Origin of the sequence: Streptomyces sp. NPDC002701, from assembly GCF_042889045.1 — a bacterium.
GTDB lineage: Bacteria > Actinomycetota > Actinomycetes > Streptomycetales > Streptomycetaceae > Streptomyces.
In genome coordinates, this window is record NZ_JBIAQL010000003.1 from 57,672 (window position 1) to 114,420 (window position 56,749).

The 56,749-nt window shown below is 71.0% G+C and carries 53 protein-coding genes, 1 tRNA gene and 1 pseudogene (2 of these 55 only partly in view); 16 read left to right on the forward strand and 39 right to left on the reverse strand.

All coding sequences use genetic code 11. From position 1 onward, the window contains the following. Positions 1–28, forward strand: the 3' portion of a protein-coding gene (locus tag ACFYXC_RS08650) for an ABC transporter ATP-binding protein (protein ID WP_389548585.1). 1,175 nt of this gene lie to the left of the window's left edge; the window shows 28 of its 1,203 coding nt (coding positions 1,176–1,203); its start codon lies off the left edge, out of view; its stop codon occupies positions 26–28. Then, entirely contained in the window at positions 25–870 is an 846-nt protein-coding gene (locus ACFYXC_RS08655; RefSeq protein WP_388912716.1) for an ABC transporter permease, read from the forward strand. The genes ACFYXC_RS08650 and ACFYXC_RS08655 overlap by 4 nt, the downstream gene beginning before the upstream one ends. A 26-nt stretch (positions 871–896) precedes the next feature. On the opposite strand, the gene ACFYXC_RS08660 is transcribed toward ACFYXC_RS08655, so the two are convergent. Then, the gene (locus tag ACFYXC_RS08660) at positions 897–1,226 is read right to left on the reverse strand and encodes an ATP/GTP-binding protein (protein WP_389548588.1); all 330 of its coding nucleotides are present in this window, start codon (positions 1,224–1,226) and stop codon (positions 897–899) included. 218 nt (positions 1,227–1,444) lie between these two features. Here ACFYXC_RS08660 and ACFYXC_RS08665 point away from each other — a divergent pair, with 218 nt between their 5' ends. After that, on the forward strand, positions 1,445–2,473 hold the full coding sequence (locus ACFYXC_RS08665; protein ID WP_389548591.1) for an LLM class flavin-dependent oxidoreductase: 1,029 nt from the start codon (positions 1,445–1,447) through the stop codon (positions 2,471–2,473). Positions 2,474–2,597: 124 nt separating this feature from the next. Here ACFYXC_RS08665 and ACFYXC_RS08670 read toward each other — a convergent pair whose 3' ends face one another. Then, positions 2,598–2,990: an SCO5389 family protein gene (locus ACFYXC_RS08670; RefSeq protein ID WP_388912707.1), complete on the reverse strand. Its 393-nt coding sequence runs from the start codon at positions 2,988–2,990 to the stop codon at positions 2,598–2,600. 287 nt (positions 2,991–3,277) lie between these two features. Between ACFYXC_RS08670 and nucS the strand changes: the two genes are divergently transcribed. Next, positions 3,278–3,949 (forward strand): endonuclease NucS, encoded by a 672-nt coding sequence (gene nucS, locus ACFYXC_RS08675; protein WP_388912704.1) that lies wholly within the window; start codon positions 3,278–3,280, stop codon positions 3,947–3,949. A gap of 104 nt (positions 3,950–4,053) precedes the next feature. Here the strand turns inward: nucS and ACFYXC_RS08680 are convergent, their stop codons facing one another. The 4 genes from ACFYXC_RS08680 to ACFYXC_RS08695 form a co-directional block, all read right to left on the reverse strand. Next, positions 4,054–6,633, reverse strand: a complete 2,580-nt coding sequence (locus tag ACFYXC_RS08680; protein ID WP_389548595.1) for an ATP-binding protein — start codon at positions 6,631–6,633, stop codon at positions 4,054–4,056. A 273-nt stretch (positions 6,634–6,906) separates the two neighbouring features. After that, positions 6,907–7,230 (reverse strand): STAS domain-containing protein, encoded by a 324-nt coding sequence (locus tag ACFYXC_RS08685; protein ID WP_388912697.1) that lies wholly within the window; start codon positions 7,228–7,230, stop codon positions 6,907–6,909. Between the two features lie 171 nt (positions 7,231–7,401). Beyond that, positions 7,402–8,250 carry a 3-hydroxyacyl-CoA dehydrogenase family protein gene (locus ACFYXC_RS08690; protein ID WP_388912694.1) on the reverse strand — a complete coding sequence of 283 codons (849 nt, stop codon included), beginning with the start codon at positions 8,248–8,250 and terminating at the stop codon, positions 7,402–7,404. A gap of 250 nt (positions 8,251–8,500) precedes the next feature. Next, positions 8,501–9,142: a TetR/AcrR family transcriptional regulator gene (locus tag ACFYXC_RS08695; RefSeq protein ID WP_388912691.1), complete on the reverse strand. Its 642-nt coding sequence runs from the start codon at positions 9,140–9,142 to the stop codon at positions 8,501–8,503. Positions 9,143–9,232: 90 nt separating this feature from the next. Here ACFYXC_RS08695 and ACFYXC_RS08700 point away from each other — a divergent pair, with 90 nt between their 5' ends. The 3 genes from ACFYXC_RS08700 to ACFYXC_RS08710 are packed head-to-tail and all read left to right on the forward strand — an operon-like array spanning position 9,233 to position 11,362. Then, positions 9,233–10,024 carry an ABC transporter ATP-binding protein gene (locus ACFYXC_RS08700; RefSeq protein WP_389548599.1) on the forward strand — a complete coding sequence of 264 codons (792 nt, stop codon included), beginning with the start codon at positions 9,233–9,235 and terminating at the stop codon, positions 10,022–10,024. Positions 10,025–10,029: 5 nt separating this feature from the next. Next, entirely contained in the window at positions 10,030–10,776 is a 747-nt protein-coding gene (locus ACFYXC_RS08705) for an ABC transporter permease (RefSeq protein WP_389548602.1), read from the forward strand. A gap of 13 nt (positions 10,777–10,789) precedes the next feature. Continuing rightward, positions 10,790–11,362: a cob(I)yrinic acid a,c-diamide adenosyltransferase gene (locus tag ACFYXC_RS08710; RefSeq protein ID WP_389548604.1), complete on the forward strand. Its 573-nt coding sequence runs from the start codon at positions 10,790–10,792 to the stop codon at positions 11,360–11,362. A 109-nt stretch (positions 11,363–11,471) separates the two neighbouring features. On the opposite strand, the gene ACFYXC_RS08715 is transcribed toward ACFYXC_RS08710, so the two are convergent. Beyond that, a complete protein-coding gene (locus tag ACFYXC_RS08715; protein WP_389548607.1) occupies positions 11,472–12,026 on the reverse strand; it encodes a hypothetical protein in 555 nt (184 codons plus the stop codon). Positions 12,027–12,178: 152 nt separating this feature from the next. Here ACFYXC_RS08715 and ACFYXC_RS08720 point away from each other — a divergent pair, with 152 nt between their 5' ends. From ACFYXC_RS08720 to ACFYXC_RS08730, 3 genes are all read left to right on the forward strand, one after another. Then, positions 12,179–13,393, forward strand: a complete 1,215-nt coding sequence (locus tag ACFYXC_RS08720) for a sensor histidine kinase (protein WP_389548610.1) — start codon at positions 12,179–12,181, stop codon at positions 13,391–13,393. Next, entirely contained in the window at positions 13,390–14,031 is a 642-nt protein-coding gene (locus tag ACFYXC_RS08725) for a response regulator (RefSeq protein WP_389548613.1), read from the forward strand. The genes ACFYXC_RS08720 and ACFYXC_RS08725 overlap by 4 nt, the downstream gene beginning before the upstream one ends. A gap of 105 nt (positions 14,032–14,136) precedes the next feature. After that, positions 14,137–15,975, forward strand: coding sequence for a glycosyl hydrolase family 18 protein (locus tag ACFYXC_RS08730; RefSeq protein WP_389548616.1), 1,839 nt, complete (start codon positions 14,137–14,139; stop codon positions 15,973–15,975). A gap of 87 nt (positions 15,976–16,062) precedes the next feature. Here the strand turns inward: ACFYXC_RS08730 and ACFYXC_RS08735 are convergent, their stop codons facing one another. The 25 genes from ACFYXC_RS08735 to ACFYXC_RS08855 form a co-directional block, all read right to left on the reverse strand. After that, positions 16,063–16,509, reverse strand: a complete 447-nt coding sequence (locus ACFYXC_RS08735) for a DUF2550 domain-containing protein (RefSeq protein WP_388912664.1) — start codon at positions 16,507–16,509, stop codon at positions 16,063–16,065. Between the two features lie 128 nt (positions 16,510–16,637). Next, on the reverse strand, positions 16,638–17,012 hold the full coding sequence (locus ACFYXC_RS08740) for a F0F1 ATP synthase subunit epsilon (protein WP_217456820.1): 375 nt from the start codon (positions 17,010–17,012) through the stop codon (positions 16,638–16,640). Between the two features lie 123 nt (positions 17,013–17,135). Then, a complete protein-coding gene (gene atpD / locus ACFYXC_RS08745) occupies positions 17,136–18,572 on the reverse strand; it encodes a F0F1 ATP synthase subunit beta (protein WP_388912661.1) in 1,437 nt (478 codons plus the stop codon). Further along, complete coding sequence (locus ACFYXC_RS08750) at positions 18,572–19,489, reverse strand: F0F1 ATP synthase subunit gamma (RefSeq protein WP_388912658.1); 918 nt, start codon at positions 19,487–19,489, stop codon at positions 18,572–18,574. The genes atpD and ACFYXC_RS08750 overlap by 1 nt, the downstream gene beginning before the upstream one ends. A 20-nt stretch (positions 19,490–19,509) precedes the next feature. Beyond that, positions 19,510–21,102, reverse strand: coding sequence for a F0F1 ATP synthase subunit alpha (gene atpA / locus ACFYXC_RS08755; protein ID WP_388912656.1), 1,593 nt, complete (start codon positions 21,100–21,102; stop codon positions 19,510–19,512). A 147-nt stretch (positions 21,103–21,249) separates the two neighbouring features. Next, the gene (locus tag ACFYXC_RS08760) at positions 21,250–22,065 is read right to left on the reverse strand and encodes a F0F1 ATP synthase subunit delta (protein ID WP_388912653.1); all 816 of its coding nucleotides are present in this window, start codon (positions 22,063–22,065) and stop codon (positions 21,250–21,252) included. Beyond that, positions 22,062–22,622: a F0F1 ATP synthase subunit B gene (locus ACFYXC_RS08765; RefSeq protein WP_388912650.1), complete on the reverse strand. Its 561-nt coding sequence runs from the start codon at positions 22,620–22,622 to the stop codon at positions 22,062–22,064. Before ACFYXC_RS08765 ends, ACFYXC_RS08760 begins: the two co-directional genes overlap by 4 nt. A gap of 44 nt (positions 22,623–22,666) precedes the next feature. Then, positions 22,667–22,906 (reverse strand): ATP synthase subunit C, encoded by a 240-nt coding sequence (locus ACFYXC_RS08770; RefSeq protein ID WP_055538220.1) that lies wholly within the window; start codon positions 22,904–22,906, stop codon positions 22,667–22,669. Between the two features lie 75 nt (positions 22,907–22,981). After that, the gene (gene atpB / locus ACFYXC_RS08775; protein ID WP_351769579.1) at positions 22,982–23,803 is read right to left on the reverse strand and encodes a F0F1 ATP synthase subunit A; all 822 of its coding nucleotides are present in this window, start codon (positions 23,801–23,803) and stop codon (positions 22,982–22,984) included. Positions 23,804–24,028: 225 nt separating this feature from the next. Then, entirely contained in the window at positions 24,029–24,466 is a 438-nt protein-coding gene (locus tag ACFYXC_RS08780; protein ID WP_388912646.1) for a hypothetical protein, read from the reverse strand. 297 nt (positions 24,467–24,763) lie between these two features. After that, entirely contained in the window at positions 24,764–26,137 is a 1,374-nt protein-coding gene (locus tag ACFYXC_RS08785; RefSeq protein WP_388912643.1) for an MraY family glycosyltransferase, read from the reverse strand. 126 nt (positions 26,138–26,263) lie between these two features. Beyond that, positions 26,264–27,517, reverse strand: a complete 1,254-nt coding sequence (gene glyA, locus ACFYXC_RS08790; RefSeq protein WP_388912640.1) for a serine hydroxymethyltransferase — start codon at positions 27,515–27,517, stop codon at positions 26,264–26,266. 101 nt (positions 27,518–27,618) lie between these two features. Continuing rightward, positions 27,619–28,299: a protein-tyrosine-phosphatase gene (locus ACFYXC_RS08795; protein WP_388912637.1), complete on the reverse strand. Its 681-nt coding sequence runs from the start codon at positions 28,297–28,299 to the stop codon at positions 27,619–27,621. Further along, entirely contained in the window at positions 28,296–28,943 is a 648-nt protein-coding gene (locus ACFYXC_RS08800) for an L-threonylcarbamoyladenylate synthase (RefSeq protein ID WP_388912634.1), read from the reverse strand. Before ACFYXC_RS08800 ends, ACFYXC_RS08795 begins: the two co-directional genes overlap by 4 nt. Positions 28,944–29,045: 102 nt before the next feature. Next, a complete protein-coding gene (gene prmC, locus ACFYXC_RS08805) occupies positions 29,046–29,885 on the reverse strand; it encodes a peptide chain release factor N(5)-glutamine methyltransferase (RefSeq protein ID WP_388912628.1) in 840 nt (279 codons plus the stop codon). 85 nt (positions 29,886–29,970) lie between these two features. Beyond that, on the reverse strand, positions 29,971–31,047 hold the full coding sequence (gene prfA, locus ACFYXC_RS08810; protein ID WP_388912625.1) for a peptide chain release factor 1: 1,077 nt from the start codon (positions 31,045–31,047) through the stop codon (positions 29,971–29,973). Between the two features lie 204 nt (positions 31,048–31,251). Further along, complete coding sequence (gene rpmE / locus ACFYXC_RS08815; RefSeq protein ID WP_010984345.1) at positions 31,252–31,473, reverse strand: 50S ribosomal protein L31; 222 nt, start codon at positions 31,471–31,473, stop codon at positions 31,252–31,254. 255 nt (positions 31,474–31,728) lie between these two features. Then, a complete protein-coding gene (locus ACFYXC_RS08820) occupies positions 31,729–32,838 on the reverse strand; it encodes an LCP family protein (RefSeq protein WP_389548629.1) in 1,110 nt (369 codons plus the stop codon). Between the two features lie 216 nt (positions 32,839–33,054). Next, positions 33,055–35,175 (reverse strand): transcription termination factor Rho, encoded by a 2,121-nt coding sequence (gene rho, locus ACFYXC_RS08825; RefSeq protein ID WP_389548632.1) that lies wholly within the window; start codon positions 35,173–35,175, stop codon positions 33,055–33,057. A 397-nt stretch (positions 35,176–35,572) separates the two neighbouring features. Further along, a complete protein-coding gene (gene thrB / locus ACFYXC_RS08830) occupies positions 35,573–36,490 on the reverse strand; it encodes a homoserine kinase (protein ID WP_388912616.1) in 918 nt (305 codons plus the stop codon). A gap of 402 nt (positions 36,491–36,892) precedes the next feature. Beyond that, a complete protein-coding gene (thrC, locus tag ACFYXC_RS08835; protein ID WP_388912613.1) occupies positions 36,893–37,951 on the reverse strand; it encodes a threonine synthase in 1,059 nt (352 codons plus the stop codon). 6 nt (positions 37,952–37,957) lie between these two features. Further along, positions 37,958–39,256 carry a homoserine dehydrogenase gene (locus tag ACFYXC_RS08840; protein ID WP_389549962.1) on the reverse strand — a complete coding sequence of 433 codons (1,299 nt, stop codon included), beginning with the start codon at positions 39,254–39,256 and terminating at the stop codon, positions 37,958–37,960. A 238-nt stretch (positions 39,257–39,494) separates the two neighbouring features. Continuing rightward, positions 39,495–40,886, reverse strand: a complete 1,392-nt coding sequence (gene lysA / locus ACFYXC_RS08845; RefSeq protein WP_388912610.1) for a diaminopimelate decarboxylase — start codon at positions 40,884–40,886, stop codon at positions 39,495–39,497. A gap of 61 nt (positions 40,887–40,947) precedes the next feature. Beyond that, positions 40,948–42,081, reverse strand: a complete 1,134-nt coding sequence (gene nrtL / locus ACFYXC_RS08850) for an ArgS-related anticodon-binding protein NrtL (protein WP_389548636.1) — start codon at positions 42,079–42,081, stop codon at positions 40,948–40,950. Positions 42,082–42,228: 147 nt separating this feature from the next. Beyond that, positions 42,229–42,750 carry a response regulator gene (locus ACFYXC_RS08855; protein WP_389548639.1) on the reverse strand — a complete coding sequence of 174 codons (522 nt, stop codon included), beginning with the start codon at positions 42,748–42,750 and terminating at the stop codon, positions 42,229–42,231. Between the two features lie 433 nt (positions 42,751–43,183). Between ACFYXC_RS08855 and ACFYXC_RS08860 the strand changes: the two genes are divergently transcribed. Next, a tRNA-Arg gene (locus ACFYXC_RS08860) sits at positions 43,184–43,255 on the forward strand. 458 nt (positions 43,256–43,713) lie between these two features. On the opposite strand, the pseudogene ACFYXC_RS08865 reads toward ACFYXC_RS08860, so the two are convergent. The 6 genes and pseudogenes from ACFYXC_RS08865 to ACFYXC_RS08890 form a co-directional block, all read right to left on the reverse strand. Beyond that, positions 43,714–44,192 (reverse strand): annotated as a pseudogene (locus tag ACFYXC_RS08865) (MarR family winged helix-turn-helix transcriptional regulator). A 1-nt stretch (position 44,193) separates the two neighbouring features. Further along, on the reverse strand, positions 44,194–45,288 hold the full coding sequence (locus ACFYXC_RS08870; protein ID WP_389548642.1) for a LacI family DNA-binding transcriptional regulator: 1,095 nt from the start codon (positions 45,286–45,288) through the stop codon (positions 44,194–44,196). A 129-nt stretch (positions 45,289–45,417) separates the two neighbouring features. Then, positions 45,418–48,048: a beta-galactosidase gene (locus ACFYXC_RS08875; protein ID WP_389548645.1), complete on the reverse strand. Its 2,631-nt coding sequence runs from the start codon at positions 48,046–48,048 to the stop codon at positions 45,418–45,420. Further along, positions 48,048–49,814: a beta-galactosidase family protein gene (locus ACFYXC_RS08880; protein ID WP_389548648.1), complete on the reverse strand. Its 1,767-nt coding sequence runs from the start codon at positions 49,812–49,814 to the stop codon at positions 48,048–48,050. The genes ACFYXC_RS08875 and ACFYXC_RS08880 overlap by 1 nt, the downstream gene beginning before the upstream one ends. Before the next feature lie 277 nt (positions 49,815–50,091). Further along, positions 50,092–50,469, reverse strand: coding sequence for a hypothetical protein (locus tag ACFYXC_RS08885; RefSeq protein WP_388912592.1), 378 nt, complete (start codon positions 50,467–50,469; stop codon positions 50,092–50,094). A 472-nt stretch (positions 50,470–50,941) separates the two neighbouring features. Then, the gene (locus ACFYXC_RS08890) at positions 50,942–51,997 is read right to left on the reverse strand and encodes a Ku protein (protein ID WP_389548651.1); all 1,056 of its coding nucleotides are present in this window, start codon (positions 51,995–51,997) and stop codon (positions 50,942–50,944) included. Between the two features lie 61 nt (positions 51,998–52,058). On the opposite strand from ACFYXC_RS08890, the gene ligD reads away from it, so the two are divergent. Beyond that, a complete protein-coding gene (ligD, locus tag ACFYXC_RS08895; RefSeq protein WP_389548654.1) occupies positions 52,059–52,940 on the forward strand; it encodes a non-homologous end-joining DNA ligase in 882 nt (293 codons plus the stop codon). A gap of 155 nt (positions 52,941–53,095) precedes the next feature. Here ligD and ACFYXC_RS08900 read toward each other — a convergent pair whose 3' ends face one another. Beyond that, a complete protein-coding gene (locus ACFYXC_RS08900) occupies positions 53,096–53,899 on the reverse strand; it encodes a nuclease-related domain-containing protein (protein ID WP_389548657.1) in 804 nt (267 codons plus the stop codon). Between the two features lie 90 nt (positions 53,900–53,989). Here ACFYXC_RS08900 and ACFYXC_RS08905 point away from each other — a divergent pair, with 90 nt between their 5' ends. The 4 genes from ACFYXC_RS08905 to ACFYXC_RS08920 form a co-directional block, all read left to right on the forward strand. Further along, positions 53,990–54,496: a protein phosphatase gene (locus tag ACFYXC_RS08905; protein ID WP_389548660.1), complete on the forward strand. Its 507-nt coding sequence runs from the start codon at positions 53,990–53,992 to the stop codon at positions 54,494–54,496. A 304-nt stretch (positions 54,497–54,800) separates the two neighbouring features. After that, positions 54,801–55,160, forward strand: a complete 360-nt coding sequence (locus ACFYXC_RS08910; protein ID WP_389548663.1) for an SH3 domain-containing protein — start codon at positions 54,801–54,803, stop codon at positions 55,158–55,160. Between the two features lie 81 nt (positions 55,161–55,241). After that, positions 55,242–56,645, forward strand: coding sequence for an FtsW/RodA/SpoVE family cell cycle protein (locus ACFYXC_RS08915; protein ID WP_389548666.1), 1,404 nt, complete (start codon positions 55,242–55,244; stop codon positions 56,643–56,645). 17 nt (positions 56,646–56,662) lie between these two features. Continuing rightward, a protein-coding gene (locus tag ACFYXC_RS08920; protein ID WP_389549965.1) for a penicillin-binding transpeptidase domain-containing protein crosses the window boundary here: on the forward strand, positions 56,663–56,749 show its start. 1,371 nt of this gene lie beyond the right edge of the window; only the first 87 of its 1,458 coding nucleotides appear in the window; its start codon is at positions 56,663–56,665; its stop codon lies off the right edge, out of view.

A 56,749-nucleotide genomic window follows, 5' to 3' on the forward strand; every position in this document is an offset into this window, starting at 1 on the left:
CCTGACCAAGCCCGAGGACGCCCGATGAGCACGCCCCAGCCGCAGACGCACCCGCAGGCCGCCCCTGCCCCGAACTGGCAGTCGGCGCCCGGGACCTCGTACACCTCGCCGATCCCGATCACGCGCACGCATCTCGGGCACGCGATCACCTCGGAGTGGACGAAGATCAAGTCGGTGCGCTCCACGATGTGGACGCTCGGCGTCTTCCTGCTCCTGGTGGTCGGGATCGGTCTCCTCGTCGCCGCCAACACGAACGACAACGACTACGCGGACGTCCCCTACACGATCCCGGCCTTCTTCGGGCTGATCCTCGGGCAGATCTGCCTGATCACCCTGGGCGTGCTGGTGATCTCGTCCGAGTACGGCACGGGCATGATCCGTACGACGTTCACGGCCTCGCCCCAGCGTCACCGGGTGCTCACGGCGAAGCTGCTGATCTTCTTCGCCGTCGCGTTCGTCGTGTCGGCCCTCGCCATCGGGTTCGTCGGCCTGGTCACGTCGGGCATGCACGGCGGGTCCTCGGACGTCTCGTGGGGCGGGACGGTCCTGAAGGGCGCGCTCTACGTGTCGCTGCTCGGTGTGCTCGCGCTCGCCGTGGGCTCGATGCTGCGGCACTCCGCGGGCGCGATCACCGCGATGCTCGGCCTGGTGCTGGTGCCCGCGATCCTGCCCGCGTTCCTGATGATCTCCGACAGCATGCGCACCATCGGCGAGAAGATGATGGACTACAACGCGCCGAACGCGCTCGCCAAGATCTTCCAGATCGACTCCGAGGCGGGGAACGGCACCTCCCAGCTCGTCCTGCTCGTCTGCGTGACGGCGGCGGCCATCGCCGGCGCCTACACGCTGCTGGAGCGGCGCGACGTCTAGGCAGGACATGAAGACGCCGGCCGGGGTCAGAACCTCGGCGCGTTCCGGGACCGCTGCACCCGTGTGGTGCGGCGGTCCTTCGCGTTCCAGCACGCCTTGTGCCAGTGGCGGCGCTCGTCCACCCCGGAGTGCTCGGGCCAGGCCACCACGTGCGGGACGCCGGAGGGGATCTGCTGGTCACAGCCGGGGCAGCGGTACGTCTTGCCCTGCGCGCTCGCGCCCGCCACGTGCCGCACGCTCCAGGACTCGCCCCGCCAGCTCTCGGCGGACTGCCAGCCGCCGTACCGGTCCGACGGATCCTCGTCCGCGCGCCGGCCGGTTCCGGCGGCGTGCGGGCGGTTGCGACGCGGGGACACGGGACACCTCACGGAGTCATACGGGGAGCACGGGCTGTGTCCAGCCTACGCGGAGCACCCAGGGGTATGCGTCCGTCGCCGGTCCGCACAGATCCCCCGCACGACCGGCTCATTCTGCAGACAATCCGCCAATCTCCCCGCCAAGCCGTGTCCTTGGCACGTGTCGGACGGTTATGCGGGATGGGGGAGCCGCGTCGGCCCAAGGAGGCAGGAGTGCGATGCGCGTAGGAAGTTTTGTTCTGGCGGCCCAGTTTCCCGGTCAGGGGCAGGGCGAGGCACTGCACCGGGCGGTGCGGTCCGCGGAGGTCGCCGAGGAGGCGGGGCTGGACACGGTGTGGCTGGCCGAGCACCACTTCGTGCCGTACGGGACGTGTCCGTCGGCCGTCACTCTCGCGGCCCTGCTGCTCGGCCGCACCCGCCGTATCCGGGTGGGCACGGCGGTCAGCGTGCTGCCCACCGTGCACCCGGTGGCGCTCGGCGAACAGGCCGCGCTGCTGCACGTGACATCGGGCGGGCGCTTCACGCTGGGGGTGGGCCGCGGCGGGCCCTGGGTCGACCTGGAGGTCTTCGGGACGGGCCTGGAGGCGTACGAGAAGGGGTTCCCGGAATCACTCGATCTGCTGGTGCGCTGGCTGCGCGCACCGTCCGTGGCGGGCGGCTCCGAGCGCTACGACTTCCGTGAAGTCGCCGTCGTGCCACGCCCGTCGGAGGCGCTGTCGGGCGGTGAGAGCCCCGAGGTCGTCGTCGCCTGCACCTCGCCGTCGAGCGTCAGGATGGCCGCCGAGCGCGGGCTGCCGATGCTCCTCGGCATGCACGTGGGGGACGAGGAGAAGGCCGAGATGGTCGCGCTGTGGCGGACGCACGCGCGCGCCGCGGGCCGCTCCCCCGACGAGATCGCGGGCGCCTCACACGTCTCGGCGGGTGTCGCGCAGATCGCGGACCGTCGCACGGACGCCGTCGAGACACTCCAGAAGGCCATGCCGGGATGGCTGAAACAGGGGCTTGAAGCACATGTGACGGTGGACGACCGCGCGCGCTCGATGCGCGATCCGCTGGCCTACACCGAACTCCTCTGCGGACTGCACCCGGTGGGCACACCCCAGTTGTGCGCGGACCGCCTCGCGGCGACCTCCGAACGCACGGGCATCACCCGCTTCGCGCTCCTCGTGGAGGGCTCAGGCGACCTGGACGCGACGGAGGAGAACGTACGGCGGCTGGGGGGCGAGGTACTGCCACGGCTCCGGTGACCCGGACCGCACCCCGGCCGAGGGACGCACTCCGCGGCCGTGGTGGCCCGGGTCCCCGGAGACTTGCCGCTCCCGTACAGAACACCTCCCGCGTACGGAGCGGCAAGCCTGCGGCGTCACCGCATCAGCAGTCCCGGAACTCCGGTGACTGGTTCAGCAGTTGGCTGCGTATCGACGTGAAGCGGGTCAGGGTGTCGTCGACCGAGCCGTCCAGCGGGAACACTGCCACCCGGTGGCAGTTCTGGAAGGCCAGCCGCACCCCGAAGTGCCGCTGCAACGCGCCTCGTATCGCGTCACTCGCGAGGGCACGCAGCAGCTGGCCCCGCGCCTGCTCGTCCGGCGGAGGCGTCTGGTTGTCGGCGAAGTTGCCGCCGTCCACCTTCAGCTGGGCCACCAGGGAGCTGATCATCTCCCATGCGTAAGGCAGGGAGGTCCGGACGCAGTCGACGAATTCCGCTTCGTCGACCTCGCCTCGCTCGGCCTTTTCGAGTAGGGCCGGTGAGACGTCCAGCGACATGGGTTCTCCTCTCGCACCCCCTCGGCAGAGGGGGCTGACGGACAGGGAAGGGGACCGCGATGACGAATACGCTGAGTACACGCACCGCGACCTCCTGCTCATACGGTAGGCAACTGTTCGTGGCCGCACCAGGACATCGCGCACACAGCGAAGAACCGACGTGCACACAACCGGCCACTTTCGAACAGGGCTTATCCGGGGAAACAGGGACGGCGACGGGAGGGGCGCCCGCCGAGCCTCCTGGGCGGATCGCGCCGACCCGTATCCGTCGAGTAGCGTTGCCGACCATGCGTCTCGTCATTGCCCGCTGCTCCGTCGACTACGCGGGCCGCCTCACCGCCCATCTCCCGTCCGCCCCCCGCCTCATCCTCGTGAAGGCGGACGGGAGTGTCTCGATCCATGCGGACGACCGGGCCTACAAGCCCCTCAACTGGATGTCGCCGCCGTGCACCCTCAAGGAGGGTTCGGGGGACGACGAGGGGGTCTGGACGGTCATCAACAAGGCCGGCGAGAAGCTCATCATCACGATGGAGGAGGTCCTCCACGACTCCTCGCACGAGTTGGGCGTCGATCCCGGTCTCATCAAGGACGGCGTGGAGGCGCACCTCCAGGAGCTCCTCGCGGACCGCATCGAGACCCTCGGTGAGGGTTACACGCTGATCCGCCGTGAGTACATGACGGCCATCGGTCCGGTCGACATCCTCTGCCGCGACGCGGACGGCGGGACCGTGGCCGTGGAGATCAAGCGGCGCGGCGAGATCGACGGCGTGGAGCAACTGACGCGCTATCTCGACCTGTTGAACCGTGACCCGCACCTGGCGCCGGTCCGCGGCATCTTCGCGGCGCAGGAGATCAAGCCGCAGGCCCGTGTCCTCGCCACGGACCGGGGCATCGGCTGCGCGGTCCTGGACTACAACGCGCTGCGGGGCATCGAGGACGACAAGCTGCGGCTGTTCTGACGGCAGCCGGAGCACGCGGTACGGCATGACGGTGGGCCGGGTCCTGTGTGAGGACCCGGCCCACCGTCATGCCGTGCGGGGCCTGTCCGCACCCCGCGCCCGTCTCAGATCACCGTCGGCGACCCCGGTACGCCGCTGTCCGCCGGGCTGCTCGCGGCACTGCTGCTCTCGGCGGGGCTGGACGCGGGTCCGCTGGCCGAGTCGGAGGTCTCCGGTGTGGACGGCGGCGGCTCGCTGGGCTCCCCCGAGGGGTCGGGCTCGCTCGGCGTCGGGGTCGGGGTGGAACTGGTCGGCGGTGTCGAGCCGGTCGGCGGCTTCGACGGTGAGGTGGACGGCTTCGAGGTGGAGGACGGCGGCTTCGACGTGGACGTGGTCGGGCTCGGGTCCTTGGAGCCGCTCGGGTCGTCGGACGGCTCGCCGGTCGAGGTCGGCGTGGGGTCGTCCGAGGTCCCGAGGACCCCGTCCTTGCCGGGGTCGGTCGGCCGGCTCGTCGAGTCGGCGTCGCTGCTGCCCTTCTTCGGCCGGTCCGCGCCGAGTCCGCCGTCCTCCTCGCCCACGCCGGCCGACGGGCCGACACCGACCTTCTCGGAGGGCGTGTTGTCGTCGGGGTTGGAGGTCGCGCCGAGCGTCACCACCGTGCCGAGCACGGCGGCGAGCAGCGCGCCCGCCCCGGCCGCCGCCAGGTTGCGCCGGGTGCCGCTGACCAGGCCCTTGACCCGGCCGGTGGCGCCGGCGCCACGGGTCTTCGCGGAAGCGGCCGACCCGGACCGGTGCGTGAGCAGTGTGGCCGGTTCGCCCGGCCCCTGCAGCGCGGGGACCGCCGCGAACGCGGCCGGTACACCGCTGGGCGGTGACGCCGACTCCTCGTACCGCGCGTCGGGCACCTCCTCGCCCGTCGTCGAACCGATGCCCGCCGCCACGCCGATGCCCGCCGCCGGACCGATGCCCGTGGGCGGCGGGGTGCCCGAGCGGTCGGTGACCAGGGCGAGGGCGCGCCGGCCCGCGACGGTGCCGCGCTTGTCGGCGAGGGCGCCGCGCAGGCCGATGGACGCCTCCAGTTCGGCGCGGGCCCGGTCGAGCTGCCCGCCGCAGAGCGCGAGGACGCCCAACTCGTGGTGGAAGTACGCCTGGTCCGCGACCTCGCCGGCCAGCCGGGCGGCCTCGGCGCCGGAGCGCAGCGCGCGCTCCCAGGCGCTCCAGTGCAGTCCCGCGGCGAACGCGGGCGCCGCCGCCCGGGCCAGCTCCACCGCGGTGACGCTCTCGTCCTCCTCGGTCGGCGGCACGGTGAGCGGCACCAGGGCGGCCAGTGCGGCGAGCACGGCGTCCGCCTCGGCGGCGACCCGCTCCGGGGTGACGGAGGGGTGCCCTGCCCACCAGGTGTAGTGCCGGGCGGCGGCCCGTGCGGTCTCCTCGGCGTCGGACGCGTACCCGACGGCCTCCAGCTGGGTCTGCACGCCGGCCGCGAGCCGGTAGTGCGACCCGACCGGGGTGACGAGCGCGCAGCCGACGAGCTCCGCGAGCGCCGCGTCCGCGTGGGTGTGGCCCACGAGGGCGGGCAGATGCGCCTGGTGCGGCACCTCGCCGCCCAGCGCGACGGCGAAGCGCAATGTGGCGCGGGCCGACTCGCTGAGCCGGGAGGCGAGCAGCGCGGCGGGCGCGGCGCCCTCGGCGAGCGAGGGCAACGGCACCTCGTGGCCGTCCTCGGCGTCAAAGGGCGCGTCCACCGGCGCGTCCGCCTGGTGGCCGAACCCGTCGAAGGCGTGCGGGTCGGCGGTCAGCTGGTCGCGCTGCCGCAGCAGGGCGCCGGCCTGGACGAACCGCAGCGGGAGTCCCTCGGACTCGAACCAGAGGTCGCCCGCCCAGTTGGCCTCCTCCTCGGTCAGGACCCGGCCGACGGCCCGTTCCAGCAGTTCGAGACCGCCGCCGCGGCCGAGGCCGCCGAGGAAGACCTCTTCGAGGAGCGAGTCGGCGGACGGCGCGGCGGTCCGGGGCGTCGCGGAGACCAGCCAGGCGCACTCGGGGGTGGCGTCGAGCAGGTCGTCGAGCGCGGTGCCGCCGAACTCCACGTCGTCCAGGACGACGACCGCGCCGATGTCGTGGACGAGTGCGAGCAGTTCGTCCTGTTCCGGCCGGTGCAGCGGAGCGTTGTGGACGGCGGCGAAGAGGTCGTGCAGCAGATCGTCCGCCGTGCGGCGGTGGCCGCTGAGGCGGACCACACCGTCAGGCGCGAGGTCCGCGCAGTCGTCGGCGACGGCGTCCAGGAGCGCTGTGCGTCCCGAACCCGAGGGCCCGGTGAGCCGTACGGAGCGGCCGCGCGCGAGCAGCCGTACGAGGCGCTCACGCTCCTCCTGCCGCTCCAGGAGCGGCAGTCTGGGCTGCGGGACCCCGGGCGGTACGGCGGGCCGGCCGGCGCGGGTCAGTTCGGTCCGTTCGGTGGCGCTGAACTTCACGGGCCGCGGCGGCCGCTCGCCCGGTGGGCAGAGCTCGATCTCGCTGCCGTCGACGGGGTTGACGGTGAGCAGATGGTCGCCCGCGACGAGCTGGACGGTGCGGGCCAGAGCGGGTGTGTGCGGGGCGCCCCCGTGCCCCAGCGCGTGCGTCAAAGGATCGCGCGGTGGGCGCTGCCGTGGCGCCGAGCCGTCGTCGTGGCCGTACTCTTCGGGTCCCCGGTTTGTCGGGTCCATAGGTCCTAGCCCCCCAAAAGCGTCGTGTGCCGAGCCCCTCCCGGCCTGCCGCACACTGCGCTGTCGCTTCTGGTCCGGTGCCCGCTCAAGGGTTCATCATGACGCGGGCAGCCGAACCCTAAACCTTCGCACAGTATCTCCGAACACACGGGGTACCGCGCCGTCCGAGACGTCACAGCTTCGTGAGGATTGTTCGCGAGGTACGGATTTCGTACGCCGCTTCCGATCCGGTCTTCGCCGTTTGCGGCAGTGACGCGCAGCCGCGCACGGGCGTCACACCCGGGGCAGCGACTCGACCCCGATACCGCCTTCGACCGCCAGGATGCGGTGGAGCCTGGTGGCCACGAGGAGGCGCTGCATCTGCGGCGGGACGCCGCGCAGCACAAGCCTCCGGCCGCACCGCCCCGACCGTCGGTGGGCCCCCATGATGACACCGAGTCCGGTGGCGTCCCAGGAGTCCAGCTCTGACAGGTCGAGCACCAGGTCGCCGACGCCGTCGTCGATGGCCGAGTGCAGGACCGTACGGGCGTCCGCCGCGCTGCGGACGTCGAGGCGGCCCCCGACGACCAGCTCGGCGTGGTCGCCCCTGATGTGCATATGCGCTCCCCGAGAGTGCGTGTTCGTACGCGGCGTCTTCGTCGTGTCCGGTGCAAGGACTGACTGCGGTACCGGGGCAGAAGTTGCCCTCCGTGAGCGAACCGATACCGAAACCACCCTCACGAGTGACGGCGCGACGGGCTGAGGTTCACCACAGAGTCAGTACGTGGGTCAGTAGGTGTAGAAGCCCTGCCCGCTCTTGCGTCCGATGTCACCGGCGTCAACCATCCGGCGCATCAGTTCCGGCGGGGCGAACTTCTCGTCCTGGGACTCGGTGTAGATGTTGCCGGTCGCGTGCAGCAGGATGTCGACACCGGTGAGGTCGGCGGTGGCGAGGGGGCCCATGGCGTGCCCGAAGCCCAGCTTGCAGGCGAGGTCGATGTCCTCGGCGGTGGCCACGCCCGACTCGTACAGCTTGGCCGCTTCGACGACGAGTGCCGAGATGAGCCGGGTGGTCACGAAGCCGGCCACGTCCCGGTTGACGACGATGCAGGTCTTGCCGACCGACTCGGCGAACTCCCGCGCGCGGGCGAGGGTTTCGTCGCTCGTCTTGTAGCCCCGGACGAGCTCGCAGAGCCGCATCATCGGGACCGGCGAGAAGAAGTGCACGCCGACGACCCGCTCCGGGCGCCCGGTGGCCGCCGCGATCTTGGTGATCGGGATGGCGGAGGTGTTGGAGGCGAGTACGGTCCCGTCCTTCACCAGCCCGTCGAGCGTCCGGAAGATCTCGTGCTTGACCTCGAGCTTCTCGAACACGGCCTCGACGACGATGTCGGCGTCCGCGACCGCGTCCAGATCGGTGGTCGTGGTGATCCGGGCCAGCGCCTGTCCGGCCGCGTCGGCGTCCAGCTTCCCCTTGCTCACGAACTTGTCGTACGAGGACTTGATGCCGTCGGTGCCACGGGTCAGCGCCTCGTCGGTGACATCCCGCAGGACGACGTCCCAGCCGGCCTGTGCGGCGACCTGGGCGATACCGGACCCCATGAGTCCGGCTCCGATGACGGCGAGCTTCCCTGCCACTGTTCCGACTCCCCTGCTGCTTCTTCCCCGGGGCCGCGTCCCTGTGCGGCTGCTGCCGCGCGACCCCGGACCCCGGGCGGCGTACGGGCCGACCCGGAAGACCGGCGTTGACATCGCGAGGCGGTCCCGAACAACGCGTCCCGTGGTCGGCCGGGTTGCCTCTCCGGCGGACCTTAGCGCTCGTGAGGTGCCGTGTGACCGGTAAGTAACGCGCGTCACGTCTCATCGGACGGACATCACACCGGGCGGCTCAGTCCGCCGCCCGTACGGCGTAGTTGAGGACCTTCTCGCTCAAGAGGTCCTCCATGTGGTCGAGAAGGGCCAGCACCTCGCGGGAGACCTCGGCCGGATCGCGCCCGGCCATCATCTCCCGGCCGACCGCGCTCATGACGGTCCCGTGCAGCCAGCCGATCTGGCCCGCCATCAGGCCCGGCGTCGGATCGTCCGGGGCCGCGCCGGTCTCCGCGCGCAGGGCCGCCTCCAGGTTGTCGTGGACCTCCTGCTGGAGGCTCCACAGGCGGGAGCGGAGGGCGGGCGCGTCGTGGATGACGCGCATGAAGCGGTCGTACCCCTCCATCAGGCCGACGTGCGGCGAGACGGCCTCGACCTCCGCGCGGAGTTCGCGCAGCACGGCGGCGGCCGCCGACTCGCCGGGGCTGCGGCCGCCCACCCAGCGCGAGAGTCGGTCGATCACGCCCTTGCTGCGGTCGAAGAAGAGGTCTTCCTTCGCGGGGAAGTAGTTGTAGACGGTGTTCACGGACACGTCGGCGGCGTCCGCCACGTCGACCATCGTCACGGTGACGAAGCCGTGCTCCAGGAACAGCCCCGTGGCGATGTCCGAGATGCGCTGCCTGGTCTCGCGCTTCTTCCGCTCCCTGAGCCCCTCTGCCATGGCCTCATCGTAGGCCGGATCCCGACATTTTGATGCTCCTCAAATTTTGGGGCCATTGCAAAATTCAAGTCCCTCTGTTTTTCTTGGCGCATGCCCATCATCAGCACGGCCGGCCTGGCCCGGACCTTCCAGACCAAGAACGGACCCGTCGAGGCGGTCCGCGGCATCGACCTCACCGTCGGGGCGGGCGAGATCCTCGGCCTCCTCGGCCCGAACGGAGCGGGCAAGACGACCACGCTCCGAATGCTCACCACCCTGCTGCCACCCACCGGCGGCGCCGCCACCGTCGCCGGCCACGACCTGGCCACCGACCCCGCGGGCGTCCGCCGCGTCTGCGGATACGTGGCGCAGTCGGGCGGGGTCGACCCCCAGGTCTCCGTACGCGAGGAGCTGGTCACCCAGGGACGCCTCTACCGCCTGACGAAGGAGCAGGCGGTGGAGCGCGCGGACGAGCTGGCCCGGGACCTCGGCCTGACTGAACTCCTCGACCGGAGGACGGCGGCCCTCTCCGGCGGGCAGCGCCGCCGGCTCGACATCGCGCTCGGCCTCACCCACCGCCCGCGGGTGCTCTTCCTCGACGAGCCGACCACGGGCCTCGACCCCGCGAGCCGCGCGGACCTCTGGGATCTCGTGCGGCGACTGCGCGACACGTACGGCACCACGGTCTTCCTCACCACGCACTACCTCGACGAGGCGGACGCGCTGGCCGACCGGCTCGTGATCGTCGACCGGGGTGTCGTGGTGGCGGAGGGCACGCCGAGCGCGCTCAAGCTCCGTCACGGCGGGTCGATCGACGCGACGCTCCAGGACACCTTCCTCGCGATCACCGGCCGCGCCCCCGCCCCGGCCGACGCCACCCCGGCATCCCTGCAGGGGGTCTGACAGACATGCTGCTCCACGACACCGCGCTGATCTTCGGACGCTATCTGCGCCAGACCCTGCGCTCCCGGTTCGCGATGCTCTTCGGCGTCCTGATGCCGCTGCTCCACCTGCTCTTCTTCGGCCCCCTGCTCACCGACCTGCCGCTGGGCGACGGGAGTTCCTGGCAGGTCCTCGTACCGGGCCTGCTGCTGCAACTCGGCCTGTTCAGTGCCTCGTTCGCCGGATTCATGATCATCGTGGAGAAGAACCACGGGGTCGTGGAGCGGATGCGCGTCACCCCGGTCAGCCGGCTCGCGCTCCTGCTCGGCCGGGTGCTGCGCGACGCGGCCGTCCTCGTCGTCCAGGCGGTCCTGCTGGTCCTGGCCGCCGTGGCGATGGGCCTGCGCGCACCCGTGGCGGGCATCCTGATCGGCTTCGCGTTCGTCGCCCTGCTGAGCGTCTCGCTGGCCTCGCTCTCCTACGCGCTGGCCATGCGGACCGCCGCGCCCCACGCGTTCGGCCCGACCGTCAACGCCGTGACCATGCCCTCCATGCTGCTGTCCGGCCTCCTGCTGCCCATGTCGCTGGCGCCCGGCTGGCTGGACGCCCTCTCGCACGTCATGCCGCTGCGCCATCCGGTGGACGCGATGCGGGAGGCGTACACCGGCTCGTACGCCACCGCCTCCATGGGGTACGGCGTCCTGGTGGCCGCCGGCTTCGCCGTCCTCGCCGTGACGGTGGGCACACGCGTGTTCCGGACGGCCGGAGCCTAACTAGGCTGGCCGCATGGTCAATCTGACGCGCATCTACACCAGGACCGGCGACCAGGGCACCACGGCCCTCGGCGACATGAGCCGCACCGCCAAGACGGATCCGCGGATCTCGGCGTACGCCGACGCCAACGAGGCGAACGCGGCCCTCGGTACGGCCATCGCTCTCGGCGGCCTCGACGAGGAGATCGTGCAGGTCCTCTCCCGCGTCCAGAACGACCTGTTCGACGTGGGGGCGGACCTGTCCACACCGGTCGTCGAGAATCCCGAGTTCCCGCCCCTGCGCGTCGAGCAGTTCTACATCGACAGGCTGGAGGCGGACTGCGACCGCTTCAACGAACGGCTGGAGAAGCTCCGCTCCTTCATCCTCCCCGGCGGCACCCCCGGCGCGGCGCTCCTGCACCAGGCGTGCACGGTGGTCCGGCGCGCGGAACGCTCGACGTGGGCCGCCATGGAGTCCCACGCCGAGGTGATGAATCCCCTGACGGCGACCTACCTCAACCGCCTCTCGGACCTCCTCTTCATCCTGGCCAGGACGGCCAACAAGGAGGTGGGGGACGTCCTCTGGGTCCCGGGCGGCGAGCGCTGAGTCCTGAGGGCGCGGGGAACGGCACAGACGGGCCGCGCCCCCGCTCTTCAGGGGCGCGGGGAACTGCGCGACCGGCCCCCACCCGCCCGCACCCGGCACTCCACCCGAGTCACCGCTTCGTCAGGTCCGCCGCCGGCTCCTTCTTCGGCCACACCAGATACGTCAGCGCCACCACCCCGTGGATTCCGGCCGCCCGCCACGCCACGAACTGCCAGCTCTCCAGGGACCCGACCCGCCCCGGGTCGTCGACGTACCGGATCGCCGCCTGCAACAGGCCGGTGGCGACGGCCGCGGCCACCACCGACCCCACCCACACCCTGCCCTCGTGCCGCGCCCGGGCCAGCCCGTACCGGGGCGGCCCCGCCGGGGGCGCCGCACCACCGAGCCGGTGGGCCGCGTGCCCGTCGAGCCACGTCACCGTCCGGTGCCCGTGCCCGACGGTGTACCCGATGTACAGCGCGGCCAGCCCGTGCGTCCAGTTCGGCTCGGCGCCCCCCTTGAGATCCAGCGCCGTGGCCACCAGCAGCACGACCTCCAGGAGCGGCTCGCACAGCAGCAGGGCCAGACCCGTGCGGGGCATCCGCAGCAGGTAGCGGAAGGCCAGGCCCGCGGCCAGCAGCACCCAGAACCCGACCTCGCAGACGACGATCAGCGTGACGATCACGGCTCGCTCCTCTCGATCACCCTTCCAGGCTCCCGCGGAGCACGCCGCCGATCGTCGTCACCGGTGACGAGGTGGCCCTGCATCCTTCGATGTACTCGCGGACCGTTCCCCGGGATCAGGCGACGAGGGGGACGTGCGTGTTGGATGGAGTCATGCCCGGACGACGCCCCCGCCCGCACCGCGACGACGTACGCATCGCCCTCGCGGGACTGCTCGGCGGACTCCTCCTCTGGGGCGCCGGTCTCGACACCCGGCCGGCCACCGAGGACCTCGTGCTCTGGGCGGGCCGCTGGCCGGTCCTGCTGCCGCTCACGGTCACCGCGGGCTGCGAGCTGCTGCGCCGGACCCACCCGCGCACCGGTCTGTTGATCGGTGGCGCGGCGCTGACCCTGGACACCGTCACGCAGGGCAGTCTCGTGACGGTCGTGATGTTCACCGACCTCGTGTACGCGGCCGTGCTGTACGGTCCGCCCGCCACCGCCCGCCGTGTCCTGTGGATCAGCGGGCTGCTCACGGTACTCGGCACGATCGTGCCGGTCGCCCTCTGGCGGAAGCCGGAGGCGCTGCTGATCGGCGTGGTCATCGGTGTCGTGGCGTTCACCCCCGGCGCCACCGGCTGGGTCGTGCGCAACCACCGTGACGCCGCCGAGGCCGCCCGGCTGCGCGCCGAACAGACCGCCCTGCTCGCCGAGATCGACCGCGTCCAGGCCGTGACCGCCGAACGGGCGCGCATGGCACGGGAGTTGCACGACATGGTGGCCAACCACCTGTCGGCGATCGCCATCCACTCCACGGCCGCGCTCTCCCTCGACGACCCGGACACCTCGCAGCAGGCCCTCGGCGTGATCCGCGAGAACAGCGTCGAAGGGCTGGCCGAGATGCGCCGCCTCATCGGCATACTGCGCGACAGCAGCGGTGACACCGAGCCGGCCGCCGCGCCCACCCTCGACGGACTCGGCACCCTCGTGGACCACGCCCGCGCCAACGGACTCGACGTGCAGCTCGACCGCACGCACACGGCGCTGCCCGCCCCGGTCGAACTGGCCGCCTACCGCATCGTGCAGGAGTCCCTGACCAACGCCCTCAAGCACGCCTCCCCCGGCCGGGTCACCGTCTCCCTCGTCCAGCGCGACCACGCCCTGGACGTGTGCGTACGCAGCCCGTTCGGCGGCGTGCGGGACGACGGCCCGCGCGCTCCCGGTTCGGGTGCGGGCCTGATCGGGATGCGCGAGCGGGTGGCGCTGCTGCACGGCACGTTCGAGGCCGGCCCCGAAGGCGGACCCACGGGCGGCGCCGCGGACTCGGAGACCGGCGGGACCTGGGCCGTCCGCGCCACCTTCCCGATCACCGAAGGAGAAACCGCATGATCCGTGTCCTCGTCGCCGAGGACCAGTCCGCCGTACGCGCCGGTCTGGTCCTCATCCTGCGCAGCGCCCCCGACATCGAGGTGGTCGGCGAGGCCGCGGACGGCGAGCAGGCGGTGGCCCTGGCCAGGGAACTGCGGCCCGACCTCGTCCTGATGGACGTCCAGATGCCCCGCCTCGACGGCGTCTCCGCCACCCGCCAGGTCGTCGCCGAGGGCCTCGCGGACGTCCTCGTACTGACCACCTTCGACCTCGACGCGTACGTGTTCGGCGCGCTGCGCGCGGGCGCCGCCGGCTTTCTGCTGAAGAACACCGAGGCCCGTCACCTGCTGGAGGCGGTCCGCACGGTGGCGGGCGGTGAGGGCCTGATCTCGCCCGCGGTCACCCGCCGGCTGATCGCCGAGTTCGCCGCGCGGCCGGTACGGGAGCCGAGGGTCGACCCGTCCGTCCTCGACGCGCTGACCCGGCGGGAACGCGAGGTCCTGTCCTGCCTGGGCGAGGGCCTGTCGAACGCGGAGATCGGTATACGGCTCGACATGGCCGAGGCCACCGTGAAGACGCACGTCAGCCGCCTGCTGGGCAAGCTGGAGCTGCGCAGCCGGGTGCAAGCGGCTGTTCTGGCTCAGGAGTTGGGCGTGTAACAAGTAGCCGCACCGCACCCTCTCAGTGGTCTGGACCTATTGACCTATGGTCCAGACCTTTCTATTGTCCTGCGCACCTCATCAAACTCCCCCAAGGAGACGCGGATGCGCCTCAGACCCAGACTCGGACACAGAGCCGTCGCGGGGTTCACCACCCTGCTGCTGCCGCTTGCCGCCCTGGTCGGGCTCGCGAGCCCCGCCTCGGCCGCCACCTCGGCGACCGCCACCTACGCCAAGACCCAGGACTGGGGCAGCGGCTTCGAGGGCAAGTGGACCGTCAAGAACACCGGCACCACGGCCCTCAGCTCCTGGACCGTCGAGTGGGACTTCCCCTCCGGCACCTCGGTCACCTCCGCCTGGGACGCCGACGTCACCAGCTCCGGCTCCCACTGGACCGCCAAGAACAAGTCCTGGAACGGCACCCTCGCACCCGGCGCCTCCCTCTCCTTCGGCTTCAACGGTTCCGGCACCGGCTCCCCCCTCAACTGCAAGCTCAACGGCGGCAGCTGTGACGGCGGCCCCTCGGTCCCCGGCGACAGCGCGCCCTCCGCCCCCGGCAAGCCGACCGCCTCCGACATCACCAACACCTCGGTGAAACTCTCCTGGAGCGCGGCCACCGACGACAAGGGCGTCAAGAACTACGACGTCCTGCGCGACGGCGCCAAGGTCTCCACGGTGACCGGCACCACCTACAGCGACACCGGCCTGACCGCCGGCACCGACTACTCGTACACGGTCCAGGCCCGGGACACCGCGGACCAGACCGGACCCGCCAGCGGCGCGACCGCCGTACGCACCACCGGCGGCACCACCGAGCCGCCCACCGGCGACAAGATCAAGCTCGGCTACTTCACCGAGTGGGGCGTCTACGGCCGGAACTACCACGTCAAGAACCTGGTAACCTCCGGCTCCGCGTCGAAGATCACCCACATCAACTACTCGTTCGGCAACGTCAAGAACGGTCAGTGCACCGTCGACGACACCTACGCCGCGTACGACAAGGCGTACACCGCCGACCAGTCGGTCAGCGGCACCGCCGACAGCTGGGACCAGCCGCTGCGCGGCAACTTCAACCAGCTGCGCCAGCTGAAGGCGAAGTACCCGCACATCAAGGTGCTGTACTCGTTCGGCGGCTGGACCTACTCCGGCGGCTTCGGCCAGGCCGCGCAGAACCCGGCCGCGTTCGCCAAGTCCTGCAAGGCCGTCGTGGAGGACCCGCGCTGGGCCGACGTCTTCGACGGCATCGACATCGACTGGGAGTACCCGAACGCCTGCGGCCTGACCTGCGACACCTCGGGCTTCAGCTCCTTCAAGACCCTCAGCCAGGCGCTGCGCACCGAGTTCGGCAGCAACTACCTGGTCACCGCGGCCATCACCGCCGACGGATCCTCCGGCGGCAAGATCGACGCGGCCGACTACGGCGGCGCCTCGCAGTACCTCGACTGGTACAACGTGATGACGTACGACTACTTCGGCGCCTTCGACGCGGACGGCCCGACCGCCCCGCACTCGCCGCTGACGTCGTACAGCGGCATCCCGACGGCCGGCTTCAACTCGGCCGACGCGATCGCCAAGCTCAAGAGCAAGGGTGTCCCCGCGAAGAAGCTGCTCCTCGGCATCGGCTTCTACGGGCGCGGCTGGACCGGCGTCACCCAGGCCGCCCCCGGCGGCTCGGCGACCGGCGCGGCACCCGGCACGTACGAGGCGGGCATCGAGGACTACAAGGTCCTCAAGAACACCTGCCCCGCCACCGGCACGATCGCCGGCACGGCCTACGCCTTCTGCGGCAACAACTGGTGGAGCTACGACACCCCGGCCACCATCAACTCCAAGATGGCCTGGGCCAAGAACCAGGGCCTGGGCGGCGCGTTCTTCTGGGAGTTCAGCGGCGACACCGGCAACGGTGAACTGGTGACGGCCATCAACAACGGCCTGAACCAATAGCGCCCCGTAGGGGCGCGGGGAACTGCGCGCCCAGCCACGACGCACCCGCAGACAAGTAACGACAGAGCCCGGGCAGTGAGTGAATGGTTAAGCCACATTCACCCGCTGCCCGGGCGGCGCCGCTTCCAGCCAGGCGAGGAAACCGGTCAGCGCGTCCTCGGTCATGGCCAGTTCCAGGCGCGTACCGCGATGGACACAGGCGAGGATGACCGAGTCGGAGAGCAGCGCCAGCTCCTCCTCACTGCCGGGAGTCCGCCGGCCCGCCACCTCGATCGCCGAGCGTTCGAGGACGCGGCGCGGCCGCAGCGCGTACGAGAAGACGCGGAACCATTCGATGCGGTCGCCGCTGTAGCGGGCGATGCCGTAACCCCAGCCCTTGCCGCTGGTGTCCCCTCCCTCGGGGACGTTCCAGCGGAGGTTGCAGTCGAAGGTGCCGCCCGAGCGCTGGATCACTCTGCGCCGCAGGCCGAAGAGGAACAGTCCGAGGGCCAGCAGCACTACCAGCGACCCGAACACAGCCAGAGCGAGGACCATCGACACCGACCTCCTCGTCTCCTAGGTAACGGAAAGGGAAAAAGTACCCGCATCGCCTCAGCCGCGACCCGGTCCGGAAAAGCTCCGGTCCTGGCCGCGGCTGAGTCACTTCCTTCTGCGCGCCGGTATCAGTGCGCAGACACCGCCCGCAGTCGGACGTCCGCGCGGCGCTCGGCGGACGCGTCGGCGTCCGACTTCGCGCGCTCGAGCGCCCGCTCCGCACGCTGGACGTCGATCTCGTCCGACAGCTCGGCGATCTCGGCCAGCAGCGACAGCTTGTTGTCCGCGAACGAGATGAAACCGCCGTGCACCGCGGCGACGACCGTTCCACCATCACTCGTACGGATGGTCACCGGGCCCGACTCCAGCACACCGAGCAGCGGCTGGTGGCCGGGCATGACGCCGATGTCGCCGGACGTGGTACGCGCGACGACCAGGGTGGCCTCGCCGGACCAGACACTGCGGTCCGCGGCGACGAGCTCGACGTGCAGCTCAGCAGCCAAGGTGGGCTCCTCGGGTCACCACCCGGCGTTCGCTGCCGGGTGTTGGGTCAAAGTCTAATGGGCGTGGTGAGGAGGGCGGGACCCGCCCCGCGAGGCACGGCCCCGCCCCTCTCACCGCGTGGTTCAGGAGACGCCGAGGTTCTTGGCGTTGGCCTTGAGGTCCTCGATGCCACCGCACATGAAGAACGCCTGCTCCGGGAAGTGGTCGTACTCGCCGTCGATGATCGCGTTGAACGCCGCGATCGACTCCTCCAGCGGGACGTCCGACCCGTCGACGCCGGTGAACTGCTTGGCGGCGTGGGTGTTCTGGGACAGGAAGCGCTCCACCCGACGGGCACGGTGGACGACGAGCTTGTCCTCCTCGCCCAGTTCGTCGATACCGAGGATCGCGATGATGTCCTGGAGGTCCTTGTACTTCTGCAGGACCGTCTTGACGCGCATGGCGGCCTCGTAGTGGTCCTGCGCGATGTAGCGCGGGTCCAGGATGCGGGACGTGGAGTCCAGCGGGTCCACGGCCGGGTAGATGCCCTTCTCGGAGATCGGACGGGAGAGCACCGTCGTCGCGTCGAGGTGGGCGAACGTGGTGGCCGGGGCCGGGTCGGTCAGGTCGTCCGCGGGGACGTAGATCGCCTGCATCGACGTGATCGAGTGACCACGCGTCGAGGTGATGCGCTCCTGCAGCTGACCCATCTCGTCGGCCAGGTTCGGCTGGTAACCCACCGCGGACGGCATACGGCCGAGCAGGGTGGAGACCTCGGAACCGGCCTGGGTGAAGCGGAAGATGTTGTCGATGAAGAACAGCACGTCCTGCTTCTGCACATCGCGGAAGTACTCCGCCATGGTCAGACCGGCCAGGGCCACGCGCAGCCGGGTGCCCGGGGGCTCGTCCATCTGACCGAAGACGAGAGCGGTCTTGTCGAGAACACCGCTCTCCTCCATCTCCGCGATGAGGTCGTTGCCCTCACGGGTGCGCTCACCGACGCCCGCGAAGACGGAGACGCCCTCGTGGAGGTTGGCGACACGCATGATCATTTCCTGGATCAGCACGGTCTTGCCGACACCGGCACCACCGAACAGACCGATCTTGCCGCCCTTGACGTACGGGGTCAGCAGGTCGACGACCTTCAGGCCGGTCTCGAACATCTCGGTCTTCGACTCGAGCTGGTCGAACGCCGGGGCCTTGCGGTGGATGGACCAGCGCTCGCCGTCGTACGCGTCGTCGGAGTTCAGCACCTCGCCGAGGGTGTTGAACACCTTGCCCTTGGTGAAGTCGCCGACCGGGACACTGATGCCCTTGCCGGTGTCGGTCACCGCGGCCTGGCGGACCAGACCGTCGGTGGGCTGCATGGAGATGGTGCGGACCAGACCGTCGCCCAGGTGCTGGGCGACCTCGAGGGTCAGCGTCTTCTTCTCGCCGGCGTTGGCCGGGTCGGCCACCTCGACGTGAAGGGCGTTGTAGATCTCCGGCATGGCGTCGACGGGGAATTCCACGTCGACGACCGGGCCGATGACCCGGGCGACGCGGCCCGTGGCAACGGCCGTCTCAACTGTCGTCGTCATTACCTGTCACTCCCCGCGGTCGCGTCGGCCAGGGCTGCGGAGCCACCGACGATCTCGCTGATTTCCTGGGTGATTTCGGCCTGGCGGGCCGCGTTGGCAAGTCGGGAGAGTGAAGTGATCAGGTCTCCCGCGTTGTCGGTCGCCGACTTCATCGCGCGGCGGGTGGCGGCGTGCTTGGAAGCAGCCGACTGGAGCAGCGCGTTGTAGATACGGCTCTCGACGTACCGCGGCAGAAGAGCGTCGAGGACGTCCTCCGCCGACGGCTCGAAGTCGTACAGCGGGAGGATCTCGTCCTTGGTGGACGTCTCCTCCGCTACCTCTTCGAGGCTGAGCGGCAGCAGGCGGCTGTCGACCGCCGTCTGCGTCATCATCGAGACGAACTCGGTGTAGACGATGTGGAGTTCGTCCACGCCGCCGTCCGCCGTCTCCTTCTCGATGGCCTCGATCAGCGGAACGGCGACCTTCTTCGCGTCCGCGTACGAGGGCTCGTCGGTGAAGCCCGACCACGATTCCGAGACCTTGCGCTCCCGGAAGTTGTAGTGGGCCAGACCGCGGCGGCCGACGATGAACGTGTCGACCTCCTTGCCCTCGGCCTCCAGGCGGGCGGTCAGCTTCTCCGCCGCCTTGATGGCGTTCGAGTTGAAGGCGCCGGCCAGTCCGCGGTCGCTCGTGAGGAGCAGCACCGCGGAACGGGTCGCCGTCTCAGCCTCCGTGGTCAACGGGTGCTGGGTGTTCGAACCGGTCCCGACCGCCGTGACCGCGCGGGTGAGCTCGGTCGCGTACGGCGTGGAGGCCGCCACCTTGCGCTGCGCCTTGACGACGCGCGAGGCGGCGATCATCTCCATCGCCTTGGTGATCTTCTTGGTCGCGGTGACGGATTTGATGCGACGCTTGTAGACCCGGAGCTGGGCTCCCATGAGTCAGGTCCCTTCCGTCGTCACTTGCCCGCAGCGGCAGGGGTGTCCTCGCCGAGCAGCTTGCCGTCCGACGTCTCGAACTGCTTCTTGAAGTCCGCGATCGCGTCGGCGATGGCCTGCAGGGTGTCGTCCGACATCTTGCCGCCCTCCTTGATGGAGGTCATGAGGCCCTGCTCCTTGCGGTGCAGGTACTCCAGGAGCTCCTTCTCGAAGCGGCGGATGTCGTTCACCGGGACGTCGTCCATCTTGCCGGTGGTGCCGGCCCACACGGAGACGACCTGGTCCTCGGTGGCCATCGGCTGGTACTGAGCCTGCTTGAGCAGCTCGACCATCCGCTGACCGCGCTCCAGCTGCGCCTTCGACGCGGCGTCCAGGTCGGAACCGAAGGCGGCGAACGCCTCCAGCTCACGGAACTGGGCGAGGTCGACGCGCAGTCGGCCGGAGACCTGCTTCATCGCCTTGTGCTGTGCGGAACCACCGACTCGGGAGACGGAGATACCGACGTTCAGCGCGGGGCGCTGACCGGCGTTGAACAGGTCCGACTCCAGGAAGCACTGGCCGTCGGTGATGGAGATGACGTTGGTCGGGATGAACGCCGAGACGTCGTTGGCCTTCGTCTCGACGATCGGCAGACCGGTCATCGAGCCCGCGCCCATCTCGTCCGAGAGCTTCGCGCAGCGCTCGAGCAGACGGGAGTGCAGGTAGAAGACGTCACCGGGGTACGCCTCGCGCCCCGGCGGACGGCGGAGCAGCAGGGACACGGCGCGGTAGGCGTCGGCCTGCTTCGAGAGGTCATCGAAGATGATGAGGACGTGCTTGCCCTCGTACATCCACTGCTGGCCGATGGCCGAACCGGTGTACGGCGCCAGGTACTTGAAGCCGGCCGGGTCGGACGCCGGGGCGGCGACGATGGTCGTGTACTCCAGCGCGCCGGCCTCTTCGAGGGCGCCACGCACGGAGGCGATGGTCGAGCCCTTCTGGCCGATGGCGACGTAGACGCAGCGGACCTGCTTCTTCGGGTCGCCCGTGCGCCAGTTGTCGCGCTGGTTGATGATCGTGTCGACGGCCAGAGCGGTCTTGCCGGTCTGCCGGTCACCGATGACCAGCTGACGCTGGCCACGGCCGATCGGGGTCATCGCGTCGACGGCCTTGTAGCCGGTCTCCATCGGCTCGTGCACCGACTTACGGGCCATGACGCCCGGGGCCTGCAGCTCGAGGGCGCGGCGTCCGGACGTCTCGATCTCGCCGAGACCGTCGATCGGCGTGCCGAGCGGGTCGACCACGCGGCCGAGGTAGCCCTCGCCGACGGCCACGGACAGGACCTCGCCGGTACGCGTGACCGGCTGTCCCTCCTCGATGCCGTTGAACTCGCCGAGGACGACCGCGCCGATCTCGCGCTCTTCCAGGTTCAGCGCGAGACCGAGGGTGCCGTTCTCGAACCTCAGCAGTTCGTTGGCCATGGCCGAGGGCAGCCCCTCGACCTTCGCGATGCCGTCGCCGGCAAGGGTGACCGTACCGACCTCCTCGCGCGAGGCCGCGTCCGGCTTGTACGACTGGACGAAGGTGTCCAGCGCATCCCGGATCTCCTCCGGCCGGATCGTGAGCTCCGCCATCTGGGTTCCCTGCTCTCCTTGTTGGGCCCGAAGTTTTCTTGGGGGGTCTGGGGTTGTTCCCCCAGGAATCCTCTGCACGGCCCAACCAGGGCCGTAAGCACTGCGGTGTACTGCTTGGTTCTTGTCCGTACGCGTCGTGAGGTGCTGCTAGCTCGCCATGCGGCGGCTGACGTCCTCGAGCCGGTCCGCGATCGAGCCGTTGATGACCTCGTCGCCGACCTGCACCCGGATCCCGCCGAGGACCTCGGGGTCCACGTCGAGGTTGAGGTGCATCGGGTGGCCGTAGAGCCTCGTGAGGGCGGCGCCGAGGCGCTGCTTCTGCACGTCGCTCAGCGGGACCGCCGAGGTGACGACCGCGACCATGCGGTTGCGGCGCTCGGCGGCGAGCTTGGACAGGGACTCGAGTCCCGACTCCAGGCTACGTCCCCGGGGCGCTGCCACAAGGCGCGTGACCAACCGCTCGGTGACGGCGTCGGCCCGGCCGCCGAGCAGGCTGCGCAGCAGCTCGCTCTTGGCCGCGGTCGTGGCGCCCCGGTCGGTCAGCGCGGCGCGCAGATCGGTGTTCGAGGAGACGATCCGGCCGAACCGGAACAGCTCGTCCTCCACGTCGTCGAGGGCACCCGCCCGCTGCGCCGCCGTGAGGTCGGCGGTGTCGGCCAGCTCCTCGACGGAGTCGACCAGGTCACGCGACCGCGACCAGCGGGAGCGCACCAGACCGGCCACCAGGTCGGCGGTGGTGCCGCTGACCTGGCCGCTGAGGAGGCGTCCGGCCAGTTCGGCCTTCGCCTCGCCCGCCTGCGCCGGGTCGGTGAGGACCCGACGCAACGACACCTCGCGGTCGAGCAGCGCGGTGACGGCGGCCAGCTCGTCGGCGAGCCGCGCCGCGTCCACGGACGTCGAGTCCGTCAACGCGTCGAGACGCTCACGTGCGGCGGCCAAAGCCTCGCGGCTCGCTCCGTTCATCGCGACGCCTCGGCCTTCGAGGCGCTGTCATCGAGACCGTCGAGGAAACGGTCGATGGTGCGGCTCTGCCGGGCGTGGTCCTCGAGGGACTCGCCGACCAGCTTGCCGGCCAGTTCGGTGGCCAGCTGGCCCACGTCCTGGCGCAGCGCGGACGCGGCGGCCTTGCGGTCGGCCGCGATCTGGGCGTGACCGGCGGCGATGATCTCCTCGCGCTGCCGCTGGCCTTCCGCGCGCATCTCGGCGATGAGCGTGGCGCCCTGCTCCTGCGCCTCCTGGCGCAGTCTCGCGGCCTCGTGCCGGGCCTCGGCGAGCTGAGCCTTGTACTGCTCGAGCACGCTCTGGGCCTCGGTCTGCGCGGCCTCGGCCTTCTCGATACCGCCCTCGATGGCCTCGCGGCGCTGCTCCAGAACCTTGTTGATGTTCGGGAGGAGCTTCTTGGCGAGGAAGCCGAAGACGATGACGAAGGCGAGCAGGCCGATGACGAGCTCGGGGATCGGCGGGATGAGGGGGTTCTCTGCCTCCCCCTCAGCGGCCGCCAGAATGAGCAGCTGGCTCATATCGTTGCCTTTCGTCTGGGTTGCTGGTCGTCAGCCTGAAGAATTCAGGAGCCGTAGACGAACGGCATGACCAGACCGATGAGGGCGAGCGCCTCACAGAAGGCGAAGCCGAGGATCTGGTTGGCGCGGATGAGGCCGGCGGCCTCGGGCTGGCGGGCCAGGGCCTGGGTGCCGTTACCGAAGATGATGCCGACGCCGACGCCGGGGCCGATGGCGGCGAGACCGTAGCCGATGGAGCCGAGCGCCTTGAGGTCACCGGTGACAGCGGCAAGAGTCGAGGACATGCCAGTTCTTCCTTCTCTTTCAAGGACCGGTGGGGGTTGGCCACCGGACGTCTGCGGGGTTGGGGAGGCGGGTGCTCAGTGGTGCTCGGCGAGCGCGCCCTGGATGAAGGTGCAGGTCAGGAGTACGAAGACGTACGCCTGAAGGGCCTGGACGAAGAGCTCGAAGGCCGTCATCACGATGACCATGATGAACGAGACACCCGCGTAGGCGATCCCGAGGCCGTTGAGCAGGTACCAGCTGGCGATCGTGAAGAGCAGCAGCAGCGTGTGGCCCGCGAACATGTTCGCGAAGAGTCGCACGGCGTGGGTGAACGGCCGGACGAGCAGGTTCGAGAAGAACTCGATGACCATCGCCAGCGGCAGGACCGCGCCGAGCTCCTTGTTGTATCCCGTGAAGTTCTTGAAGGCACCGACGAATCCGTGCCGCTTGAACGTCAGCGAGACCCACAGGATGTAGACGATCAGGGCGAGAACCAGCGGGTACGAGATGATCGACGTCACCGGGAACTGGGCGACCGGGACGATCGACCAGAGGTTCATCATCCAGATGAAGAAGAACAGCGAGACGACGAGCGGAACGTACTTCTCGCCCTCGCGCTTGCCGATCGTCTCGTACACGATCCCGCGTCGGATGAAGTCGTAGCCCGCCTCGGCCACCATCTGCAGCTTCCCCGGAACCACCTGCGGCTTGCGGAAGGCGGCCCAGAAGAAGCCGATGATGATGACGGAGCCGAGCAGCGCCAGCAACATCGTCTTGTTGAAGTAGACGGCGTCGTCCTGATGGCCCCAGATGGGCTCGAACAGGAACGAGTGCAGGCCGGGAGCCGGGAATCCACAGCCGTCGAAGATGTGGCAGTCGGTCTCGAAGGCGAGCACCTGCGTCGGGTCAGCACTCACCGCGGGCTCCTTCAGCGTGGCGCATGGGTACGGCAACCTCGTTGTGTCGGCGCGGCGGACAGCCGCGGTTCGGCACTGGACTGGTGGTACGGATGTGGGGGCGGCAAGAGGGCATCGAGCCTCGCGCTAGAGCAGGCGTCAGCTCAGATGCCCGCGCCCGCGATGCCGCAGTTGGCACCGGACGATAGCAGGATCCCCGACGTGCCTTTATCCCGGCCCTACCCCTCACGACGAGTGCCCCGTCTTCTCGGGCTTGTCGCCCTTCGAGGAGTCGGGTTCGACGTAAAGGATCTTGGCCTTCATGTGGGCACGCGCCTGGGCGCCGATCCACGCGAGCGTGGTGACGAGAAGCGTGGCGGCGAACGCCCTGGGGTTGAACAGCGTCGTGTTCTTGAAGGTCGCCATGAAGATGAACAGCAGAAGAATCTGTGCCGTGTAGAGCATCAGACCCATCGCCTGGAAAAGGTGCGGAAGCGACTTCGCGACGCGCTGCAGGACGTACAGCCCGATACCCATGAAGAGGATCACGACCAGCGTCGCCACGACCGCCCCGACCGCCCCCTTGCCACCCGCGACCACACCGCTGACGACGGCTGCGATCGCGCCGACGGCAGCTGTGGGCACAGCGGCCTGGAGGAGATTCCGGACGTCATTGGACGGCATGGCGGCAACTCCGCTTTGCTCAAGGGGGCAGGTGTCGTCATGGACGAGCGTAGTCCCGGACAGAGAGAGAACCTCACCGCCGATGAACCGTCGCACTGCGGTCCTTCGGCTCTGTCCTGGGTTCTCGTGAACCGTATCACAAACTATTTGATGAGGTCTTTACCTGGTTGGTGTGCTCGGTGTCACACATGAGGGTGAACATGCACGTCTGTGCAAGCAAGTGACCCTCTTGTCTGGTAATGGGGCGTTATCGACGAGCCCTCCCCGCGAGGGCTCTTGCACGATTCTTACCTCGCGTCAGCGGGACGTTCCGGCCCCGCGTTCGTCCAGGAGCCGCGCACGGCTGCCGAGAGCGGTCGCCCCGTTGGCCCCCGAGACACCCACGGACACCGGAGTGCGGCGTTCCTCACCCGGGGCATCTCCGCCGCCTGCCTCGCCGTGCGGCTCCTCACCCTTCGCGTACGCGACGGCCGGGGTGCCCTCCTCGGACACGTCCACGGCCCTGCGCCGGCGGTAGCGGGGCGGCACGAGGTGCTCGGCCCAGCGCGGGGTGCGCGGCGTGAAGCGCGGCAGCAGGAGCAGGACCAGGCCCACCGCGCTGAGCCCCATGATGCCGAGCACGATCCACATGGCACCCGAGTTCACCGAGTAGGCGAGGGCTCCGAACGCGATCAGCGCCGACCAGAAGTACATGATGAGCACGGCCCTGCTGTGCGAGTGCCCGATCTCCAGCAGCCGGTGGTGCAGGTGGCCGCGGTCGGCGGCGAACGGCGACTGGCCGCGCCAGGTGCGCCGCACGATGGCGAGCACGAGGTCGGCCGCCGGCACCGCGATGATCGTCAGCGGCAGCAGCAGCGGGATGTAGACCGGCACCGTCTGGTGCACGGCCTCCTTCTCCGACCCCGCGAACAGGTTCATCGCGTCGGGGTCGATCTGGCCAGTGATGGAGATGGCACCGGCCGCCAGGACGAGGCCGATGAGCATCGAGCCGGAGTCGCCCATGAAGATGCGGGCGGGGTGCATGTTGTGCGGCAGGAAGCCGAGGCACATGCCCATGAGGATCGCGGAGAACAGCGTGGCGGGGGCCGCCGACTCCAGGCCGTAGCCATACCAGATGCGGTACGCGTACATGAAGAAGGCCGCGGCCGCGATGCACACCATGCCGGCGGCGAGGCCGTCGAGGCCGTCGACGAAGTTCACGGCGTTGATGGTGATCACGACCAGCGCGACGGTCAGCAGGGTGCCCTGCCACTGGGTCAGCGAGACCGAGCCGACGCCGGGGATCGGCAGCCACAGGATCGTCAGACCCTGCATGACCATGACGCCGGCGGCGATCATCTGGCCACCGAGCTTGATCAGGGCGTCGATCTCGAACTTGTCGTCCAGGACACCGATCAGCCAGATCAGGGCTGCGCCGGACAGCAGGGCACGCGGCTCGTTGGAGTCGGTGAACACCTCGTTGAGGTTCGTCAGATGGTCGGCGGTCAGCAGACCGGCGCACAGTCCGAAGAACATCGCGATGCCGCCCAGGCGCGGGGTGGGTTCTCGGTGCACATCACGTGCCCGGATCTCCGGCATCGCTCCGGCCACGATCGCGAACTTACGGACCGGCCCTGTCAGCAGGTACGTCACCGCGGCCGTGATGCAGAGCGTCAGGAGGTATTCACGCACGGGCTTCCCCACAGGTCTCGCCGGCCATCTCAGCCCCACACCCTAGCTTCGTGCGCATACGGTTGGGGACTTCCGGGTAGGGCCGATGGTTTCACGAGTGGCTGTGCGCCGACGCCCGCCCACCCCTCACTGACCGGGATAGGGCGGAAATCTCCCGGTGAGGTCCCGCACTTCTTCACGGACCCGGCGGCCCGCGGCCTCGTCCCGCAGGGCGGTCGCGCACAGCACGGCGATCCGCGCCATCTCCGCCTCCCCCATGCCCTGGGTGGTGACGGCGGCCGTGCCCAGGCGCAGTCCCCGCACGTCGGGGTGGGGCAGCGCGCAGGTGTCGAGGACCACTCCGGCGGCCGCGAGACGGCCGCGGGCGGTCCGGCCGTCCACGCCGAGCGGTGCCGGGTCGACGGTCAGCAGATGGGTGTCGGTGCCGCCGGTGGTGACCTCCAGCCCCTCGGCGGCCAGAGCCCGCGCGAGCGTCCGCGCGTTCGCGACCACCTGATGGGCGTACGCGCGGAACGCCGGTGTTGCCGCCTCCCCGAACGCGACGGCCTTCGCGGCGACGGTGTGCATCTGCGCCCCGCCCTGGGTGAAGGGGAACACCGCCCGGTCCACCCGCTCGGCGAGCCCGCTCCCGCACAGCAGCATGCCGCCGCGCGGGCCCCGCAGCACCTTGTGCGTGGTCGCGCACACCACATCGGCGTACGGGACCGGGTCGGGCGCCGCTCCCCCGGCGACCAGGCCGATGGGGTGGGCGGCGTCGGCGATGAGGTACGCGCCGACCTCGTCCGCCACCTCGCGGAAGGCGGCGTGGTCGATGTGCCGGGGATAGGAGATGGAACCGCACACGATGGCCTTGGGCCGGTGGGTGCGGGCCAGCGCCCGCACCTGCTCGTAGTCGATGAGCCCGCTCTCCGGGTCGACGCCGTAGCCGACGAAGTCGAACCAGCGGCCGGAGAAGTTCGCGGGCGACCCGTGCGTGAGGTGCCCGCCGTGCGGCAGGCCCATCGCGAGCACGGTGTCACCGGGGCGCAGGAGGGCGGCGTACGCGGCCAGGACGGCCGAACTCCCGGAATGGGACTGCACGTTGGCGTGCTCGGCGCCGAAGAGGGCCTTGGCGCGCTGCACGGCGACGCGCTCGGCCACGTCGACGATCTCGCAGCCGCCGTGGTGCCGGGCGCCGGGATACCCCTCGGCGTACTTGTTGGCGAGCGGCGAGCCCAGCGCGGCCAGCACGGCCGGCGAGCAGAAGTTCTCGGCGGCGATCAGTTGCAGCGACGTCGTCTGCCGTGTCAGCTCCGCGAGGAGGATCTCGGCCAGCTCCGGATCCTGTCGGCCGAGCACCTCGGCCGGCAGCGGACCTTCAAGCGTGTGTGCGACCGGCATGGCGGACTCCGGACCTCGGCGGGGGGACGCTGAGTCCAATGTAGGACCGACTCCCCGCACGCGCCCGCCGTCGCGTCCACCCGCTCCACGAGCCCACCCGCTCAGGCGCGGGCCGGCACCCCCGTCAGCGCCGTGACCACCGGGTCCAGCGCCTGGTTGATCTCGTCGCCCACCGAGCGGAAGAACGGGAGGGGGGCGCCGTACGGGTCGTAGACCTCGTCCGCTTCCGCCGTCGGGGCCAGGAGCCACCCGCGTAGCGCCGCCGCGGCGCGGACCAGGGCACGGGCGCGTTCGACCATGCCGTCGTCCAGCGGAGGCAGGGTCGTCGGGTCTATGGCGCGGACCAGGCGGGTGAACTCCTTCAGGGTGAAGGTGCGCAGGCCCGCCGAATGGCCCATGGAGATGACCTGGGCGCGGTGGTCGCGGGTCGCGGTGAGCACCAGGTCGGCCCGGATGACGTGCTCGTCGAGGAGCTCACGGCCCACGAAGCCGGAGGCGTCCGCGCCGAAGTCCGCGAGGACGGTCTCCGCGTTGGCCTCCATGGGCGCGCCCTCGTGCCCCCACGTACCGGCGCTCTCCACGATCAGGCCGCCCCACAGGGGGTCGCCGAGCCGGTCCGCCAGGGCATGCCGGGTCAGCCGCTCGGTGATCGGCGAGCGGCACACGTTGCCGGTGCTGACGTGGAGGATGCGAAAAGAGGAGTCACCGAAGGCCCCGTCGCCGTAAGCCCCCGAGTTCCCCGTCCCCGTACCTATGCCACGCCCCGCGTCAGGGGCTGTCAATTCGCCACCTCGAGGTCGGGTACGACCTTGCGCAGCTCCTCGGCCGACAGTGCCCCGGCCCGCAGCAGCACCGGCACCTTGCCCGTCACGTCGACGATCGACGACGGGACGATGCCGGGGGTGGGGCCGCCGTCCAGGTACACGGAGACGGAGTCCCCGAGCATCTCCTGGGCGGCGTCGCAGTCCTCGGGGGACGGGTGTCCCGTGAGGTTCGCGGAGGAGACGGCCATCGGGCCGACCTCGGTCAGCAGCTCGATGGCCACCGGGTGCAGCGGCATGCGCACGGCGACGGTGCCACGGGTGTCCCCGAGATCCCACTGGAGGGACGGCTGGTGCCTGGCGACGAGGGTCAGCGCGCCCGGCCAGAAGGCGTCGACGAGCTCCCAGGCCATCTCGGAGAAGTCCGTGACCAGGCCGTGCAGCGTGTTCGGGGAGCCGATGAGGACGGGCGTGGGCATGTTCCGGCCGCGGCCCTTGGCCTCCAGCAGGTCGGACACGGCCTCCGAGCTGAACGCGTCGGCGCCGACCCCGTACACGGTGTCGGTCGGCAGCACGACGAGTTCGCCGCGGCGGACGGCGGACGCGGCCTCGCGCAGACCCGTCGTACGGTCGGTCGCGTCGTTGGTGTCGTATCGCCGTGCCATATCAGCAAGCCTCCTCGAGCACGCGGGCCCCGTCGGCCGCGTATCTAACGGTTTCTACGTCGTCCACGCCGGCCGCGCCGTCCGGGCAGGAAGTCGCCGTGGTCATGGCATCGCCCTGCGGGCGGTCGCGAACCGGGGCCGGTTGTTGAGGTCGGGGTGGTCGGCGGCGTCGGCCCAGCCCCGCTCCTCGGTGAAGATCCACGGCACCTGGCCGCCCTGGGTGTCGGCGTGCTCGACGACGACCACACCGCCGGGACGCAGCAGCCGGTGCGCGGTGCGCTCCAGACCACGGATCAGGTCGAGGCCGTCCTCTCCCGAGAACAGGGAGAGCTCGGGGTCGTGGTCCCGGGCCTCGGGAGCGACGTACTCCCACTCGGTGAGCGGGATGTACGGCGGGTTGGAGATGACGAGGTCCACCTGGCCGTCGAGGTCGGGAAAGGCGTCCAGGGCGTTCCCCTGGCGCAGGTCGACCCTGGACCCCTCGACGTTCTTGCGGGTCCACCGCAGGGCGTCCTCGGACAGCTCGACGGCGTGCACGCGCGAGCGCGGCACCTCCTGCGCGAGGGCGAGCGCGATGGCGCCCGAGCCGGTGCACAGGTCGACGATCAGCGGCTCCACGACGTCCATCGCGCGGACGGCGTCTATGGCCCAGCCGACCACGGACTCGGTCTCCGGCCTGGGCACGAACACCCCCGGCCCGACCTGCAGCTCCAGGTACCGGAAGTAGGCGAGCCCGGTGATGTGCTGGAGCGGTTCGCGCGCCTCGCGGCGCGCGATCACCTCCCAGTACCGGGCGTCGAAGTCCGCGTCCTTGACGGTGTGCAGCTCGCCCCGCTTCACACCGTGCACGAACGCGGCGAGCTCCTCGGCGTCGTTGCGCGGCGAGGGCACGCCCGCGTCGGCCAGCCGCTGGGTAGCCTGGGCGACTTCCGCGAGCAGCACGCCGCGGGGGTTCGGGGGTCGCCCCCCAAAATGTTGCTGCACGCTGGTCCTCCGGGGCTGGGCGGTCTGTTGAGCTGGAGCGTGGTTACGCGGCGGCCAGCTTGGCCGCCGAGTCGGCGTCCACGCACGCCTGGATCACCGCGTCGAGTTCACCGTCGAGGACCTGGTCCAAGTTGTACGCCTTGAACCCGACGCGATGGTCCGAGATGCGGTTCTCCGGGAAGTTGTACGTACGGATCTTCTCGGAGCGGTCGACGGTGCGGACCTGGCTGCGGCGGGCGTCCGCGGCCTCCCGCTCCGCTTCCTCCTGCGCCGCGGCGAGGAGCCTGGAGCGCAGGATACGCATCGCCTGCTCCTTGTTCTGCAGCTGGCTCTTCTCGTTCTGGCAGGAGGCGACGACTCCGGTGGGAATGTGCGTGATGCGCACCGCGGAGTCGGTGGTGTTGACGGACTGACCGCCGGGCCCCGAGGAGCGGTAGACGTCGATCCGCAGGTCGTTCGCGTGGATCTCGACGTCGACCTCCTCGGCCTCGGGCGTGACGAGCACACCGGCGGCGGAGGTGTGGATACGGCCCTGCGACTCGGTGGAGGGCACCCGCTGCACGCGGTGCACGCCGCCCTCGTACTTCATCCGGGCCCAGACACCCTGGCCGGGCTCGGTGGCGCCCTGGCCGCCCTTGGTCTTCACGGCGACCTGGACGTCCTTGTAGCCGCCGAGCTCGGACTCGGTGGAGTCGATGATCTCGGTCTTCCAGCCGACCCGCTCGGCGTACCGCAGGTACATGCGCAGCAGGTCGCCGGCGAACAGCGCGGACTCGTCGCCGCCCGCGCCCGCCTTGATCTCGAGGATGACGTCCTTGTCGTCGCTGGGGTCGCGCGGGACGAGGAGCAGCCGCAGCTTCTCCGTCAGGTCCTCGCGCTGCTTCTCCAGCTCCTTGACCTCGGCGGCGAAGTCGGGGTCGTCGGCGACGAACTCCTTCGCCGTCTCGATGTCGTCACCGGTCTGCTTCCAGGAGCGGTAGGTCGCGACGATCGGGGTCAGCTCCGCGTAGCGCTTGTTGAGCTTGCGCGCGTTGGCCTGGTCGGCGTGCACCGACGGGTCAGCGAGCTTCTTCTCCAGATCGGCGTGCTCGCCGATGAGTTCCTCGACCGCCTCGAACATCTCCGGCTCCAATGGACTGCCCCCGGCACCTTCTCGGGCTCGGGGCGTAGGTACGGCATGGGGGTTCGGCTTGGGATTCCCCTGCTCGATCGCGGGCGAGAGCGGGGGAAGGGCTGCGGCGGGGGGGGCGAAGGGACCGCACCGCAAAGCGCCGGTCCCTTCGCCCCCTGGTCGGAGGCGACGGAGACCGGCGCTGTGAGGTCGCTACTTCTTGGCGGCCGCAGCCTTGCCGAAGCGGGCCTCGAAGCGGGCCACACGGCCACCGGTGTCGAGGATCTTCTGCTTGCCCGTGTAGAACGGGTGGCACTCGGAGCAGACCTCGGCGCGGACGGTGCCGCTGGAGATCGTGCTGCGGGTGGTGAACGACGCGCCACAGGTGCAGCTGACCTGCGTCTCGACGTACTCGGGGTGGATGTCGCGCTTCAAGGTGTCTCCTAGTTTCGGGAGGGCGCCGGGTCGCTGCCGCGGGCTGCGGGGGCGTGAACCGGGGCCGACTGTCCAGTCTGCCAGGACTGGTGCCATCTCCCCAAACCGGGGGACGGCCGGGGGTATTCCCCGGGCCCCCGCGATGTCTGTGGGAGGAGCGCGGGAGGGGTGCCGGAGGTTCGCCGTGGGCGGGTGCGGGTCGTATGCGGCTGGTCGCGCAGTTCCCCGCGCCCCTGACGGGGCCGAGCCCGCCGGCTACCTGACCACGCCCTTGGCGTCGCCGGTCGCCGTGTCCTTCGTGGCCGACCTCGGGATCGGGCGGTCGTCCTTCAGGGCCGTCCAGACCTGTTCGGCCTTCTTCTTCTCCACCAGGACGCGGTTGCCGTCGTTCGGGTCGTACCGGACCGGCATCGTGACCATGTCCATCTGCGACGAGCCGATGCCCTTGAGCCCGTTGGCGAAGGAGGCCAAGTCCTTGACCGAGGCCAGGTCCGAGTCGGTCGTGACGGTCCCGGTGGCGGTGTCGGCGAGGTCGTACAGCTTCTTCGGGCTGGTCAGCACCCCTATGTCCCTGACCTGCTCGACCAGGGCCCTGATGAACGCCTGCTGGAGCTGGATGCGGCCGAGGTCGGAGCCGTCGCCGACACCGTGCCGCGTACGGACCAGGCCGAGCGCCTGCTCACCGGTGAGCCGGTGCGTGCCGGCCTCCAGGTCGAGGTGGCTCTCCCTGTCGTTGATGTCCCTGGTCGTGGTGACCTCGACACCGCCCAGCTCGTCGATCAGCTTCCGGAAGCCGCTGAAGTCGACCTCGACGTAGTGGTCCATGCGGATGCCGGTCATCGACTCGACGGTCTTCACGGCACAGGCGGCGCCACCCGTCGAGTACGCGGAGTTGAACATCGCCAGGGACGCGGCGTCGTGCGTGACGCCCTCGCTGTCGGTGCACTCGGGCCTGGGCACGAGGGTGTCGCGGGGTATGGAGACCACGCTTGCCCTCCGGTGGCCCTCGTAGACGTGCACGATCATCGCGGTGTCCGAGCGGGCGCTGCCGTCGTCGGCGCCGCCGCCGAGCTTCTTGTTGCTGCCGGAGCGGCTGTCGGAGCCGAGTACGAGGATGTCCTGTGAGCCGTCGTCGACGTCCAGGGGCCGGTCGGTGCCGAGTGCCTGGTCGATGTCGACGCTGTTGATGTTGTCGTTGAGGTTGACGTACACGTACCCGAGACCGGTGCCGCCCAGGACGAGGACACCCGCCGCGGACCAGGCCGTGACGAGGAGCGCCTTGCGGCGTCCGCTGCGCGGCTCGCGGCGGCCCGGGGTCCCGGTTCCCGGCGCGCTCTCGGGTTCGGGCGTGCTGTCGGCAGACATGTGCTCCTCAGTCCTCGCTGATTCTCCCGGTTACCCCCTGCGATCAGGGTCAGGCGCGTTCAGGTGCCGTCACGTCTCGGTCAGGACCCGTCTCTCTAGACGGCCGAGCCGAAAGAAGGGTTGCACGGCATGCTGTGTCACCCCGGCAACGCGGAGGGCCGCCCCCTGATGTGACGGGGACGGCCCTCCGCGAGACCGGCTGCGCCGGCGGTGACGTCAGTCGTTGCCGTTGCCCGGCATCGGCGTCGTCTTCTGGATCTGCAGCAGGAACTCGGCGTTCGACTTCGTCTGCTTCATCTTGTCGAGCAGCAGCTCGATCGCCTGCTGCTGGTCGAGCGCGTGCAGCACGCGGCGCAGCTTCCAGGTGATGGCGAGCTCGTCGCTGCCGAGCAGGATCTCTTCCTTACGGGTGCCGGACGCGTCGACGTCCACCGCCGGGAAGATGCGCTTGTCGGCGAGCTTGCGGTCGAGCTTCAGCTCCGCGTTGCCCGTGCCCTTGAACTCCTCGAAGATGACCTCGTCCATGCGCGAGCCGGTGTCGACGAGCGCGGTGGCCAGGATCGTCAGCGAGCCGCCGTCCTCGATGTTGCGCGCGGCACCGAAGAAGCGCTTCGGCGGGTACAGCGCGGTCGAGTCGACACCACCGGACAGGATGCGTCCCGAGGCCGGGGCGGCGAGGTTGTACGCACGGCCCAGACGCGTGATCGAGTCGAGCAGCACGACGACGTCGTGGCCCAGCTCCACCAGGCGCTTGGCCCGCTCGATGGCGAGCTCGGCGACCGTGGTGTGGTCCTCGGCGGGGCGGTCGAAGGTCGAGGAGATGACCTCGCCCTTCACCGACCGCTGCATGTCGGTGACCTCTTCCGGACGCTCGTCGACGAGGACGACCATCAGGTGGCACTCGGGGTTGTTGTGCGTGATCGCGTTGGCGATCGCCTGCATGATCATGGTCTTGCCGGTCTTCGGCGGGGCCACGATCAGACCGCGCTGGCCCTTGCCGATGGGCGCGACGAGGTCGATGATGCGGGTCGTCAGCACCCCCGGGTCGGTCTCCAGACGGAGCCGGTCCTGCGGGTAGAGCGGCGTCAGCTTGTTGAACTCCGGCCGTCCGCGCCCCGATTCGGGCGCCATGCCGTTCTGCGAGTCCAGGCGGACCAGCGCGTTGAACTTCTCGCGGCGCTCGCCGTCCTTGGGCTGCCGGACCGCGCCGGTGACGTGGTCACCCTTGCGCAGGCCGTTCTTGCGGACCTGGGCCAGGGACACGTACACGTCGTTCGGGCCGGGCAGGTAGCCCGACGTACGGATGAACGCGTAGTTGTCCAGGATGTCCAGGATGCCCGCGACGGGGATCAGGACGTCGTCGTCGGCGACCTGCGGCTCGTTCGGGCCGAACTCGTCGCGGCCACGACGGCCACGGCGGTCCCGGTAACGGCCGCGGCGGCCCCGCCGGCCTCCCTCGAAGTCGTCGTCGTCCTGGGGACCGTTGTCCCGCTGGCGGTCCTGGCGGTCCTGACGGCCGCCGCCCTGCTGGCGGTCCTGACGGTCCTGGCGCTGCTGGTTGCCGCCGCCCTGGCCGCCCTGGTTGCCGCTCTGGCCACCCTGGCCGCCCTGCGGCTCGTCGCCCTTGCCACGGCGGTCGCGGTCACGGCCCCCGCGGTCACGGTCGCCGCGGTCACGGTCGCCGCGGTCACGGTCGCCGCGGTCACGACGGTCGCGGCGGCCCTGACGGCCTTCGGCTCCGCCGTCCCCGGCGTCGCCCCTGCCCTCGCCCTGCGACTGCGCGGGCGCCTCGGTCCTCGGCTCGCTCTTCGCCTCGGCGGTGACCGTCTCGGGGCTGCCCGCATCGGCGGTCGCGCGACGCCGGCGGCGCTCGGCGGGGGCCTCCTCGGCCGCCGCTCCCCCGTCGCGGGAGGGACCGCCGGCGGGCTGGCCGGGGATCTCGATCTGCTGCTGGGCCACGGCCTTCTCGGCCTTGGCCTCCGCCTTGTCCTCGGCGGGAGAGACGGCCTCGTCACCCGTACGAGCCTTCGAGGTGGCCCGGCGCTTGGGCTTCGTCTCGGTGGCGTCCCCGGCGGTGGACGCGGCCTTGGGGGAAGCACCACCCCCGGCCTGCGCCTCCTTGATGACCTCGATCAGCTGGCTCTTGCGCATCCGCGCGGTGCCCCTGATGCCGAGGCCGGATGCGACCTGCTGCAACTCGGCCAGCACCATGCCCTCGAGGCCGGTACCGCGGCGTCGACGGGAGCCGGCACCGCTGGCAGGCGCGGAGGCGTCCGTGGCGGGCGCGGCAGCGGTCTCCTCGACACGTGCGCCCATCAGATCGGTGGTGTCGCTCACGAAGGGTCCTTCCCTGGAGCGGACGTCGGCCTGTCTGGCTCGGCGACCGGTTGTGCTGTCCGACAGTGGTCCTTGCTGTGTGGACCGTGCCGGGGCGGTGGTCCGCCAAAAGGCGGAGGGAATTTCTGGGATGACGTTTCCCGGGGCCATGGACCTGAGGTGCTGTGTCCATCGGCTCGTTCACGCCGGTTCCGGAGCGTGCTCAGCACCGCTCAGCGCGCGTAGCACCCAATGCAACCCAATGCATGGCACGAAGCAGTTTGGGGGGCTCCCGGAAGAATGGTTGTCCCGGACGGGGACGTGAAGCACCTCGCCATGGTGGGGTCGGGTGCAGACTTGAGGTTAACACTACCGGATCCAACAAACATTCCCCCTCTCGAAATCCGGCAACCGAGTGTCACGGAGCAAGCGGCAGCACGCTCGCTCCCGTGGCGTCGAGGCCCAGCCGGTTGGCCGCCCAGCCCTCTCCCGCCAGTCGTGCGACCTTGTCGGCCGCGGCCTCGTCGGCGAGCGCGAGCACGGTGGGCCCGGCGCCGGAGATGACCGCGGGGATCCCGTCGGCCCGCAGTCGCTCCACCAGCGCCGCGCTCTCCGGCATGGCCGGGGCGCGGTACTCCTGGTGCAGTCGGTCCTCGGTGGCGGGCAGCAGCAGCTCGGGGCGCCTGGTCAGGGCCTCGACGAGCAGTGCGGCGCGGCCCGCGTTGGTGGCGGCGTCGACGTGCGGGACGGTGCGCGGCAGCAGTCCGCGGGCCGTCTCCGTGAGCACGGCCTTGCCCGGTACGAAGACCACCGGGACGACGGAGGCCGCGGGCTCCATCCTGATGGCTCGGGCGGCTCCGCTCTCCATCCAGGACAGGGTGAACCCCCCGAGCAGACAGGCCGCGACGTTGTCGGGGTGTCCCTCGATCTCGGTGGCCAGCTCCAGGAGCGCGGTGTCGTCGAGTTTGCTGTCGCCGCCTATGGTCACAGCGCGCGCGGCGACGATGCCGGCGCAGATGGCGGCGGACGAGGAGCCGAGTCCGCGCCCGTGCGGGATGCGGTTGGCGCAGACGATCTCGAGGCCGCGCGGCTGTCCGCCCAGCAGGTCGAAGGCGGTGCGCAGGGAACGTACGAGGAGATGACGCTCGTCGCGCGGGAGTGTCTCGTTTCCCTCACCCGCGATGTCGATGTTCAGCCCGGAGTCGGCCACCCGGACGACCACGTCGTCGTACAGCCCCAGTGACAGGCCGAGGGCGTCGAAGCCCGGGCCGAGGTTGGCACTGGTGGCGGGGACGCGCACCCGGACGGCGGCGGCGCGGAACGCTGGACCGGCCATCGCTCGATGACTCTCCTTGAGCTTGAGCTGCGAGATTCTCGAAATCCTGCGAGACGTACGGAGAATGCGGAATACCCGGAGGCCGCAGGGACGGCGCGGCACCGCGGCATATGCGGCGGGCGGGTTCGGTACAGCTTATCGAAGGAAGGTTCCGTGGCGACATAGGGCGCACAAGAGGCGCACGATGCGTGTCGCAAGCCCCTCGTGCACCCGGCCTTTTTTTGGAGCTCGGTTCGCCTCCGGGGCGCCAAAGCCTGTGTCGAGGCGGCGATCGTGCTCGACCCTCCTTCGTCGGGCGCTCCGCGCTCCCCCAGACTCCGTCCGGGGGAACCCCCAACCGCCTCGACACAGGCGCGCCCCTTCGGCTCACTCGCTGCGGCCAGTGGGGGGCCGGGTCCCGTGTTACGCCAGGCCCAGGCGTTCGGCGGCCGTGGCGGCGTCGACCGGGACCGTGACCGGCTGCGGGGCGCCCGCGACGGCCCAGTCGGGGTCCTTGAGCCCGTTCCCGGTCACCGTGCAGACGATGCGCTGCCCCGGATCGACCTTGCCCTGCTCGGCGGCCTTGAGGAGACCGGCGACGGACGCGGCGGACGCCGGCTCGACGAAGACACCCTCCTGCGCGGCCAACAGCCGGTAGGCACGCAGGATCTCACGGTCCGTCACCTCGTCGATGAAGCCACCCGACTCGTCCCGCGCGGCCAGCGCGAACTGCCACGAGGCCGGGTTGCCGATACGGATCGCGGTGGCGATCGTCGAGGGGTCCTTGACGACCTCGCCGCGCACGATGGGCGCGGACCCGGACGCCTGGAAGCCCCACATCCGCGGGGTCCGGCCGGCGACCTTGTCGGCGGCGTACTCCGTGTACCCCTTCCAGTACGCGGTGATGTTCCCCGCGTTGCCGACGGGCAGGACATGGATGTCGGGGGCGTCGCCGAGCATGTCCACGATCTCGAACGCGGCGGTCTTCTGCCCCTCGATACGCACCGGGTTCACCGAATTGACCAGCGCCACCGGGTAGTTGTCGGACAGGCTGCGGGCCAGCGTGAGGCAGTCGTCGAAGTTGCCGTCGACCTGGAGGATCTTCGCGCCGTGCACGAGGGCCTGGCCCATCTTGCCGAGCGCGATCTTGCCCTGCGGGACGAGGACGGCGCAGACCATCCCGGCCCGTACGGCGTAGGCGGCGGCCGAGGCGGAGGTGTTGCCCGTGGAGGCACAGATGACGGCCTTCGCGCCCTCCTCCTTGGCCCGCGTGATCGCCATGGTCATACCGCGGTCCTTGAAGGACCCGGTGGGGTTCGCGCCCTCGACCTTGAGGTGGACCTCGCAGCCCGTGCGCTCGGAGAGCACCTGCGCCGGCACGAGCGGCGTACCGCCCTCGCGGAGCGTCACGACCTGCGTGCTGCCGGACACCGGCAGCCGGTCCCGGTACTCCTCGATGATTCCGCGCCACTGGTGGGTCATTGCTGGTTACTCTCCTTCAACCCGCATGATGCTGGCGACACCCCACACGGTGTCGAGGCTGCGCAGCGCCTCGACGGTCCCGGTCAGGGACGCGTCGGACGCGCGGTGAGTGACGACCACGAGGGAGGCATCGCCGCCTCCGTCCTGCCGTCCTTGCTGGCGAACCGTATCGATGGACACGCCGTGTTCGGCGAAGACGGTTGCCACCTGGGCGAGAACGCCCGGTTTGTCGGCCACATCGAGACTGATGTGGTAGCGGGTCACGACCTCGCCCATGGAGGACACGGGCAGCTGGGCGTACGCCGAGTCGCCCGGCCCGGTCGCGCCGCTGAGCTTGTTGCGGCACACGGCCACGAGATCGCCGAGGACGGCGGACGCCGTCGGGGCGCCGCCCGCTCCCGGCCCGTAGAACATGAGCTGCCCGGCCGCGTCCGACTCGACGAACACGGCGTTGTACGCGCCGCGCACGGAGGCCAGGGGATGGCTCAGCGGAATCATGGCGGGATGCACCCGAGCGGTGACCGATCCCCCGTCGGCGGCCCGCTCGCAGATGGCGAGCAGTTTGATGGTGCAGCCCATGGCCTTCGCCGAGGCGAAGTCGGCGGCGGTGACCTCGGTCATGCCCTCGCGGTACACGTCGTCGAGGCGCACCCGCGTGTGGAAGGCGATCCCGGCGAGGATGGCGGCCTTGGCCGCCGCGTCGAACGCCTCGACATCGGCGGTGGGGTCGGCTTCCGCGTACCCCAGGGCGGTGGCCTCGTCGAGGGCCTCCTGGTAACCGGCGCCCGTCGAGTCCATCTTGTCGAGGATGAAGTTGGTGGTGCCGTTGACGATGCCCAGCACCCGGTTGACCTTGTCGCCGGCGAGGGACTCGCGCAGCGGGCGGATCAGCGGGATGGCGCCGGCGACGGCGGCCTCGTAGTAGAGGTCCGCGTCGTGGTCGTCGGCCGCCGCGTGCAGTGCGGCGCCGTCCTGCGCGAGGAGCGCCTTGTTCGCGGAGACGACGGAGGCGCCGTACTCGAAGGCGGTGGTGATGAGGGAGCGGGCGGGCTCGATGCCGCCGATGACCTCGACGACGACGTCGATGTCCCCCCGTTTCACCAGCGCGGTGGCGTCGGTGGTCACCAGGGCCGGGTCGATGCCCTCACGGACCTTGCTGGGCCGCCGTACGGCCACACCGGCCAGCTCGACGGGGGCCCCGATACGGGCGGCGAGGTCGTCGGCGTGCGTCGTCATGATGCGCGCCACCTCTGAGCCGACGACCCCACAGCCCAGCAGCGCCACCTTCAGCGGACGCGTACGCATCATCCGACCTCGTTTCCTCATACCGTCACGGTGGGACCAGTCTCACTCACCGGACGGGGGTTTCTGCCCCACGTCCGGATCGTGAGATGTCGATTTCATTTGCGAGGGGGCGGAAAACAGGAGATCTTCCGCCCGCGCTCGTTCGTGAGCGCACTCACACGAGAGTGCACTCACGCACTCGTGCGCCGCTGCATCGGCGTGCCGGCGCCTCCGCGGACGGCGCATCCGCCCGCCGGGGTCAGCCGACGTCGAGGCGCAGCAGGTCCTCCTCGGTCTCGCGGCGGACGATCACCCTGGCCTCGCCGTCGCGGACCGCGACGACCGGCGGACGCAGGGCGTGGTTGTAGTTGCTGGCCATCGAGCGGCAGTACGCGCCGGTGGCGGGCACCGCGACGAGGTCGCCCGGCGCGAGGTCGGAGGGCAGGAAGGCGTCCTTCACGACGATGTCCCCGCTCTCGCAGTGCTTGCCGACCACGCGGACCAGCATGGGCTCCGCGTCACTCGTACGGGAGACCAGGGCGACGCTGTACTCGGCGTCGTACAGCGCGGTACGGATGTTGTCGGACATGCCGCCGTCGACGGAGACGTAGGTACGCAGCCCTTCGAGCGGCTTGACGGTGCCGACCTCGTAGAGCGTGAAGGCGGTCGGCCCGACGATGGCGCGCCCGGGTTCGACCGAGATCCGGGGCGTCCGCAGCTTCGCGGCCTCGCACTCCCTCGTCACGATCTCACCGAGGGCCTTGGCGATCTCGTGCGGCTCGCGGGGGTCGTCGTCGCTGGTGTAGGCGATACCGAGGCCGCCGCCGAGGTCGATCTCGGGCAGCTCGACCCCGTGCTCGTCACGGATGGCGGCGAGCAGCGACACCACCCGCCGCGCGGCGACCTCGAACCCGGCCATGTCGAAGATCTGCGAGCCGATGTGGGAGTGGATGCCGATCAGTTCGAGCCCGTCGAGGGTGAGCGCCCGCCGTACGGCCTCGGCGGCCTGCCCGTCGGCGAGCGCGATCCCGAACTTCTGGTCCTCGTGCGCGGTGGCGATGAACTCGTGGGTGTGGGCCTCGACGCCGACGGTCACACGGAGCTGCACGCGCTGCCGCTTGCCGAGGCTCTGCGCGATGTGCGCGACCCGCACGATCTCCTGGAACGAGTCGAGGACGATGCGTCCGACGCCGACGTCGACGGCCTTGGTGATCTCCTCCACGGACTTGTTGTTGCCGTGGAAGGCGATGCGGTCGGCGGGCATGCCGGCGGAGAGGGCGGTGGTCAGCTCGCCACCGGAGCAGACGTCGAGGTTGAGCCCTTCCTCGTGCAACCAGCGCACGACGGCGCGGGAGAGGAACGCCTTCCCGGCGTAGAAGACGTCGGCGTCGTGCCCGAACGCGGTGCGCCAGGCGCGCGCCCGCGCACGGAAGTCGGTCTCGTCGAGGACGTAGGCGGGGGTGCCGAACTCCTCGGCCAGGGTCGCCACGTCGATCCCGCCGACGCTGACCGAGCCGTCCTCGGTACGCGTCACGGTCTGCGCCCAGACCTTCGGGTCGAGGGCGTTGAGGTCGGCCGCCGGAGCGGTGTAGTGCCCCTCGGGCAGGACATCGGCGTGGCGGGGCCCGGCGGGGTGTGCGGAACGGCTCATGTCGGTTGGGCTTCCTCGGAGATGTTCGGAGCTGCGGAGATGCGCAGAGCTGCGGAGATGATCAGAGGTGTTCGGGTGCGTCGACGCCGAGCAGGGACAGGCCGCCGGCCAGCACCGTCCCGGCGGCTTCGGCGAGCGCGAGCCGGGCACGGTGGGCGGCCGAGGGTTTCTCGTCCCCCAGCGGCAGCACGCTGTGCTGGAAGGCGAGCAGCGCGTCGGCGACGGTCACGAGGTGCCGCGCGAGCCGGTCGGGCGCGCGGTGGCGCGCGGCGGCGGCGAGGGCGTGGGGGTAGTTGTCGAGGGCGTCGAGAAGAGCGCCGGCGCCCGCGCCGTCCTGCGGGCCGGGGACACCGGTGAATCCGAGCTGGGCGGCGTTACGGCTGAGGGCCCGGGTGCGGGCGTACGCGTAACGGACCCGGAAGAGGGGATTGCCCTCCCGCTGAACGAGATGCTCGTCGGTGATACGGGGCCGGTCGTGGGGCGCGGGACACAGCAGGGCCCAACGGGCGGCGTCACGGCCGAGGGGGGTGGGGTCGTGCGCGGGGGGCACGGGGTGGAGGGTGACGTCGAGCACGCCGGGGGCACCGGGGGCGTCGACGGTGACGCCCAAGGGCTCCGCCCAGGCGGGGTCGGGCCCGGACTCGGACTCGGAGGGGGTCTCGGACTCGGAGGGGGTCTCGCAGGAGTTCTCGCAGGAGGTACGGACGAGGGCGCCCTGGGAGCGCAGGATCCGCGCGACGACCTGGGCGGAGACGGCGGCGCGCACCTCGCAGGGGTGATGCAGCTGGACGAGCTCGCCGACGCGTCCGCCGGCCCCTTCGACGCCGCTGACTTCTCCGCCCTCTCCGGCTCCCTCGGCATACCCGTACCGCTCCCCGCGCTGCAGGATCCGGCTGACGAGTGCGGGGCCGCGCCCGCTGAGGGTGATGTTGAGGAACCCCGGCCCGGTGATGTCGACCCGGGTGACTCCCGCCACTCCGCTGAGGTGTGGCCGCAGGATCTCGGCGACCTCGTGCGGGGGACGACCGGCGGGTCGGGCCAGCCGCAAGGCGACGTTGGTGGCGTAGTCCCCGCGTCCCCCGGGCCCGGGCGGCCCGACCTGCGCCCGCTCGGGCACGGCCACGGCCAGCTCACCGGCGTCCACCGCACGGCGCACGGCGCGCAGAACGGTACGGGAGAGCTCGACGGGGGTCACGTGACCAGCGTAGGGGAGGAGGGGGGTGGGCAGGCGAATGGGTTTGGGGGCGGGTCCGGAATGTGGACGGGGTGGCGTGCGGCGCGGTGTGGGGCCGGGGGTAGGGATGAGGCCGAGAGCGAGGAGGGCAGGAGCTGGGTCTCCGGCTCAGTGGCCGGCGCGACCGGCACGCTCGGTCCCGCCGGCGCCGCCGGTCCCGTAGTACCTCTGGCCACTGTCGAACGCCGCGGCGGCCGCACTGTTGGGACTACCGGCGGTGGTGTCGACGGTCTCGCGCCGTTCCAGCAACTGGCGCACGACGCGAACCAGTTCGGTGGGCTCGAAGGGCTTGGCGAGGAAGGCGTCGACGCCGACGTCGAGACCGCTCTCGACCTCGTACTGGGTACAGGCACTGATGATGGCGAGGGGGAGGTTACGGGTCCGCGGATCGGCCCGGAGCCGAGCAGCGGTACGCAGCCCGTCCAGCCGTGGCATGACCACATCGAGGGTGACCACATCGGGCCGGACCTGGTGGATGACGTCCAGGCACTCGACACCGTCGGCCGCGGTCACGACCTCGAGACCCTCCAGCTCGAGGTTGACCCTGATCAGTTGCCGGATGACCTTGTTGTCGTCCACAACAAGCACCCGACCCGACGCGCCTGGCACAACTCGAGAGTAGGTCGACACCCGCCACCGCGTCCGGGTTTTCCCCACTTCTGCCTCACATGGGGGGTCCAGGGGGCGGTCTCGGGGGGTGTGGGGCGGGGGCGGGGCTGAGGAATGGGGGCTGGGGTGGGGGCGAGCTGGGGTGAGGGCGGGGTCGAGGTGAGAGCGGGGCTCAGACGAGGTGGGGCTGAGGTAAGGCGGGGCCGAGGTGAGGGTGAGGTGCCGACTGTCGCCTGCGACCGCTGCCTGCTGCCTGCTGGCGGCTGGCTGCTTGGGTCTCGGGGCGCCGCCGGCCCAGGGCTGGCCGGACGGGCCATGCCGCCCTGCGCCTCCACGACAACCGACAAGATCCAACCAACCTCCGACACACCTTCCCCGGCCCTCAAAACCCGTTCATGACGACCCCGAGAGAGCTGGTAAGGTTTCACCCGTCGCCGCAAACCGCGCCCGACACGCCCCCGTAGCTCAGGGGATAGAGCAACGGCCTCCGGAGCCGTGTGCGCAGGTTCGAATCCTGCCGGGGGCACTTCGCCTCAACCAGCACGATCATGCGGTTGACCAGCGTAAGTGCCTGACGATAAAGAGCGGGACCCAGTCTTACTGGGTCCCGCTCTTTATCGTTGTTACGCGCTGATCGCGATTGACCTCCGATAGAGGCCGAATGCCCCTCCATCAAGTCCAAGAGGGCGAGTCATCCAGGCGTGCCAAGGTGAGCTGATAGGCGTTCCTCAGCCCCTGAAGTCATAGAAGGTGCCCTGCGGCTCGCGCTTGACGGCCAACAGCCCCTGCGCTTCCAACTCCTTGCGACCCTTTGTCCACGTGTCCGAGGAGAGGCCGTAGCGCTGACGCCTCGTCGTGGGGATGTATTGCGGCTCCGAGTGCCCTCCCAGGGCTTCACGGGCGAGCAGAGTGCAAAATTTAGCTTGCGCAATGGTTGATGAGCCTGGGTCACCGGCCAGCGCAGGTCAGCGAGCGTCGGCCGGATCACGCGTCGTGCCCCGTCGTCGCGTCCACCCAGCCCAACGGGTGCGGCTCCGTGCCGTCCGGGCCCGAGGGCTCGCCGCCCGCCTCGTTGAAGGCGGTCAGGGCCTCCACGACCGCCGTACGTTGGCCGGGGGCAGCCGTTCCACGATCGTGGCGATCTCGGTGCGCCGGCGGGCCATGACGTCCTCGACCGTGCGGCGCCCCTCCTCCGTGAGCTGCAGCAGCGTCTCGCGGCGGTTGCCCGGATTGGTCCGGCGGTCGGCGAGCCCCGCCGCGATGAGCCGGTCCACCATGCGCATGGCCGTGGACGGCGGGACCTGGAGCAGTTCGGCGAGGGTGACCAGCTTGGTGGCGCCGCGCGTGGACAGGACGACCAGCATCCGTACCTGCGGCAGTGTCACCCGCTCCTCGACCTCCGCCAGCGAGCGGGCCGAGACCGCGACCAGTACGCGCGACGCGGTCAGCACCGCACGTGTCAGATCATGGGCCCGGCGCCGGGCCCGTGCTTCTGCGCACGATCAGTTCGACCGGTACGACCCGGTCCATCGACAGCTCCGGCGGGCCGTCCAGTTGGGACAGGAGCAGCCGCAGGGAACGCGTGCCGATCTCGGGGAAGTCGGTGCGGACCGTGGTCAGCGGCGGGAGCAGGTGTGCGGCCTCGGGGATGTCGTCGTAACCGACCACGCTGACGTCGTCGGGAACGCGGCGGCCCGACTCGTGGAGTGCCCGCAGTACGCCCAGAGCCATCTGGTCGTTGGACGCGAAGATCGCGGTGGCCTCGGGGCGACCGGCCAGCCGGCGGCCCAGCTCGTAGCCCGAGTCCGCGCTCCAGTCGCCGATGAGCGGCTCCGGGACCGGGGCCCCCGCCGCCGCCAGCGTGGCCCGCCATGCCTCGACCCTGCGGTCCGCCGACAGCCAGCCCGTGGGGCCCGCGATGTGCTGGACCGTCGTGTGGCCGAGGTGCAGGAGGTGCTCGGTGGCCTTGCGGGCACCGGCGCGGTTGTCCGCGGTGACGAACGACGCGTCCTTGCCGAGGTCGTTCTCCAGGACCATCAGCGGGGTGTCGAGCCGCGCCTCCGCCAGCGCCCGGCCGACCCACCGCTGCGGGGCGATGGCGATCACACCGTCCGCGCCCTCGGCCGACAGCGTGTCCACGGCCCGTACGACGGTGGCCCGGTCCGCGGTGTCGAGCGCGATGGAGCTCACCAGGTAACCGGCGTCCTGGGCCGCGGTGTTGATCGCGGTCAGGATGGAGGCGGGGCCGTAACGGGCCGCGTCGAAGGAGATCACGCCGAGCATGCGGGTCCGGCCGCTGGCCAGGGAGCGCGCGCTGCGGCTCGGGCGGTAGCCGAGGGTGCGCATGGCGGTCAGGACCACCTCACGGGTCTCGGGACGGACGGCCGGGTGGTCGTTCAGCACACGCGAGACCGTCTGCTTGGAGACTCCGGCCAGCCGCGCCACGTCGTCCATCACCGGGCGCGCCCCCGCGAAGTTGCGGCGGCTGCGGCCCCTCGGGAGGTCCTTGTGGGGTCCGGGTCCTTGGGGCGGCGCGCCGTCACCGGCACTTCGGGTCATGGCGGGTGGCGTCCTTCGGATCCGTGGTTCGTCCCGGCGGTCGTGCCCCGCCCGGCTGGCCCACAGGATAGGCCGCCGGGCGGGAGGATGAGCCGGACGCCCGCCTCGCCCGGGGACCGCCCGGCGCCCTCAGCCCGCCCCGGGTGACCCGCCCACCCCGGCCGACCCGCCCGTCCGGGCTGCCCCGCCCGCCCCGGCCGCCCCGACATCCCCGACGACCCCGGCTTCCCCGATCACCCACACACGGGTGCCCACCCACTCGACCTGCTCCACCGCCGCCCCGGTCACCCCGGTCACCCCCGTCACCCCGGCCGCCACGGTCGACGCAGCCGGGGCGGCCGTCGCGGCCGCCCCCGCCGCCCCGGCTCCGACGGCGCCCTCCCCCACGTACACCCGTGCGTCCGGATGCCGCGGCAGCACCCTCAGCCGCAGTCCATCCCCGCGCAGGGCGAACGCCGGGAGCCGGTCCAGGGCGATGTCCCAGACCCGCCCCGTGTGGAACTGGTCCGCCACGAGTCTGTCGTCCACGTACGCGCGGGCCACGTCTCCGGTCCAGTGGACGCGCAGGAGTGTTCCGGTGAGCGGGAGGCCGTCCGGGACCGTGACGGCGTACTCGGCGGCGACCGTGTCGTAGGACGCGTCGGCGGGGGCGCTCGCCCGCCCCTGCACGCCCGTCACGGGTTCGGGCGCCGGGCCCGCGGCCCGGACCAGTCCGACCGCCGTCGCCCTCGCCCTCACCCTCGCCGCCGTCGTCGTCGCCGCCTCGAAACGCCAGTCCCGGTCGCCGCGCACGGTGTACCGCGTGAACACCCCGTCGGCCGACTCCAGGACCCCCGCGTCCTCCACCACCGGAGGCCGTTCCGGCGCGGGCAGTACCGCGAAGGACAGGTCGTCGCCGGCCGCGCCGTGCACCCGCACCTCGCCACGGCCGTCCCGCGCGTGCTCGTCGAAGACGACGCCGCCCCCGCAGAGCACCACCCGCTCGGCTCCCCAGGCGACACCCCGGTAGGCGGTACGGGCCGTCGCCGCGTCCAGGACCAGGAGGCCGGCCCGGGTGCCGTCGGCCGCGTCCACCTGGACGAGGGCCTCGGTGCCGGGACGCAGGCCCGTGACCAGGACGCGGTCGCCGAGGGTGGCGCACCGCCCGGAGGGGATCCGCAGGTCCCTCACCGTCCGTGCGTCCAGGGCCAGTTCGACCGGTACGCCGTCCGTCGCGGCCAGCACCAGCACCGTACGGCCGTGGTCGTCGACCGTGCAGACGGGCTGTGCGGTGGCCCAGTCCAGCCGCAGGCCGCCCACGTCGAGGCGGAGCGGCCAGCAGAAGTAGGCGCCCGACGGGACCGTGACCGGCGTGCTCGGGAGGGTGAGGGCGGGTGCCTGCGGGAACTCGACCGTGAACGAGGTGCCCGGACGGTCCGGCAACGGCTCGTGCGGCTGGTGGTTGGTGACGAAGAGGAAGCCGGACGTCCCGTCGCTCCGGACCGCCCAGCGCAGGGTGTCCCGGTCGTCCTGGCCCGTCGGCCGCCGCTCGGGGAGGAAGGACTCCATCGGCGCGACGAGGTGACCGAAGTCGGCCAGCAGCAGGTGCTGGAGCCGCAGTTCGTCGTACGAGGGCCGGTACTGGCCGTACTCGCCCAGCGGCGCCTGGAAGTCGTACGTGAGGACGGGCAGGTCGTTGGGGTAGCCGGTCGCGTGGGACTCCTGGAGGGTCGTCCGCTCGCCGGCCGGGTTCGTACCGCCGTGGAACATGTAGTAGCCCTGCCACACGGAACCGCAGCCGATCTTCGTGAGGCCGAGCGCGCCGACGTCGGCCGCGTCGACCCGTGGGCGGCGGTGGTAGGACACGGCCATACCGCCGCCCAGCTCGCAGGTGGCCCAGGGGAACCGGTCGGCGCGGGGCGCCGGGTCGCCGCCGCGTACCGTCGTCGGGCGCAGGTCGGCGCCGATGCCCTCGTCGTCGCGCTGGTGGGTGAAGAAGAAGTGCTTGCGGCAGGTGTCGGGCCAGCCGCCGTCGGCCTCCGTCCAGAAGGTCTCGGGGTAGCCGCCGTACAGCGGAAGCAGTTCGTCGGGCGGGAGTTGCACTCCGCCCCAGGCCGTCGCCGTCCAGAGCGGGGCGCTCAGTCCGGCCGCCTGTGCCATGCGCTTCAGCGTCAGCAGGTGGCCCGGGCGGTCGTGGAGCTCGTTCTCGATCTGGATCGCGACGACCGGGCCGCCGTGCGCACGGTCCAGCCCGCGCAGCTGCCCGGCGATCGCCTCGTACCAGGTGCGTACGGGTTCCAGGTAGGCCGGGTCGTCGGTGCGCGGGGTGCAGGGGCGGGCCAGCAGCCAGTCGGGGAGGCCGCCGTTGCGTACCTCGGCGTGGGACCAGGGACCGATGCGCGGCACGAAGTCCAGGCCGTGCCGGGCGCAGAGGCCGGCGAAGCGCCGCAGGTCCCGGTCGCCGTCGAAGCGGACCCGCCCCGCGGTCTCCTCGTGGTGGATCCAGATGACGTAACTCGCGACGGCCGTCACCCCGCCCGCCTTCATCTTCAGCAGTTCCTCCTCCCACTTCCCGGCGGGGCAGCGGGTGTAGTGGAACTCGCCGGAGACCGGGAACCAGGGCCGGCCGCCGCGGGTGAGGTAGCGGCTGGTGACCTCGATCGGGTCGGGAACGCCCGGAGCGTCGGTCAGCGGGAGGTGGCCCGTCAGCGGCGGTACGGCGGACGCGGTCACCCGCAGACGGAGCGGCGGCGCGCCGTGGGAGGCCGCTAAGGAGGTCATCAGGGCTTCACCGGGCCGAGGTCGGGCGTGTCGGTGAGGTGGACGCGTGGCTCCGTCGTGGCCTGCAGCTCCAGCAGGACCAGCTCGTTGGTGCCGGGGCGCAGGACGGGCCCGGGCACGTACAGCGTGCGCTGCGGGCCGCGGTTCCAGTAGCGGCCGAGGTGGAAGCCGTTGATCCATGCCTGGCCCTTGGTCCAGCCGGGCAGGGAGAGGAAGGTGTCGGCGGGCGTACCGACCTCGAAGGTGCCGTGGTGGAAGGCGGGTCCGGCGTCCACGGGCGAGTCCGCCGCCGGGACGAGGGGCACCTGGCCGACGGAGTCCAGGTCCAGGGGGTGGCAGTCCCAGCCGTGCAGAGCGGTGCCGGCGAAGGTGACCGGGCCGAGCAGGCCCTTCGGTGAGCCGATGCGCGGGCCGTAGTTGACGCCGCCCATGTTCTCGACGAGCACGTCCAGCGCGGCGCCGGCCCGCGGCACCCGCACGGGCAGGGCCTCCTCGTGGCGTTCGCGTTCGAGTACGCCGGCGGGGGCGCCGTCCACGAAGACCTGGGCGCGGTCGCCGACACCGCCCGCGAAGTGCAGCACGCCGTCGCCCGACACGGGCACCGTGGTGCGGTAGAGGACGTAGCCGGCCCGCAGACCCACCTCCTCCATGGTGACCGGGCCGGCGTCGACGCGTACCGGCGCGGCCAGGACGTGCGCGTGCGGGAGAAGCGGGGCGCGCCGGTCCAACTCGACCTCGGTGACGGGGAGTTTCAGGCCCGGTGCCGGGACGGGCTCGTCCGGGACGGGGGCGTGGCGGGCGATGACCTCGCGGAAGGCGTGGTACTTCGGACCCGGGTCCCCGGACTCGGTGAGGGCCGCGTCGTAGTCGTACGAGGTCACGATGGGCTCGTACGCGTGGTCGTGGTTCGCGCCGTTCGTGAGACCGAAGTTGGTGCCGCCGTGGAACATGTAGATGTTGACCGAGGCGCCCGCGGAGAGCAGCCGGTCGAGGTCGGCGGCCGCGTCGGCGGCGTCGCGCACGTGGTGCGGTTCGCCCCAGTGGTCGAACCAGCCGATCCAGAACTCCGCGCACATCAGGGGCCCTTCGGGCTGATGGGCGCGCAGGTGCGCCAGGGAGTCCGTGATCCTGCTGCCGAAGGTGCCGGTGGTGAGGACGTCGGGCAGGCTGCCGGCCTTCAGGTGCCGGGGGTCGGCCTGGTCGCAGGTGAAGAGGAGCTCCTCGACGCCCGCGGTGCGCAGGGTCCGGGCGAGGTGTTCGAGGTACGCGGTGTCGTCGCCGTACGCCCCGTACTCGTTCTCCACCTGTACGGCGATCACCGGGCCGCCGGACGCGGCGAGGTGCGGCAGGAGCGGGGGCAGCAGCAGGCCGAGGTAGCGGTCGAGCGCGTCGGTGAAGCGGGGGTCGCTGGTGCGCAGCCGGATGCCGGGGTCCGTGGTGAGCCAGGACGGCAGGCCGCCGCCGTCCCACTCGGCGCAGATGTACGGGCCGGGGCGCAGCAGGACGTGCAGGCCCTCGGCCGCCGCCAGCCGCAGATAGCGGGGCAGGTCGAGGAAGCCGTCGAGGACCAGCGTGCCGGGCTCGGGCTCGTGGAGGTTCCACGGGACGTACGTCTCGACCGTGTTGAGGCCCATCAGCCGGGCCTTGCGGAGGCGGTCGGCCCACTGGTCGGGGTGGACACGGAAGTAGTGCATGGCACCGGAGATGATCCGGAACGGCTCTCCGTGGAGCAGGAAGCCGTCGGAGGACGTGGTCAGGGCGGACATGAGGATGCTGCTTCCCTTCGGCTCGGAAGTGGGATCGGTGGGGCCTGGTCTGCTGTGGGCGCGGCGAGGCGCGGACGCGCGTGGGCGGCTCGCGTACGTGGACGGCTCCCGCACGTGGGCGGCCCGCGCGCGTGGGCGACGGCGCGGCCGGGCGTCGGCGGCGGCGCTGTGGGACCATGATGTTACCGGTAACTTAGGCGCGTCAAGAAGGCCCGCAGGGGCGATGGGATCGATATCGCGCCGCGCGTCAGGGGGTCGCGCGTCAGGCTGCCGCGCGTCAGGGTGCCGTGTGGCGCAGGGCGGCGTGGAGGGTGGCCGGGTTCGTCCAGTGACGGGTTCTCGTCGGCGGCACCCGCCAGTGCAGACCGGGGGCGTACGTGCGGTGCCTGGGCGGGATCGCCACGTGCGACCCGGGGCCGAGGATCTGGGCCGCGGGGACGTCCCAGGTCGCGGCCGTTCCCGGCGGGATGAGCCAGTAGAGGACGCCTCCGTAGCCGTCCTCGATCACCGCGCCCGTGCGTGGGCCCAGGTCTTCGAGGACGCGCAGGCCCGTGGCCAGTGGGACCCGTACCGCGTCCCACCACTCGCCGGCCGGGAGCGTCCGTACCTCCGGGCCGAGCGGCCGCAGCCACCTCGGTGCGTTGCTGTCCGGCATGGTTCGCTGCCACCGCCTCTCGCCCGGGGTCATGATCTTAAGGTGAACGCGGGGTTCCGGACTGCCGGTAGGCGTGGGGAACTTGACGTCGCGCGTGGGGGTTTGCTGCCGTGACGGGGCCTGTGCGGGTTGTGGGTGGCTGGTCGCGCAGTTCCCCGCACCCCTTCAGGGCGCCTGCCGGTGACGGGGTGGACTGTGTGGGCAGGTCCCCCTCGGCAGCGTTGATCCGCTGCGGGTCGCTCTTGGGTTGCTCGCGCCGTTCCCCGCACCCCTTCAGGGCGCCTGCGCGTGCCGGGGTGGACTGTGCAGGGAGTCAGCTACGGGGCGGAGGCTCACCCTCGTACGCCAGGGGCGCGGGGAACTGCGCGACCGGCCACCCACGACCCGCGGTCGGACAACCGCCCTTTCAGGGGCGCGGGGAACTGCGCGGTCAGCCCCTACGGTCCGCAGCCGGACGAGCGCCCGGGTGGGGTCAGGCCGAGGCTCGTTTTCTTGGGGTCGCCTTCTTCGTTTCGGCCGCGGATTTTTTCGATGCCGTCTTCTTCGATGTCGACGCCGTCTTCGACGCAGCCTTCTTCGCCCCGGCCCCAGAGGTCGTCTTCTTGGCGGCCGCCGTCTTCGCCGGCTTCTTCCCGGAAGGCGGCTTGGGCTCGGCCCGGGACGACTTCCGGGCCGCCCCCTTCCGGAGCGGCTTCACCTCGGCCTCGCCGGAGCCGGAGCCGGAGTCGGAGCCCGAGTCGGAGCCCTCTCCGCGCGCGGCCCGAGCCTGCCGCACGCTGTTCTCCAGTGCCGACATCAGATCGATGACCTTGCCGTCGGACTTCGCGGCGGAGGGCGCGGACGGCGCCTCCTCCCCGGACGCCTTCGCGGCGATCATCTCCTCCACCGCCTCCCGGTAGTCGTCGTGCAGATCGGCGAGGTCGACCTCCCCGAGCGTGTCCATCAACGCGTCGGCCAGGTCGAGTTCCTTGTCCCGGACGGTGACACCCGCGTCCGGGGCCACGCTGTCGGACGCACGGATCTCGTCCGGCCAGAGCAGCCCGTGCATGGCGATGACGTCGTCGACGACCCGCAGCATCCCGAGCCGCTCCCGCCCCCGCAGCGCGAACTTCGCGATGGCGACCTTGTGACTGCGCTTCAGGGCCTCACGCAGCAGGGTGTACGGCTTGGCCGCCGGCACCCCGTTCGCCGAGAGGTAGTACGCCGTGTCCATCTGGAGCGGATCGATCCGGTCCGCCGGCACGAAAGCCACGATCTCGATCGTCCGGGCGGTCGGGATCGGCAGGGAGGCCAGGTCCTCGTCCGTGATCGGGATCATCGTGCCGTCGGCGTCCTCGTACGCCTTGCCGATCTCCGACGCCGCCACCTCGCGCTCCTCCACCTCACACACCTTGCGGTAGCGGATGCGGCCGCCGTCCTCGGTGTGGATCTGCCGGAAGGAGATCGAGTGGTTCTCCGTGGCGTTCATCAGCTTGATCGGGATGCTGACCAGACCGAAGGAGATGGCACCGTTCCAAATGGATCTCACGTTTGACACCCTTCAGGTAGCTTTCACCCGTTTCTTCACCAATACGTGGGATCGTCATCTTATGACGCCGATCACGCAGGTGGAGGGGCGAAGGATCGCCCTGAGCAACCTGGAGAAGGTGCTCCACCCGGAGACGGGCTTCACCAAGGGCGAGCTGCTGCACTACTACGCGACGGCCGCGGAGGCGCTCCTGCCCCATCTCCACGACCGCCCGGTCTCGTTCCTGCGGTATCCGGACGGACCCGACGGCCAGCTCTTCTTCGCCAAGAACGTCCCGCCCGGTACACCCGACTGGGTCGTGACGACGGAGGTTCCCCGTTCGGAGGGCCCGGCGCGCATGGTCCTCGTCCAGGACCTGCCCTCCCTGATGTGGGCGGCGAACCTGGTCACCGAGTTCCACACCCCGCAGTGGCGGGCGGACGCGCCGGACCTCGCCGACCGTCTGGTCCTCGACCTGGACCCCGGGGAGCCGGCCACGATCGTGGAGTGCTGCCGCGTCGCCCTGTGGCTGCGCGAACGCCTCGCGGCGGACGGCCTGACCGCCTACGCGAAGACCTCCGGCTCCAAAGGCCTGCATCTGCTGGCCGCCCTGGAGCCCACCCCGTCCGCCGACGTCACCGCGTACGCGAAGGCCCTCGCCGTGGAGGCCGAGGCCGATCTCCCCGGCCTGGTCATCCACCGCATGACCCGCAGCCTGCGGCCCACCAAGGTCTTCGTCGACTTCAGCCAGAACGCGGCCCGCAAGACCACGGCCGCCCCGTACACGCTCAGGGCCCGCGCCGCGCCCACGGTCTCCGCCCCGGTCACCTGGGAGGAGGTCGAGTCCTGCGCGACCCCGTCCCAGCTGGCCTTCCGGGCCGAGGACATCGTGCCGCGCCTGGAGCGCCACGGGGATCTGCTGGAACCGCTGCTCGACACCGGCCGGGCCGGATCACTGCCCTGACAGCGCCCGGCCCGCTCCTGTCCGGCCCCGACCCCCAGATCCGTGGCCATGACCTCACGGGACCTCGGACCCGTACCCCCTGACCCCATGGGACCTCGGACCCGTACCCCCTGACCCCATGGGACCTCGGACCGTACCCCCTGACCCCACGGACCTCAGACCCGCACCCAGGTCCCCCGGTCGCGGGCCATGGCGTGCAGCGCCTCGACGTCCGCCGGCTTGAGGACGCCTCCCGAGCGGGCCAGCGACGTCACATCGGTGTCCAGCAGGATGCGCACCTCGCGCAGCGGTGCCGTCACCGACACGTCCCTGGGTCCGAAGAAGGCCAGTACGGGGTGCACCTCGGCGGTGAGGGCGTACGAGGCGCGGTCCGCGTCGGCGCGGACCAGCCGCAGCACCGGCCGGGCCTCCCTGCGGCCCACCGTGACCATCGGATCGGCGACCAGGACGCGCTGCCTGTGGGCGTGCACCGTGTGTACGGCGAAGAGCCCGCCGGGGCCGATCACCAGGTGGTGGATGCGGTCCCCGCCGGGCAGCGGCACCGAGTGCAGGGCGTGCCACCCGGCCCCGTCCAGCCGGTCCAGCGCCTCGCCCACCGCCAGTTCCGCCGCGAGCGCCCGGCGCCGGGGATCGGGCCGCAGCCGGCGCTGCGGGCCCGGCTCGTGGTCGAGTGCGGTCTGCAGCGCCTCTCCCGGCCGGTTCGGCGCGAGGTCGTCGTCCGGGTGCAGCGAGAGCCGCGCGAGCTCGGCGGGGGTCGGTACCGGTGGCGGGCCGACGGTGACCGCTCCGGTCAGGAACGGTCCGAGCACGTCGAGCACCTCCTCGCGCCGCTCCTCGCTGAGCAGGTTGACCCGGGCCGCCTCCCTGTCGTACCAGGCGACGTTCCTGCCGTCGGTGCGGCAGACGTAGAGCCGTTCCCGACCGTGCCGCCAGGTCGGCACGACGCGCAGTCCCTTCATGCCCCATCACCCCACGACCATGGGAACAGGCGGGGTGCTCCAGGGGCAAGAAGGCGGCTACCTTTGGGAGCAGTGGAGGGGGAGGCGCCGTTGCGGGCTCGCAGGAAGCAACCCGATGTGCCGGCCCCGGACAGCCCGTGGAGCGAGATCGTGCCCGGCCTCTGGATGGGCGGACACGAGTACGTGGGCCGGTCGGGAGAGCGTGAGTTCGCCGTCGTCCACGACGAGTTCGACCTGGTGCTGACCCTGCTGCGATTACCCAGTCACGGGCCCGACACGGGTGTCGAACACCATGTGTGGCCCATTCCGGACGGGCCGCTGGACGGTACCCAGCTCGCCGGGGTGATACGGCTGGCCCGTACGGCGCGCGAGGCGCTGGACGACGACCGGCGTGTGCTGGTCCGCTGTTACCACGGCTACAACCGCTCGGGACTGGTCGTCGCCCACGCGCTGGCCCTCGCCGGGTACCCCGCCGACGAGGGGATCCGTCTCATCCGGTCCCGGCGTTCCCCGTGGGCCCTGCACAACGAACTCTTCGTGGAGTATCTGGAGACGGGGCTGGCCACGGCCCGCCTTCTGGAGGAGCTGACCGAGTAGCCGCGCCGCGTCCGTCGCCGCCGGCGTCCTGCCTGACGGCGGCCCGGTGGAGGGGAGCGCGCCGGCCGACCGGCGCCCCCGGTCGACGGGGTCGCGGTCCCGTGCGGGTGCGTCGTGGCCGGTCGCGCAGTTCCCCGCGCCCCTGAAAGGCGAGAAGCGAGTAGACCGCGTCCTCGGGGGCCCTCGTGTGGGGCGCGGGGTCGTGGGTGGCATCCCGATGGCTCAGTGTGGCGGGCGGTCGGCGGAGTGGGCTCTTAGCGTGGCGATTAGTCCGCTTGTCACCCCATTTCCGGAGGAGACCGCCATGTCCCTGCGTACCGCTGTCACCCGCCTCTGCATAGCCGCCGCCGGTGGCGCGCTCGTCCTCGGCGCCGCGAGCCCCGCCCTCGCGACCGACGACTGGGGCCACACCGACGGCCACCACCACAAGTACTACAAGGGCCGCGTCAACGCGCCCGGCGGCCTGACCCTGCGCGACAGGCCGACCCGCGGCAGTGCCGCCATCGGCCACGCGGCGCACGGCGAGGTCGTCTCCATCTTCTGCAAGACGCCCGGCGAGAGCGTCAAGGGCAACCCCCTCTGGTACCTCCTCGCGGACGGCACCTGGGCCTGGGGCGCGGCCCGCTACATCGACAACATCGGCCCGTCGCCCCGCTGGTGCTGAGCGTCGACTGAGGAGCGCCGGAACCGCCCGATTGTCGCGACATAACAGGACATCGGGCGACCGGCTTGCTAACTTCCGGACATGCTCTCGCCCGGAACGACCGTGCAGGCGGATCCGCCGGCTCCCGTTGTACGCCTCCCCCGGCGCCGTGGCATCGAGTTCACCCTCATCGTGCTGGCCGTCCTGCTCTCCGTGTACGGCTACTGCGACGTCGGACTCGCCAGGACCGGCTCCGTCCCGCCCGGCGCCGCAGGTCACGGCGCCGGGCTGGGTGCGCTCGCGCTCCTCGCCCACCTCGCGGTGCGTCTGCGCGCCCCCCGCGCCGATCCGCTGCTGCTGCCGATCGCCGTCCTGCTCAACGGCCTGGGCCTGGTCCTGATCCACCGGCTCGACCTGGAGACCCCGGCCGACCGGGCGGCGCCCGCCCAGCTCGTCTGGTCGACGCTGGGCGTGGGCCTGTTCATCGCGGTGGTGGTGCTGCTGCGCGACCACCGGGTGCTCCAGCGCTACACGTACGTGTCCGTCGTCACCGCGCTGGTCCTCCTCGTCCTGCCGATCTTCTTCCCCGCGGTGAACGGCGCCCGCATCTGGATCAGGGTCGCCGGATTCTCCCTCCAGCCGGGTGAGTTCGCGAAGGTCATGCTCGCGCTGTTCTTCGCCGGCTACCTCGCCGCCAACCGCAACGCCCTCGCGTACACCGGCCGGCGCCTGTGGCTGCTCCAACTGCCCACCGGGCGGGTGCTCGGCCCGATCCTCACGGTCTGGCTGCTGAGCGTCGGCGTGCTGGTCCTGGAGCGGGACCTCGGCACGTCCCTGCTCTTCTTCGGCCTCTTCGTGATCCTGCTGTACGTCGCCACGGGCCGCACCGGCTGGATCGCGGTGGGGCTCCTGCTGGCGGCGTGCGGGGCCTGCGCCGTCGGCTGGCTGGAGCCGCACGTGCACAGCAGGGTCGAGGACTGGCTGCACCCGTTCGCGTCGATCGAGGCGGGCCGGGGCCCCAACCAACTCGCCCAGTCCCTCTTCGCGTTCGCCGCCGGCGGCTTCCTCGGCACGGGGCTCGGCCTCGGCCACTCGGTCCTCATCGGCTTCGCCGTCAAGTCGGACTTCATCCTGGCCACGGCGGGCGAGGAACTGGGTCTGGCCGGCCTCTCCGCGCTCTTCATCCTGTACGGGCTGCTGGTCGAGCGCGGCATCCGGGCGGGCCTCGCCGTGCGCGACCCCTTCGGCCGGCTGCTCGCGGTCGGGCTCGCCTCGATCGTCGCGCTCCAGGTCTTCGTGATCGCGGGCGGTGTGACGGGGCTGATCCCGCTGACCGGCAAAGCCATGCCGTTCCTCGCGCAGGGCGGTTCGTCGGTCGTCACCAACTGGATCATCGTGGCCCTGCTGATCCGTCTCAGCGACTCGGCACGCGGCCGGTCCGAGGAGGAGCCGGAACCGACACAGGAACAGACAGGGGCACAGCCAGGAGGAGGTGCCGCGCCATGACGGGCAACGGCCGCCCCATGACCCGGTACATCCGGCACGCCGCCGCCTTCTGCGCGCTCCTCCTGCTCGCCCTCCTGGCGAACGCCGCCCGCGTCCAGATCGTC

Coding starts and splice junctions, on each gene's coding strand:
- ACFYXC_RS08710 (WP_389548604.1), top strand. CDS start 10,790: ATGGTCAATCTGACGCGCATCTACACCAGGACCGGCGACCAGGGCACC.
- prfA (WP_388912625.1), bottom strand. CDS start 31,047: ATGTTCGAGGCGGTCGAGGAACTCATCGGCGAGCACGCCGATCTGGAG.
- ACFYXC_RS08750 (WP_388912658.1), bottom strand. CDS start 19,489: ATGGGAGCCCAGCTCCGGGTCTACAAGCGTCGCATCAAATCCGTCACC.
- ligD (WP_389548654.1), top strand. CDS start 52,059: ATGACGCCGATCACGCAGGTGGAGGGGCGAAGGATCGCCCTGAGCAAC.
- ACFYXC_RS08800 (WP_388912634.1), bottom strand. CDS start 28,943: ATGGCACGGCGATACGACACCAACGACGCGACCGACCGTACGACGGGT.
- atpA (WP_388912656.1), bottom strand. CDS start 21,102: ATGGCGGAGCTCACGATCCGGCCGGAGGAGATCCGGGATGCGCTGGAC.
- ACFYXC_RS08680 (WP_389548595.1), bottom strand. CDS start 6,633: ATGGACCCGACAAACCGGGGACCCGAAGAGTACGGCCACGACGACGGC.
- ACFYXC_RS08720 (WP_389548610.1), top strand. CDS start 12,179: ATGCCCGGACGACGCCCCCGCCCGCACCGCGACGACGTACGCATCGCC.
- ACFYXC_RS08870 (WP_389548642.1), bottom strand. CDS start 45,288: ATGACCCGAAGTGCCGGTGACGGCGCGCCGCCCCAAGGACCCGGACCC.
- ACFYXC_RS08820 (WP_389548629.1), bottom strand. CDS start 32,838: ATGTCTGCCGACAGCACGCCCGAACCCGAGAGCGCGCCGGGAACCGGG.
- ACFYXC_RS08685 (WP_388912697.1), bottom strand. CDS start 7,230: ATGCACATCAGGGGCGACCACGCCGAGCTGGTCGTCGGGGGCCGCCTC.
- ACFYXC_RS08665 (WP_389548591.1), top strand. CDS start 1,445: ATGCGCGTAGGAAGTTTTGTTCTGGCGGCCCAGTTTCCCGGTCAGGGG.
- ACFYXC_RS08705 (WP_389548602.1), top strand. CDS start 10,030: ATGCTGCTCCACGACACCGCGCTGATCTTCGGACGCTATCTGCGCCAG.
- ACFYXC_RS08725 (WP_389548613.1), top strand. CDS start 13,390: ATGATCCGTGTCCTCGTCGCCGAGGACCAGTCCGCCGTACGCGCCGGT.
- ACFYXC_RS08880 (WP_389548648.1), bottom strand. CDS start 49,814: ATGTCCGCCCTGACCACGTCCTCCGACGGCTTCCTGCTCCACGGAGAG.
- ACFYXC_RS08760 (WP_388912653.1), bottom strand. CDS start 22,065: ATGAACGGAGCGAGCCGCGAGGCTTTGGCCGCCGCACGTGAGCGTCTC.
- atpD (WP_388912661.1), bottom strand. CDS start 18,572: ATGACGACGACAGTTGAGACGGCCGTTGCCACGGGCCGCGTCGCCCGG.
- ACFYXC_RS08780 (WP_388912646.1), bottom strand. CDS start 24,466: ATGCCGTCCAATGACGTCCGGAATCTCCTCCAGGCCGCTGTGCCCACA.
- ACFYXC_RS08670 (WP_388912707.1), bottom strand. CDS start 2,990: ATGTCGCTGGACGTCTCACCGGCCCTACTCGAAAAGGCCGAGCGAGGC.
- ACFYXC_RS08910 (WP_389548663.1), top strand. CDS start 54,801: ATGTCCCTGCGTACCGCTGTCACCCGCCTCTGCATAGCCGCCGCCGGT.
- ACFYXC_RS08840 (WP_389549962.1), bottom strand. CDS start 39,256: ATGCGTACGCGTCCGCTGAAGGTGGCGCTGCTGGGCTGTGGGGTCGTC.
- ACFYXC_RS08655 (WP_388912716.1), top strand. CDS start 25: ATGAGCACGCCCCAGCCGCAGACGCACCCGCAGGCCGCCCCTGCCCCG.
- ACFYXC_RS08765 (WP_388912650.1), bottom strand. CDS start 22,622: ATGAGCCAGCTGCTCATTCTGGCGGCCGCTGAGGGGGAGGCAGAGAAC.
- ACFYXC_RS08730 (WP_389548616.1), top strand. CDS start 14,137: ATGCGCCTCAGACCCAGACTCGGACACAGAGCCGTCGCGGGGTTCACC.
- glyA (WP_388912640.1), bottom strand. CDS start 27,517: ATGCCGGTCGCACACACGCTTGAAGGTCCGCTGCCGGCCGAGGTGCTC.
- ACFYXC_RS08875 (WP_389548645.1), bottom strand. CDS start 48,048: ATGACCTCCTTAGCGGCCTCCCACGGCGCGCCGCCGCTCCGTCTGCGG.
- nucS (WP_388912704.1), top strand. CDS start 3,278: ATGCGTCTCGTCATTGCCCGCTGCTCCGTCGACTACGCGGGCCGCCTC.
- lysA (WP_388912610.1), bottom strand. CDS start 40,886: ATGAGCCGTTCCGCACACCCCGCCGGGCCCCGCCACGCCGATGTCCTG.
- thrC (WP_388912613.1), bottom strand. CDS start 37,951: ATGACCCACCAGTGGCGCGGAATCATCGAGGAGTACCGGGACCGGCTG.
- ACFYXC_RS08735 (WP_388912664.1), bottom strand. CDS start 16,509: ATGGTCCTCGCTCTGGCTGTGTTCGGGTCGCTGGTAGTGCTGCTGGCC.
- ACFYXC_RS08700 (WP_389548599.1), top strand. CDS start 9,233: ATGCCCATCATCAGCACGGCCGGCCTGGCCCGGACCTTCCAGACCAAG.
- thrB (WP_388912616.1), bottom strand. CDS start 36,490: ATGGCCGGTCCAGCGTTCCGCGCCGCCGCCGTCCGGGTGCGCGTCCCC.
- ACFYXC_RS08695 (WP_388912691.1), bottom strand. CDS start 9,142: ATGGCAGAGGGGCTCAGGGAGCGGAAGAAGCGCGAGACCAGGCAGCGC.
- ACFYXC_RS08900 (WP_389548657.1), bottom strand. CDS start 53,899: ATGAAGGGACTGCGCGTCGTGCCGACCTGGCGGCACGGTCGGGAACGG.
- ACFYXC_RS08885 (WP_388912592.1), bottom strand. CDS start 50,469: ATGCCGGACAGCAACGCACCGAGGTGGCTGCGGCCGCTCGGCCCGGAG.
- ACFYXC_RS08770 (WP_055538220.1), bottom strand. CDS start 22,906: ATGTCCTCGACTCTTGCCGCTGTCACCGGTGACCTCAAGGCGCTCGGC.
- ACFYXC_RS08915 (WP_389548666.1), top strand. CDS start 55,242: ATGCTCTCGCCCGGAACGACCGTGCAGGCGGATCCGCCGGCTCCCGTT.